The sequence below is a fragment of the Gemmobacter aquaticus genome, from assembly GCF_007859075.1.
GTDB classification, from domain to species: Bacteria; Pseudomonadota; Alphaproteobacteria; order Rhodobacterales; family Rhodobacteraceae; genus Gemmobacter; species Gemmobacter aquaticus.
In genome coordinates this window covers 225258-281263 of record NZ_VOAK01000022.1, presented here as the reverse complement: position 1 = coordinate 281263, position 56006 = coordinate 225258, and the positions used below count along the sequence as shown (strand labels likewise).

The window sequence follows — 56006 nt, the reverse complement described above, 5'->3', positions numbered from 1 at the left end:
GACCGCGCCATCCATCGGCTGGCCGCGCATCGCCTCTTCCACCGCCATGGCGGCGAGGTTGCGGTACATCATCGCCGTGGGCCGGAACGAGCTTTCCGCTGCAGAGAACACCGGCACCTCGACCGGGAAACCGCCCGCCTCGTAGATGCCGTGCTTCACACGCTCGGCCAGCACATCGAGATGAGCATTGCAGGGCGTAAGTTCCGACCAGGTGTTCAGGATGCCGATGACGGGGCGGCCATCGAACAGGTCATGCGGAAAGCCCTGATTCTTCATCCATCCCCGGTGATAGATCTGGTCGCGGCCAGAGCCGCCGAACCATTCCTGTGAACGCAGCTTGCGGGGCCAGGGCGCGGGCTTGAAGGTCATGGCTTGCCTCAAAGGGATTGGTCAGAGGGATTTGACGGTAACGGGCGAAACGGTCTTGGGCTCTTGCACCAGCGGGTTGCGCAAGGGCAGGCCAAAGGCGGGAACCGAGATCTCGAAGGTATCGCCGGGCTGGCAGGCGATGCCATCGGCGAAGGAGAGCGTCGCAGTGCCGAAGAAATGCACATGCAGATCGCCGGGCTGGCGGAAGATCTCGTACTTGAAGTGGTGGTGCTCGAGGTTGGCGAGGGTGTGGCTCATATTCGCCTCACCCGACACGAAGGGTTTTTCCCAGATCACCTGACCGTCGCGCAGGATGCGACTTTGTCCTTCGACATGGTCAGGCAGCGGGCCCACCAGCAATTCCGGTCCGAACGAGGCCGGGCGCAGCTTGGAATGGGCAAGCCACAGATAGTTGCCGCGTTCCGTCACATGGTCCGAGAACTCATTGCCAAGGGCAAAGCCAAGGCGGAAAGGCACGCCGTCGGGGCCGATCAGGTAAATGCCCGCGATCTCTGGCTCTTCGCCCGCATCCAGCGCGCAGCCGGGCGAGACCAGCGGCATTCCCGGGGCGGCGGCGGCATGGCCGTTGCCCTTGTAGAACCATTCGGGTTGGGCGCCGATGCCGCCGTTCGCAGGCTTGCCGCCTTCAAGCCCCATGCGGAACATCTTCATGCTGTCCGTCATCTGCTCGGGGTCGGCCTTGGCATGCATCGAGTTGCGCGTGGCAGCCGATCCCAGATGGGTCAGCCCCGTACCCGTCAGGTGCATGTGGCAGGGATCGGGGTGGTCAACCGGCAATAGAACCCGTCCCTCGGCCATTGCGGTGGCAAGATCGACCGCCTCTCCCTGCCCGCGCGAGGCAACTTCTGCACCGAGGTTGCGGCCCGCCGCGATGGCGGCCTGCGCCAGTTCGACGACCGAGGCGGCACCGGGCACGATCCGGGCGTCCTCGCCCACACGCGCCACGACGACGCGGCCCTGTTCGGTCTGGATCTGCGAAAGGAACATGGATCAGCCCTGCTTCTGCTTGTTGTAGACGTCGAAGAACACCGCGGCCAGCAGCACAAGGCCCTTGATGACCTGCTGATAGTCGATGCCGATGCCCATGATCGACATGCCGTTGTTCATCACACCCATGATGAAGGCGCCCACGACCGCGCCGATGATCTTGCCCGAACCGCCCGACATCGAGGCCCCGCCGATAAAGACAGCAGCGATCACGTCAAGCTCCACCCCGAAGCCTGCCTTGGGCGTCGCGGTGTTCAGCCGCGCGGCAAAGACCAACCCGCCAAGCGCGGCAAGGAAGCCCATGTTCACGAAGGTCAGGAAGGTCAGCCGCTCGGTGTTGATCCCCGAAAGCTTCGCAGCTTTCTCGTTGCCGCCGATGGCATAGACGCGCCGGCCCAGCGTGGTGCGTTCGGTGATGAAGGCATACACAACCGTCAGCACGACCATCGAGATCAGCACATTGGGCAGGCCCCGGAAGCCCGCAAGCTTCCAGATCACGAACATCAATGCAGCCGAAATGATGGCGTTGCGGGCGACGAAGAAGGCGAAGGGCTCATCTTCGATCCCATAGTGAGCGTTGCGGGCGCGGGTCTTGACCCCCATCCAGATCAGTACGGCCACCGCGATCAGCCCGGCCACAAGTGCCGTGACATTGGGTTTGTCCACCCCGAAGAGGTCGGGAATGAATCCGTTCGACAGCGCCTGGAACGACTTCGGGAAGGGGCCGACCGATTGCCCGGCCAGAAGCCACAGCGACAGGCCGCGGAACACGAGCATCCCTGCCAGCGTCACGATGAATGACGGGATGCGCCAGAAGGCCACGAAATAGCCCTGCGCCGCGCCGATTGCTGCGCCGACGACAAGGCTGATCGGGATCACCACCGCAACCGGCAGATCCCAGTTGACCAGCATCACGGCGGCCAGTGCGCCCACGAAACCCATGACCGAACCCACCGAAAGGTCGATGTGTCCGGCCACGATCACCATCAGCATCCCCAGTGCCATGATGATGATGTAACTGTTCTGCAGGAAGAGGTTGGTGATGTTCACGGGCTTCAGAAGCGTGCCGTCCGTCACCACCTGGAAAAAGACCATGATCGCAATCAGCGCGAACAGCAGTCCGTATTCGCGCAGGTGTTTCACGAGATAGCTGCCGATCCCCTCGGCCTTCGCACTGGTCTGGCTCATTCCCCTGCCCCCTTATTCTGTAACGATGAGCGACATGATGCGCTCTTGCGTGGCGTCCTGGGCATTCAGCTCGCCCACGAATTCACCCTCGTTCATGACGTAGATCCGGTCGCACATGCCCAGAAGTTCCGGCATTTCCGACGAGATCATGACCACGGCTTTTCCCTGTGCCGAGAGGTCGTTGATGATGCCGTAGATCTCGTACTTGGCGCCCACGTCGATGCCGCGGGTCGGCTCGTCGAGGATCAGCACCTCCGGCTCGGTGAAGAGCCATTTCGACAGCACAACCTTTTGCTGATTGCCGCCCGACAGATTGCCGACCTTCTGGAAGACCGATGGCGTGCGGATACGCATGGCCGCGCGGTACTTCTCGGCCACCTCGGTCTCACGCGCCTCATTGATGACACCCGAAGTCGCCACGGCGTCGAGGTTGGCGAGGCTCGTGTTGCGCTGGATCGTCTCGTCCAGGATCAGGCCCAGCGACTTGCGATCCTCGGTCACATAGGCGAGACCCGCATCGATCGCGCGCCCGACGGTCGCGGTATCGGCCGCCTTGCCGTTCACGAACACCTCGCCCGAGATGTTGCGCCCGTAGCTGCGGCCAAAGATGCTCATGGCAAGCTCGGTGCGGCCCGACCCCATCAGACCCGCGATGCCGACCACCTCGCCGGCGCGCGCGTTGAACGAGATGTCCTTGATGACCTGACGCTCGGCATGTTCGGGATGCCAGACGTTCCAGCCCTTGACCTCGAACACCACATCGCCAGCGCGGCGGGTTCGTTCCGGATAGCGGTGCGCCATGTCGCGGCCCACCATGTCACGCACAATGCGATCCTCGGTGATCGGTTCCTTGTGCGCGTCCAGCGTGGAAACGGTAGTGCCGTCGCGGATCACGGTCACGCTGTCGGCCACGCGGCGCACCTCGTTCAGCTTGTGGCTGATGATGATCGATGTCACGCCCTGTGCCTTCAGCTCCAGAAGCAGATCGAGCAGCGCCTGACTGTCGGATTCCGAAAGCGCGGCGGTGGGTTCATCCAGGATCAGCAGCCGCACGTCCTTGGACAGCGCCTTGGCGATTTCCACAAGTTGCTGCTTACCCACGCCCAGCTTGCCCACCTGAATACCGGGCGCCTCGCTGAGGCCAACTTTCTTCAGCAGCGTTTCGGTCTGCCGAAAGGTCTCGGGCCAGCTGATCACGCCTTTCGTGGCGCGCTCATTGCCGAGGAACAGGTTCTCGGCGATCGACAGAAGCGGCACCAGTGCCAGCTCCTGGTGGATGATGATGATACCCCTGTCCTCGCTGTCGCGGATGCCGCGGAACTGGGCGATTTCGCCATCATAAAGGATGTCGCCCTCATAGCTGCCGGCGGGATAGACACCCGACAGAACCTTCATGAGGGTGGATTTTCCGGCCCCGTTCTCGCCGCAGATCGCGTGGATCTCGCCCTTGCGGACGACGAGGTTCACCTGATCCAGCGCCTTGACGCCTGGAAAGGTTTTGGTGATGGAGCGCATCTCCAGCAATGCGGTCATGGTTGCCTCCGGTCATTGGCGGCGGATAGGCGGGCCGCCCCCCGCAAGGGAAGGCGGCCCATTCGGCATCCGAGGAGGAAGGATGCGTTACTGGATCTGATCTTTGGTGTAGTAGCCCGACCCGATCAGGATCTCTTCCCAGTTGCTTGCGTCAACCGGCAGCGGCTCCAGCAGGTAGGACGGCACGACCTTCACGCCGTTGTCGTAGGTCTTGGTGTCGTTGATCTGCGGCTCGCTGCCCTTGAGGACGGCGTCCACCATGCCCACGGTCACTTTGGCCAGTTCGCGGGTATCCTTGAAGATGGTCGAGTACTGCTCGCCCGCAAGGATCGACTTCACCGACTGGACCTCGGCGTCCTGACCCGAAACGATCGGCATCTTCAGATCGCCCGAACCATAGCCCACGCCCTTCAGCGACGACAGGATACCGATCGACAGCCCGTCATAGGGCGAGAGCACGCCATGCACCTGCTTGTCGGTGTAGTTTGCCGACAGCAGGTTATCCATGCGCGCCTGTGCCACTGCACCGTCCCAACGCAGGGTGCCGACCTTGTCCATGCCCATCTGGCCCGAGACAATGGCGATCGAGCCGTCGTCGATCAGCGGCTGCAGCACGCTCATCGCACCGTCGTAGAAGAAGTAGGCGTTGTTGTCGTCCGGGCTGCCGCCAAACAGTTCAACGTTCCACGGCTTCACATCGGGGAAGCGCTCTTTCAGGCCGTTGACGATGGTGGTCGCCTGCTGCACGCCGACCTTGAAGTTGTCGAAGGTGGCGTAATAGTCGACATTGCCGCTGTCACGGATCAGACGGTCATAGGCAATGACCTTGATCCCGGCGGCCGAGGCATTTTCCAGCGCGTTGGACAGGGTCGTGCCGTCGATGGCGGCGATGACCAGGGCATCGACACCCTTGGTGATCATGTTCTCGATCTGGGCCAGCTGGTTCGGGATATCGTCCTCTGCATACTGCAGGTCGGTCTCATAGCCAGCGGCCTGGAATTCCTTGACCATCGAGTCGCCGTCCGAGATCCAGCGCGCCGAGGATTTGGTGGGCATCGAGATGCCGACGGTTTCAGCAGCGGCGCCATAGGCCACGAACGAGGCACACATCGCCAGTGCCGCGGCGACGGATTTGAATTTCATGTCTCTCTCCCTGACTTGGGTAGCTGCACGTTGGCGCTGCCCATCTCTCCCTCTGGCCGCTCGATTCGAGGGGCCTGACGCAGTTCTAATCGCACATGACATATCGGTAAAATTACATTACACGCATTTTGGATAGCAATTCTGGTATGATAATTGCCATGCAACTGAACCTGAAACCGGCGCAACTGCGCCTGATCGTCGAAGTGGCTGAGTCCGGGCAGTTGCAGATGGCAGCGGCTGCGACCTCGATGACCCAACCGGCCGCGTCGCGCATGCTGGCCGAGATTGAACGTGCCGTGGGCGCGCCGCTGTTCCTGCGCCAGCCCAAGGGGATGGAGCTGACCGAGATTGGCGCCGTCATGGTCCGGCGCGCCCGCGCCATGCTGCGCGAGATGCGGAGTATGGCTGCCGAGGTACAGGCATTGCGCGAAGGTCAGGGCGGCGCAGTGCGGGTGGGTGCCGTGACCGGACCCGCCGTCGGTTATCTGGTCCCCGCCATCCGGGCCATCAAGCGCGAGGCGCCGGATGCCGAAATTACCGTCGACGTTCTGCCCTCTCGCGATCTTCTGCGGCAGCTGACCGCCGGCGAGATGGACTTCGCGCTCGCCCGCGTGCTGCCCGATTTTGACAGCCGGGAATTCGAGATCCACCCGATGCGCGATGAAAAGGTGGCGCTGCTGGTGCGGGCCGGTCATCCGCTGGCGCGTGCGCCCCGCGTGACCTTCACCGAACTGACCGACTATGAATGGATCATGCAAGAGCGCGGCGCACCGATCCGCGAGGCCACGCTCGAAGCCTTTGGCGCCGTGGGCCTGGCCGAACCCGGAAACATCGTGAACAGCCCGTCGCTGCTGTTGATGATCGCCTATCTGTCCAGAAGCGACGCGATCGCCGGCATGTCGGAGGAGGTGGCGCAGCTTCTGACCCAGCCCCCGGTCAGCGCCGGGTTCGCCGTGCTGACCATGCCGCGTGAGGTGCGGGTCTCACCCTATTACATGCTGAACCTCAGACGCCGTCCGTTGTCGCCAGTGGCTGCCCGGCTGCGCGAACTGGTCATTGCCCATTCCGAGGCGGGCGGGACCCCCTAGCGCGCCAGCGCCAGCAGCCCGTCCACGTCGAGATGCGTCTCCATATGCGCAGCAAGGGCATCGAGCGTTTCCTCGACGACGCGGCCATAGGCCAATCCCGAGCTCTGCGCACCCAAGCCCCGCAGGAACGCGGCCCGAAAGGCATCTGCGCGAAAAAGCCCATGCAGATAGCTGCCGATGATCCGCCCATCGGCCGAAATCGCGCCCTCGGGCTGGCCCGCGACATGGGCAAATGGCCGGGCGCGATCGGGGCCCGTGGTTGCGCCGATGTGGATCTCGTACCCCTCGACCTCCAGCCCTGTGGCTGCGTGCAAGGCACGGGTCCGTGTCAGGCGCTTGTCCGGTGTCATCTCGGTTGTCACGTCGAGCAGACCCAGACCTTCGGTTTCACCTGCCGGCCCCTCGATCCCCAAGGGGTCGCGCACGATGCGCCCCAGCATCTGATAACCGCCGCAGATCCCCAGAACATGGCCGCCCCGCCGAACATGGGCGGCAAGGTCAATGTCCCACCCCTGCGCGCGCAGATAGGCCAGATCGGCACGGGTCGATTTTGATCCCGGCAGGATGACCAGGTCGGTGTCGCCGGGAATAGGCTGGCCAGCACCGACCATCACCAGACTGACGCCCGACTCTTGCGCCAAAGGGTCGAGATCGTCGAAATTCGCAATCCGCGACAATTGCAGGCAGGCCACCTTGAAGGCGCCACCCCCTTTGCTGTGCCGCAGGTCAAGCGCATCCTCGGCAGGCAGGCGACCGGCATCGGCAAAGAAGGGCAGCACACCGAACCCGCGCCAGCCTGTCCGTGCCTCGATCAGCCGGTACCCATCGTCAAAAAGCCGCACATCCCCTCGGAACTTGTTGATCAGGAAACCCGCGATCATGGCCGCATCCGCAGGATCGAGAACAGCCTGCGTACCGACGATCTGTGCAATCACGCCGCCCCGGTCGATGTCCCCAGCCAGAACCACCGGCACATCGGCCGCCTGCGCGAAACCCATATTGGCAATGTCGCCTGCACGCAGGTTCACCTCTGCCGGGCTGCCGGCGCCTTCAACGATCACCAGATCATGCCGCGCGCGCAGCCGGTTGAAGCTGTCAAGCACCGGCCCCATCAGTTGCGGTTTCAGGGCCGCATAATCCCGCGCCTTTACGGTGGCGACACGCCGCCCCTGCACCACCACCTGGGCGCCCACGTCGCTTTCAGGCTTCAGGAGTATCGGGTTCATGTCGGTCAACGGCTCAAGCCCGCAGGCCATGGCCTGCAAAGCCTGCGCCCGTCCGATCTCGCCGCCGTCGGCTGTTACTGCCGCATTGTTCGACATGTTCTGTGGCTTGAAGGGCGCGACTGACAGCCCGCGCCTGCGTGCCGCACGGCACAGACCGGCCACAAGCATGGACTTGCCGACATTCGACCCCGCCCCCTGGATCATAAGCGCGGTCATTGCCGCTTCCTTCTGGAGCCAAAGACCACGCTCAGAACTCGACCCCCTTCTGTCCCTTGATTCCCGACCGGAAGGGATGCTTGACCAGTGTCATCTCGGTCACCAGATCAGCCAGCTCTATCAATTCGTCCTTGGCGTTCCGCCCGGTCAGGCAGACATGGGTCATCGCGGGCTTTTCGTCACGCAGGAAGGCCACGACCTCGTCAATCGGCAGGTAGTCATAGCGCAGCGCAATGTTGATCTCGTCGAGAAGCACAAAGCGGATGCTCTCGTCCCGGATCAGCTCTTTCGCCTTTTCCCAGCCCTTGCGGGCCATTTCTATATCGCGGGCGCGATCCTGGGTTTCCCAGGTGAAGCCCTCGCCCATGGCGTGGAACTGGCAGAGGTCGCTGAAATGTCCCTCGATCAAGCGGCGCTCGCCGGTATCCCAGGCGCCCTTGATGAATTGCACGACCGCGCAGGGCATCTCATGCGCGATGCAGCGCAGGATCATGCCGAAGCCGGACGACGACTTGCCCTTGCCGGGCCCGGTATGGACGATGATCAGCCCCCTCTCACCCTCTTTCGTGGCCATGATCTTGTCACGCGCGGCCTTTTTCTTGGCCATCTTGCTGGCGTGGCGGGCAAGCTCGTCGGTGCTGTCAGGGGTCGTGGATTCGCTCATGAGGATCTCCTTGCATTCTGCATAGCCCGCGGCGCGGGCCACCGGAAGCCGGGTTGCGACGGATCGGGCGTCAGGGGCGGCGATGTCGCAGCCGGGCCGTGATACGACGCCGGGCGCGCTTGACTTGAACCTGCATTCTGTCACAAGGCGGGAAAGCTGGTTCCTGCGGCAACGCAGGCGAAGAGGGAATGCGTCAGGCCATCCGGCCCAAGCGCAGCCGCCCCCGCGACCGTGACCGGAGAGGCCGCATCGCCACTGAGGAAACTCGGGAAGGCGCGGTCGGGGGGAAACCCGCTCCGCAAGCCGGGAGACCTGCCAGCCTTCGTGTTCACGGGCGGACGGGGTGTTCCGCGACCGGCAGTGGCAATGATGCCCCTTCCGTTTGTCCCCGTCGCCCCCGTTCGGGAAAAGATGCATGGCCCGCGCCACGCTGCATGTCTGCATCACCTGCCGGCGCGAGGGCGCCGACCCGGAAGGCCCGCGTCCTGGCAGGCTTCTGCATGATGCGCTGACCGCAATTGCCTTGCCCGAAGATGTCGAGATCCGCGCCGTCGAATGCCTGTCGGCATGCACCAACGGCTGCTCGGTCGCTTTGTCTGCTCCCGGCAAATGGACCTATGTCTACGGCCGACTCGACCCCGCCGAACACGGTGCCGCGATCCTCGAAGGGGCAGCGCGATATGCGGCCTCGGGCGACGGGCTGGTGCCCTGGCGCGAGCGGCCCGAGATCTTTCGCAAGCAATGTCTTGCCCGTATTCCCCCCTTGGACAGCCCAGTGGAGCCCGCCGATGTCTGACATTTCGAAGATCCCCGTCACCGTGATCACCGGCTTTCTGGGATCGGGCAAGACCACGCTGATCCGGCATCTGATGGCCAATCCGCAGGGCAAGCGCCTCGCAGTCCTCGTCAATGAGTTTGGCACCGTGGGCGTGGATGGGGAAATCCTGAAGTCCTGCGCCGATGAGAACTGCCCGATCGAGAACATTGTCGAACTCGCGAACGGCTGCATCTGCTGCACGGTGGCCGATGACTTCATCCCCACGATCGAGGCGCTGATGGCCCTACCACAGCGACCGGATCACATCCTGATCGAAACGTCGGGCCTTGCGTTGCCGAAACCACTGCTCAAGGCCTTTGACTGGCCGGCGATCCGCTCGAAGATCACCGTCGATGGCGTGGTTGCGCTGGCCGACGCCGAGGCGGTCGCCGCGGGGCGTTTTGCGCCCGACGTTGCTGCCGTTCAGGCACAGCGCGAGGCCGATGACAGCATCGACCATGAAACCCCGCTTTCCGAAGTGTTCGAGGACCAGATCGCCTGCGCCGACATCGTGCTGCTGACGAAGGCGGATCTTGCAGGCGATGCGGGCCTTGCCGCGGCGAAGGCGGTGATCGAGGCCGAAAGCCCCCGCAAGCTGCCGATTCTGCATGTCTCGGAAGGGATCGTCGATCCGCGCGTCGTGCTGGGCCTGAATGCGGCGGCCGAGGATGATCTGGCGGCGCGCCCCAGCCATCACGACGGGCACGACGACCACGAACATGACGATTTCGACACCATCGTCATCGAAATGGGCGAGGTGACCGATCCCGAGGCGCTGCAAGAGGCGATCCGCCGTCTGGCGCGTGAGCAGGACATCCTGCGGGTCAAGGGTTATGTCGCGGTCGCTGGCAAGCCGATGCGGATGCTGGTGCAAGCCGTGGGCGAGCGCGTGCGTGCGCAATATGACCGCCCCTGGGGGGCTGCAGAACGCGCAACCCGGCTGGTGGTCATCGCCGAGCATGACAATGTGAACGAGGCGGCGATCCGCGCGGTTCTGGGGGCCTGAACCGGTGCATGTGGTCTTCCGCGAAAGCCATGGGCTTGAGGAAACGGACACCCCGTTCGACCTGGGTCAGACCCCGGCCGATCTGGTGGTTCTGTCGTTTTCCGACAGCGATCTTGGTGCTTTCGCGGCAGGCTGGCAGCGCGGGCGCGACCGGTTGCCGTCACTTCGGCTGGCAAATCTTGTGGCGCTGCGCCACCCACTCTCGGTCGATACCTATGTCGAGCAGACCCTTTCTGCGGCGAAGGGCATCCTGATCCGGCTGATCGGGGGCGAAAGCTACTGGGCCTATGGGTTGGCCTCGGTGCAGGACCTGTGCCGCCGCAAGGGGATTGCGCTCGCCGTGCTGCCTGCGGACGGGCGGCCTGATGCGCGGCTCGATCAGTTGTCCACCTTGCCGGTGGGTACCCTGCGGCGGCTGGCCACACTGTGCGATGCGGGGGGCGCAGTTGCGGCGCAGGCGGCACTGGCGCAGTTGGCGCTTGCGGCGGGACTTTATGCGGGTCCGGTGGCAGGCGACAAGACCGTGCCGGAGTGCGGCTGGTACGACCCCCCGCGCGGCGTGATCACGGGGCCAGAGGGTTGCGGAGCCGAGGGTGCGGGGCCACTCGTCGCGATCACCTTCTATCGCAGCTATCTGACCGCCGCCGATACCGATCCGGTAGATGCGCTGATCACTCGCGCACGGGCGCGCGGATTTCGTGCCTATGGGCTTTTTGCGCCCTCGCTCAAGGGGCCCGCGGCGGCTGTTATTGCCGAGGAGCTGCGCAAGGCGCAGCCCGCCGCAATCATCAATGCCACCGCCTTTTCAGCCAAGGGCGAGGCCGGGGTCTCGCCCCTCGATGCCACAGGGTGCCCTGTCTGGCAGGTGGCGCTTTCGACCGCCCGTCGCAAGGAATGGGCTGCGGCAGAGCGCGGACTTTCGCCTGCGGATCTGGCGATGCATGTCGTGCTGCCCGAGGTGGACGGGCGTCTGTTTGCCGGAGTGATCAGCTTCAAGCAGCCCGGCGCGCGCGACCCCGACCTGCAATTCTCGCGCTTTGCACACCGGGCTGATCCGGGGCGGGTGGCGGCGGTGATCGACCGCGTGGCTGCGCGCCACAGGTTGGGCGAGATGGCGGCGCAGGATCGCGTGATCGCGCTGGTTCTGTCGACCTATCCCGGCAAGGACTACAACCTCGCACATGCGGTCGGGCTTGATGCACTGGCCTCGGCCGAGGCGATACTGAACCGGCTGACAGATACTACCGACCCCGGCGCAGGACTGGGCCGGGCACTGGAAAGCGCAACGCTCGACTGGCCGCTGTCCGCATATCTGGCGGCGTTGGAGGCAGTGCCCGTTGCCTTGCGTGACCGGCTGACCGCAGCCTGGGGCGACCCCGAAGATGACCCATGCCTTGCCGATGGCAGCTTCCGGTTTCGTGCCCTTCGGCGGGGGAGCGCGGTCGTTGCCCTTCAACCCGAACGCGGCGAGGCGCGGTCGCGTGACGACGACTACCACGACCTGACCCGCACCCCACGTCACTCCTATGTGGCCTTCTACCTCTGGCTGCGGTCACAGGGGATTCATGCGCTGATCCACGTCGGCGCGCATGGCACGCTGGAATGGCTGCCGGGCAAGGCGGTTGCACTGTCGCATGACTGCTGGCCCGAGGCGCTGATCGGTGCGACGCCGGTCATTTACCCCTTCATCGTCAACGATCCGGGCGAGGCCGCGCAGGCCAAACGGCGCATCGGGGCGCTGACCATCGGCCACATGCCACCGCCAATGGCGACCTCGACCGTGCCGGTCAACATGACCCGGCTGGAACGGCTGCTTGACGAATATTCCACCGCCGACGGGCTTGACCCCGCGCGCCGCGACCGGCTGATCGCGCAGGTGCGCGACGAGGCGCAGGCCGCAGGTGTCGAGGCCGATCTGGGCATCCCGCCTGACGCCTCGGCCGCCGAGGCGATCACCCGCATCGACAGGTTCGTCTGCGACATCAAGGAAAGCCAGTATGGCGAGGGGCTGCATGTCTTTGGCGATGCGCCGGGCGAGATGGAGGGGCTTTTTGACGCCCTGAATGCCCGGCATGTGGCGCCGGGGCCGTCGGGATCGCCCTACCGGGGGCGGACGGATGTGCTGCCAACCGGGCGTAACCTTTATGCCGTCGATCCGCGATCCGTGCCGACCCGCGCGGCCTTTGCCCAAGGGGTGAAGCTTGCCGAAGAACTGGTCCGGCGACATCTGCAGGATCACGGCGACTATCCAAGGTCGCTGGTCGTTGACCTCTGGGGCTCGGCCACGATGCGCACGGCGGGCGAGGAATTTGCGATGGCGCTGCATCTGGCGGGCCTTTCGCCCCGCTGGGATGACGGGACCGAGCGTGTCAGTGGGTTCGAGGTCGCCCCGCTTGCGCTGCTTGGCCGTCCACGCATCGATGTGACCTTGCGCGTGTCGGGTCTGTTTCGCGACGTCTTTCCCGGCCTTGCGCAGCTTTTCGAGGCGGCGGCCCAGACCCTTTCCGAACGGCCAGAGGACGCAAGCGACAACCCCTACCTGACCCCCGGCCCGCGCGTCTTCGGCCCGAAACCCGGACTGTACGGCATGGGGATGACCGAGGCGCTTGAGGACTATTCCGACGCGGGCCGGATAGCGGCTGGTGAGGCCTGGCTTGCCGCCAGCGCGTGGGCCATTGATGCCAAGGGCGAGGCGCATCACGCCCGCGCGGCCCTGGAAGACCGCGTCCGCGCGGCGGACGGCTTTGCCCATGTGCAGGATCTGGTGGAAAGCGATGTTCTGCTGGCCTCGGACTATGCCGCGCATGAGGGGGGGTTTGCCGCCGCGCTGGCACGCCTCGGGACCGAGGCGCCGGCGATGTACCATCTGGACAGCACCCGCCCCGACCGTCCGCAGGCCCGCACTCTGGGCGAAGAGATCGCCCGGGTGGTGCGCGCCCGCGCCGCCAACCCCGATTGGGCCAGTGCCATGATGCGTCACGGTTTTCGCGGCGGGGCCGAGATCGCGGCAACGATGGATCACCTTGCCGCCTTTGCGCATCTCACCCGCGCGGTTCCGGCCCATCTGATCGATCTCTATCACGAGGCAACGCTGGGCCGCGATGATCTGGTGGCCTTTCTTCAGGCCGAGAACCCGCAGGCGCTTCAGGCCCTGCGGGACCGGTTCCGCGGTCTGCACGACGCAGGCCTCTGGGTGACACGGCGCAATTCGATCGCCGCGCTGATGGAGGCCGGAGCATGAGCGGCAGCCGTGCAGAGGGACCGGTGGTGCAAGGCTGGTGCCCCGGCGCGTTGCGGCCGATGATGTCAGGCGACGGTCTGGTGGTACGCGTGCGACCGCGTTCCAGCCGGCTTACTGCGACGCAGGCGCGCGGGGTCGCTGCGCTGTCGAGGGCGCATGGCAACGGGCTGATCGACCTGTCCGCGCGCGCCAATGTGCAGCTGCGCGGGGTGACCGAGACAGGCCGTCTGCCGCTGGTCGAAGGGCTGCGCGATCTTGGACTGATCGATGCGAGCATTGCGCAGGAGACGCGGCGCAACATCGTGGTTCAACCCTTCCATCGGCCTGATGATCCGACACTCACGATCAGCGCCGAACTGGCGCAATTGCTGGCCCTGCCGGACGCGCCCGATCTGCCGGGGAAATTCGGCTTTGCGGTCGATACTGGTTCAACCCGCGTGCTGGAAAGCACCGCCTGCGACATCCGGATCGAGCGCGATGGTCAAGGGATCGTGGTGCGCCCGGATGGAAGCGGGCTTGCCAAACACGTGACCGAGACGACCGCTGCGGCGGAGGCACTCTCTCTGGCCCGGTGGTTCATCGCTACGGGCGGCATTCGCGAGGGGCGGGGCCGGATGGCGGCCCATCTTGCGCGGGTGGGCCTGCCGCAGGGCTTTACCCATCCGACCACCGCGCAGGGGTTTGTCGCGCGCCCTGGCCTATATGATGCAGGCGCGATGGTTGCTTTCACATTCGGCCAGATGACGGCCGAGACGCTGGCGGCGATTGCAGGCCTCGGCGATCTGCGCATCACGCCTTGGCGCATGATCGTGATCGAGGGCGCGACACGGCTGCCCGATCTGCCCGGCCTCATCACCGATCCAGACGATCCGCTGCTTCATGTGGTGGCCTGCACCGGTGCGCCGGGATGCGTGCAGGCGCTTGGGCCCACGCGCGATCTGGCGCTGGCGCTGGCGCCGCATGTGCAGGGCTTGCTGCATGTTTCGGGCTGCGCCAAGGGCTGTGCCCATCCGGGCGCTGCCGATCTGACCCTGACCGCAACGCCACAGGGCTATGCCCTGATCCAGGGCGCCACAGCCCATGATACCCCGATTGCCCATCATTCCGCGGCCGCGCTGATTGCACGGCCAGACCTTCTGACCGAGTGACCGATGCCCCACAGCTATGAAACCGACGGCGCCACCATCTACCTCAACTCATTCGCCACGATCCGGGCCGAGGCCGATCTGGCCTGCTTCACGCCCGAGGAAGAGGTGGTTGTCGTGCGGATGATCCATGCCGCAGGCATGGTCGGGCTTGAGAAGTTCGTGCGCTTCACGCCCGGCATGGCAATCGCCGCCCGCGCGGCGCTGGAGGGCGGCGCACCGATCCTCTGCGATGCGCGCATGGTCAGCGAGGGCATCACCCGCGCGCGGCTGCCCGCGCAGAACGAGATCCTCTGCACCCTGCATGACCCATCTGTGCCCGAGATGGCGCGCGCAATGGGCAACACCCGCAGCGCGGCTGCGGTCGAATTGTGGAGACCGCATCTGGCGGGTGCGGTGGTGGCCATCGGCAACGCGCCAACCGCCCTCTTTCATCTGTTGAACATGCTGGAAGACCCCGGCTGCCCGCGCCCTGCCGCGATCATCGGCTGCCCCGTCGGTTTCATCGGTGCGGCGGAATCGAAAGAGGCGTTGATGCAGGACAATCCCTGCCCCGCTGTCATCGTCGAGGGTCGCCTTGGCGGCTCGGCCATTACGGTGGCGGCGGTGAATGCGCTGGCCAGCCGGAAGGAGTAGAGCGTGGCGAAGGTGATCTGTGCAGGGCTTGGGCCGGGCGACCCGGATTTGATCTCGGTCCGGTCGGATCGGGTGATCCGCGCGGCGGCGCAGGTCGCCTATTTCCGCAAGGCCGGGCGGCGCGGTCAGGCACGTGCGATCGTGGAAGGAATGCTGCGCGCGGGCGTAACCGAACTGCCGATGGAATATCCGGTGACGACCGAGATCCCCTTTGACAGCCCCGAATACAACGACGCGCTGGCCCGGTTCTATGACGACTGGGCCGACCGTCTCGCTGCCATGCCGGGCGAGGTTGTGGTGCTGTGCGAGGGCGATCCCTTCTTCTACGGCAGCTTCATGCACCTTTATGCCCGTCTCAAGGATCGGACAGAGATCGAGGTCATCCCCGGCATCACCGGGATGGCTGGCTGCTGGCACGCGACCGGCACGCCGATCACCTGGGGCGACGATGTGATGTCGGTGCTGATGGGTACGCTGCCCGAGGATGATCTGGTCGCCCATATGCAGACCGCAGATGCGCTGGTCATCATGAAAACGGGCCGCAACCTGCCCAAGGTGCGCCGTGCGCTGGCAACCGCCGGTCGCCTTGACGATGCCTGGCTGATCGAGCGCGGAACGATGCCCGGGGAACGCGTGGCCCGGCTGGCCGAGGTGGATGGCGCCGACTGTCCCTACTTTGCCATCGTCATCGTGCATGGCCAAGGTCGGCGCCCCGAGGTGCACGCATGAGTGGCGCTGTCATCATCGTGGGGCTTGGGCCGGGTGACGCGGCCAAGGTCACGCCCGAGGTGACAGCGGCGCTGGCCGAGGCCACCGATGTCGTGGGCTACATTCCCTACGTTGCCCGCGTTGCCCCGCGTGAGGGGCTGACGCTGCACCCGTCGGACAACCGGGTGGAACTCGACCGCGCCACGCATGCGCTGGAAATGGCCGCAGCGGGGGCGCGCGTGGTCGTGGTCTCCTCGGGCGATCCGGGCGTCTTCGCCATGGCGAGCGCCGTGTTCGAGGCGCTGGAGGCGCGGCCCGATCTGGCACATGTGCCGATCACCGTGTTGCCGGGCATCACCGCCATGCTCGCAGCGGCGGCGGCGGCGGGCGCACCCTTGGGCCATGATTTCTGCGCAATCAACCTCTCCGACAACCTCAAGCCTTTTGATCTGGTCGAGCGGCGGCTGCGCCTTGCCGCGCAGGCTGATTTTGCGATGGGCTTTTACAATCCACGCTCAAAGTCGCGCCCGCATCAGTTTGCCCGCGTGTTGCAGATCCTGCGTGAGGAATGCGAGCCCGGTCGGCTGGTCATCTTCGCCCGCGCCGTTTCAACCCCCGAACAGGCGATCCGCGTTGTGCGTCTGATCGATGCAACCGAAGACATGGCCGATATGCGAACGGTCGTTCTTATTGGAAATTCGGCGACACGCCGCGTGGGCGATTACGTCTATACCCCGAGGTCGGCATGACCCAGCCAGCGCAGGACGGCATCGGGATCCTCAAAGATCAGCCGCTCGGGCAAGGCAGGCCGGTCAATCAGGATCACCGGCAACGCCAATTCCCGCGCGGCATCAAGCTTGGCGCGCGCGCCCTGACCGCCCGCATTCTTGGCGACGATATGGCTGATGCGATGGTCCCGCAGCAGGGCCAGATCGCCCGCCAGATCAAAAGGGCCGCGCGCGATGACCGCATGTGCGTCCGGCAAAGGCAGCGCGCCTGGCGGATCGACAAGGCGCAGCAGGTAATGATGCTGCGGCCTTGTGCCAAACGCGGCCAGATGCAGCTTGCCGATGGCCAGAAACACACGGGCCGGGATGTCGGGCAGTGCGGCAACTGCGCCTGCGATATCGGGCACATGGGTCCAGCGATCGGCAGCTCCGGCCACCCATGGCGCACGCTCCAGCGCGGCCAGCGCGACGCCGGTTTCGCGGCAGGCGGCAGAGGCGTTCCGGCTCATCTCGGCGGCAAAGGGATGTGTCGCATCGACGACATGGGTGATGCCTTCGCTGCGCAGAAACCGCACCAATCCCTCAACCCCGCCAAAGCCGCCAATCCGGGTCGGCAAGGGCTGGGCGACGGGGGCGTCGGTCCGACCGGCATAAGAGAACACCGCGTCCATCCCTGTATCGGCCAGCATCCGGGCAAGTCTGCTTGCCTCGGTCGTACCGCCCAGAAGAAGGATGCGCGTCATGTCTGATCCCTGGCTTACGATCATCGGTCTGGGCGAAGATGGACCAGAGGGCCTGTCGCCCGCAAGCCGCGACGCGCTGGACCGGGCGGAGGTGATCATCGGCGGGCCGCGCCACCTCGCGCTTGTGGGTGCCGATGCGCGGGGCGTGGAATGGCCCGTTCCGTTCTCCACAGCCCCGGTTCTCGCGGCACGCGGGCGACGGGTGGTCGCCCTCGCCTCGGGCGATCCGTTCTGGCACGGGGCCGGAGGAAGCCTGATGGCTGATCTCGCTCCCGAAGAATGGACGAGCCACCCGGCGCCGTCGTGCTTTCAACTGGCGGCGAACCGCATGGGCTGGCGGCTGGAGGAGACGATCTGTCTTGGCCTGCATGCCGCGCCCTTTGCCCGACTGCGGCCCGTGCTTCACGGGGGAACGCGGGTGTTGGCCACGCTTCGGGACGGGGGTGCGGTGGCGAAACTGGGTGATTGGCTGCGCGCGAACGGTCATGCAGGGGCCGAGGTGACCGTGCTTGAACGCCTTGGCGGGCCGATGGAGCGGATGCGCCCCTTCCCTGCGCCGGATGCGGGCGCACCGGTGATGGCGGCGATCCTTGGGCGCGACCCCGGCATCTCCCGCGCCTCGGGTCTGCCGGATGACCTGTTTGCCCATGACGGGCAGATCACCAAGCGTCCGGTGCGCGCCCTGACACTCTCGGCCTTGGCGCCACGGGCGGGCGAACATCTGTGGGATCTGGGTGCGGGATCAGGCTCGATCAGCGTCGAGTGGTGCCTTGCCGGTGGCAGCGCCTCGGCTGTCGAGCGTCGGGCCGACCGCGTCACGAACATCCGCGCCAATGCCGAAGGCTTTGGCCTTGCCCATCGTCTGACAGCGGTGGACTGTGCCACGATGGATGCACTGGACAGATTGCCCGAACCGGACGCGGTGTTCATCGGCGGCGGCGTTGATGAGGCACTGATCGACCGCCTTTGGCAACGCCTGCGCCCCGGCGCCCGGATGGTCGCCAATGCCGTCACGCTGGAGAATGAGGCCACGCTTTACGCCGCCCACGCCCGCCACGGGGGCAGCCTGATGCGGATCGACCTTGCGACCTGCGGCACGCTTGGCAGCTTTCGCGACTGGCAGGCCGCGCGTCCGGTGGTGCAATGGGGGGTCACGCGATGATCGTGGCCGGGATCGGGTTGCGTGCATCGGCGACAGCGGCAGACCTTGCTGCCGCCCTGACGCTGGCGCAACACTTGCCACAGGCGCTCGCCCTGCCGGCGGACAAGGCCTGCCACCCTGCGCTCGCCGCGCTGGCGCTGCCCGTTCATGCCGTGCCGCTGGCCGATCTGACGCGACAAGACACATCCACCCCATCGCCGCGCCAGCCCGCCCGATATGGTGTCGGCTCGGTCGCCGAAGCGGCAGCGCTTGCCGCCGCAGGCCCGGGCGCGCGGCTTCTTCAGCCACGGACCATCGCCCCCGGAGGGCGGGTCACGCTGGCCCTTGCAGAAGGACACACCCCATGACCGTCCATTTCATCGGCGCGGGCCCCGGCGCCCCCGACCTGATCACCCTGCGTGGGCGCGATCTGATCGCCGCCTGCCCGGTCTGTCTTTATGCGGGCTCTTTGGTGCCCGAGGCGCTGCTGCAATATTGCCCGCCCGGCGCGCGGATCGTGAATACCGCACCGCTGAGCCTCGATCAGATCATCGCCGAAATCGCCGCCGCCCATGCCGAGGGGAAAGACGTGGCGCGCCTGCATTCAGGCGATCTGTCGGTCTGGTCGGCCATGGGCGAACAACTGCGCCGCCTGCGCGAGCTGGACATCCCCTATGACGTGACGCCGGGCGTGCCCAGCTTTGCCGCCGCCGCCGCCGCGCTTGGTGCAGAGCTGACCCTGCCGGGCGTCGCGCAATCGGTCGTGCTCACACGCACCTCGGGTCGGGCGTCTTCGATGCCGGAAGGCGAGACGCTGGAGAACTTCGCCCGCACCGGCGCGACGCTTGCCATCCACCTATCGGTGCATGTGTTGGCCGATGTGGTGGCGCGGCTTTCCCCAAGCTATGGCGCCGACTGTCCGGTGGCGGTGATCTGGCGCGCCAGCTGGCCCGATCAGCGCATCGTGCGCGCAACGCTTGCCACCCTGGAAACCGCCGTCGGCGCCGAGATGGAGCGCACGGCCCTGATCCTTGTCGGCCGGTCAATCGGGGCCGAGGAGTTCGACGAAAGCCGCCTCTATGCTGGTGACTACGACCGCCGCTATCGCCCGGTGGGCACCCATCCCCGCTTTCCCGAAAGCGCATGACCACCATGCCTGCCATACCCGGCGGCCTCATCATCTCGGCCCCCGCCTCGGGCACCGGCAAGACCACGGTCACGCTGGGCCTGCTTGCGGCCTTTCGTGCGGCCGGCCTGACAGTCCAGCCGTTCAAGAGCGGCCCGGATTACATTGATCCCGCCTTTCACACTGCGGCCAGCGGGCGCGTGTCGGTCAACCTTGATACCTGGGCCATGCCTGAGGCGCGGATCGCCGGGTTGATCACGGCGGCCGATGGCACCGATCTGGTGATCGCGGAAGGCTCCATGGGTCTCTGCGATGGTGTCGCGGCAAAGGGCGAGACTGGCATCGGTGCCTCGGCCGATCTGGCAGAGTTGACTGGTTGGCCGATCATACTGGTGCTGGATGTTTCAGGGCAGGCGCAAAGCGCTGCGGCGACGGCGCTTGGCTTTGCGGCGATGCGCCCCGGCATCCGCATCGCGGGGGTGATCCTGAACCGCGTCGCCTCGCCCCGGCACGAGGCGCTGGTCCGCGATGGCATGGCACAGGCAGGTGTCACGGTTCTGGGCGCCCTGCCCCGCAAGGCGTCGATCGAATTGCCGGAACGCCATCTGGGCCTTGTACAGGCGGATGAGACATCTGACCTCGCCCGCATCCTGCAGGATGCAGGGGCCTTCGTTGCCGAGAATTGTGACCTGACCGCGATCCAGAACGCCGCAGCACCGACGCGGCTGGCCTTTGGCGCGATGCGGCGCTGCCCGCCACCTGGACAGCGCATCGCGCTGGCGCGGGACGCCGCGTTTTCCTTCACCTATCCGCATCTTCTGGCGGACTGGCGCGCCCAAGGGGCCGAGGTCCTGCCCTTTTCTCCCCTGGCAGATCAGGGACCCGACGACAGCGCGGATTGTTGCTGGCTGCCCGGCGGCTACCCCGAACTGCACGCAGGCCAACTGGCGGCGGCCGATGGGTTCCGCAGGAAGATCAACGCATTTGCCCAAACACGCCCCGTGCATGGCGAGTGCGGTGGCTATATGGCCATGGGCGCTGCGCTGATCGATGCCAAGGGCGTTCGGCACCAGATGGCGGGGCTTCTGCAGCTGGTGACCAGCTACGAAAAGCGGCGGATGCATCTGGGCTACCGGCTGGCGACGCTTGCCGCCCCCATCCCGGGCTTTGCCACCAGTGCACAGCTGCGCGGGCATGAGTTTCACTACTCGACCATCATCGAACAACCCGATATGCCGCTGGCATCCGTGGTTGACGCGACGGGCGCCCCGGTGCCTGAAACGGGATCGCGGCAGGGCAATGCCAGCGGCACCTATTTCCACCTGATCGGTGAGGCCAGCACATGAGCGGTTTTGTATCCTTCGTCTCCTCAGGTCCGGGCGACCCGGATCTTTTGACCGTCAAGGCGCTGAAGCGGCTGCAAGAGGCGGATGTGGTGCTCTATGACGACCTGTCGTCGGGGCCGATCCTCGATCTGGCGCGCGCCGGGGCCGATCTGATTTCGGTGGGCAAACGCGCGGGCCGCCCCTCGGCCAAGCAAGAACACGTGAACCAGTTGCTGCTTGATCATGCCGCGACCGGGGCGCGCGTCGTGCGGCTGAAATCCGGCGATGCGGGCATCTTCGGCCGGCTTGAGGAGGAGACGACGACGCTCGATGCGGCGGGGGTTCCCTATGAGATCATCCCCGGCGTCACCTCGGCCAGCGCGGCGGCGGCGGCTGCGGGCATTCCGCTGACCCGACGCCTGACCGCACGGCGCGTGCAGTTCCTGACCGGGGCCGATATCACCGGCAGCCTGCCCGAGCATCTGAACTGGGACGCCCTTGCCGATGCAAGCGCCACCACCGTCATCTACATGGGCAAGCGTACCTTTCCTCGCCTTGCCACCGAGCTGATCGCGCGCGGCCTTTCCCCTGACACGCCGGCGCTGCTGGCCCATGGCGTCTCGACCGCGGATGAGCGGCTGGAGCGGTTCACGATCGCGACCCTCGCCGCCCATCTGGACGGGGCCGAAAGTCTGACGCCAGCCCTGATCCTTTACGGACCGCTTGCACCCGGCCTGGGCTAGGTTGCAGGACGAAGGTCGCAACCCTGATCCCGGATGTCGTCATCAGCCTTGACCGGCCCGCCCGGTTTGGCGCAGATGGAAGAGCAAGGTGTCCAACAGGCGCAAAGCGCCGGACGTAACGGGAATGAGGAAGGGTGGACCCAATCGGGCACCCCGGCCTCAGCCGCCCCCGCGACTGTAAGCGGAGAGCGACCCCCAGATGCCACTGGCGCCACACGCGCCGGGAAGGCGGGGAGCCGCATCGACCCGCGAGCCAGGAGACCGGCCCTGCAAGAACGACAACCAAGGCCGTCGGGTGTGACGGCAGAGGAGACAGATATGCATATCGAACCCGGGCTCGTCACCGGCGCCAAAGCCTTGCTGGGCGCTGCCACCGCCACCACCGCCGGCCTTTTCACGCTGAAACTTGCCGCCACCGCAATCCGCGAACAGGGCATCGCCTCGCTGGCCGTGCGCAGCGTGATCGCGACCGCAGCAGTATTCACCTTCTTCGAAGTTCTGCCGCACCACCCGGTCGGCGTCTCCGAGGTGCACTTCATTCTTGGCTCGACGCTTTATCTGCTGTTCGGCGCGGCGCCTGCGGCCATCGGCCTTGCGCTTGGTTTGCTGATCCAGGGGCTGTTCTTCGCACCCTTCGATCTGCCGCAATATGGCATGAACGTTACCACCCTGCTGGTGCCGCTCTTCGGCATCGCGGCGCTCGCGCGCAAGATCATCGCGCCCAACACGGCCTATGTCGATCTGAGCTATGTTCAGGCGCTGAAGCTCTCGACCGCGTATCAGGCCGGGATTGTCGGCTGGGTCGCCTTCTGGGCCTTCTGGGGCATGGGCTTCACCTCGGACGCCTTCGCCTCGGTCACCACATTCGGGCTGGCCTACATGCTGGTCGTCACGATCGAGCCGCTGGTCGATCTGGCGGTGCTTGCCGGCGCCAAGTCGCTGAAGGGTCTGAAGGATTCGGGTCTGGTCAATCGCCGCCTGCACGTCGCGGCGGCCTGATCGACCCTTGCAACAACCACTGGCCGCCGCCCTATCGGGCGGCGGTTTGCATGACAGGGCCGGAGAACGGCGGAAAGCGCGGGCATGATCACTCTCAGCCTTATCGGCATTGGCAGCGGCAATCCTGATCATCTGACCCGGCAGGCCATGCGGGCGATGAACGCGGCCGATCTGATCCTCATCCCCCGCAAGGGCGAGGGCAAGGCCGATCTCGCGGAACTGCGCCGCGCCATCGTGGCCGAGGTCGTGACCAATCCGGCAAACCGCATTGCCGAGTTCGACCTGCCGATCCGCGACGAGGCGACCACCGATTATCGCCGCCGCGTGGATGACTGGCACGATGCAATCGCCGGTGTCTGGGCCGACACCATCGCCGCGCAACTGGGTCAGGCGGGCCGCGTCGCCCTGCTGGTCTGGGGCGACCCCTCGCTTTATGACAGCACCCTGCGCATCGCCGCCCGGCTTCGCCCCGCCCCGCAGATAGAGGTCGTACCCGGCATAACCTCGATTCAGGCGCTGACCGCCGCCCATGCCATTCCGCTGAACGAGATCAACGGTCCCGTCACCATCACCACGGGCCGCAGGCTGCGCGACGAGGGGTTTCCGCCGGGTGTCGATACCTGTGTCGTGATGCTGGATGGCGAATGTTCCTTCCGGCACCTGCCGCCAAAGGGACTGCAGATCTGGTGGGCTGGCTACGCCGGGATGGCGTGCCAGATCACCGAAAGCGGCCCGTTGGATGAGGTCTGCGAACGGATCGTGGCGCGCCGTGCGGCAGCGCGCGCCGAACATGGCTGGATCATGGACATCTACCTGCTTCGCCGCGCGCCCGATCACGCAAAGCCTTGATATCGCGCGTGGCTTGGCCATGCTTGGACCGACAGACAGATCGGAGGGGGCATGGCACGGCATCGAATCGCGATCATGGGGGCGGGGGCGGTCGGCTGCTACTACGGGGCGCTTCTTGCCATCGCCGGAGAGCAGGTGACCCTGATCGGTCGCCCAGCCCTGCGCGACGCGGTACGCGACCGTGGTCTTCTGCTGGAACGACGCGGGCGGATCGAGTTGATCCGGATGGATGCCGCGACCGAGCCGGAGGCGGTTGCCGGTGCCGACATGGTTCTGGTCTGCGTGAAATCGCCCGATACAGAAGCCGCCGCGCAGGCGATTGCCCCATACCTGTCGCCAGATGCAACCATCCTCAGCCTGCAGAACGGCGTGGGAAATGCCGAGCGTCTATCAGCAGGTCTTGGGCGCCCGGTTCTGCCGGTGGTCGTCTATGTCGCCACGAAAATGGCCGGGCCGGGGCATGTTGCCCATTTCGGCCGGGGGGAGCTTGTCCTCGGCACCGGACCGGGGGCGGAGGCCGCTGCCTCGATCCTGCGCCGGGCAGGTATCCCGACCGAGATCTCCAGCCAGACCGAAACCGCGCTCTGGTCAAAGCTTGTCATCAACTGCGCGCTGAACGCGCTCTCGGCAGTCAGCCGTCAGCCTTATGGCCGCATCATCGCGACACCCGGCGCCGCCGATCTGATGAAGGGGGTGGTTGCCGAATGTCAGACGGTGGCTCAGGCCAGCGGCATCACCCTGCCCGCCGACCTCTGGGATCAGGTCGAGCGGATATGCGCGACGATGCCGGGACAGTTCTCTTCGACCGCGCAAGACATGATGCGGGGCCGCGCGACCGAGATCGAGTTCCTGAATGGCGAGATCCTGCGCAGGGCGCATAACTTGGGCATCGCCGCGCCGATCAATCAGGCCCTGACCGTCATGGTGCGGCTGGCCGAGCAGCGGCAAGCCTAGGGCCTGGGCGCTGCCGCGCGGCGCAGCCGGTCATTGATCGCGCGTCCAAGGCCGGTTTCCGGCACAGGGGCAAAGGCGATGGCGCCGCCCGGTCCGGCTAGCGCATCCGCCTCGCGCAAGAAATGAAAGAGGTTCGCCGCCGCCTCAAGCAGATCGCCGCTGGCGGAAAGCGTCAAATGGCCAGCAATCGGGCCAAAGCCCACCAGTACTTCGCCCTCTCGGGCCTGGGTCGCGTTCAGCCGCACACGCGCCTCGGGCGCATAATGCGAGGCCAGCTGCCCCGGCGCCTTGGGCATGGACGGGTCCCCCGGCATCAGAAGGGGGGCACCGAGAGCCGCCTCGATCGCCTCGACTGCGACGCCACCGGGGCGAAGCAGAGCGGGCGGCCCATCCAGCGCAAGGATCGTGCTTTCAACCCCAACCGCACAGGGGCCGCCATCCAGAACGGCGGCAATGCGCCCCGAAAGCCCGGCCAGCACATGTTCGGCCCGCGTGGGCGACACCCGGCCTGACGGGTTGGCCGAAGGCGCGGCCACCGGGATGCCCGCCTGTGTCAGCAGCGCACGCGCCACGGGATGCGCAGGCAGACGGATCGCAACCGTATCGAGCCCGGCCGTCACAAGGGGCGAAAGCCCCGCATCCGGCCGCAACGGCAGAACAAGCGTCAGAGGGCCCGGCCAAAAGGCCGCCGCCAGCCGCTCGGCCTCGGGCGTCAGCACCGCGAGACGCGCGACCGCTGCAAGATCGGGCAAGTGAACGATCAGCGGATTGAAGGCAGGCCGGTTCTTCGCCGCATAGATCGCCGCGACCGCCCGGTCGTTGCGCGCATCGGCAGCCAAGCCATAGACCGTCTCGGTCGGAATCGCGACAAGCGCGCCTGCGCGCAGCAGGTCTGCGGCCTCGGCGATGCCATCTGACGTGGCGGCGATACGGCGGGTTTGCATGTTTCGTGACGCAGCGTTGATGTTGAGGCGGTTTGACCTTGCGTTAGTCTTTGTCGCAAGAGATCGACACCAGATAGACCCGTGCCCGGCCGATGCCAAGCGCGGTGAGGAGGATGAATGGCCTATCGCGCGCCCGTTTCCGAGTATCGTTTCGTCTTCGACCATGTCGTTGGCCTGAAACAGGTCGCCGCGACCGAGCTTTTCGCCGAGGCGACGGCCGAAACGGTCGAGGCGATTCTGTCCGAGGCCGGCAAACTGTGCTCGGACGTTCTGGCCCCTCTGAACCGGGCGGGCGACCTGACACCGGCGCGACTGGAGAATGGCGTCGTGCGCACCTCTCCCGGCTTTGCCGAGGGCTATCGCGCCATTGTCGAGGGTGGCTGGGTTGGCATGTCGGCGGACCCTGCGTACGGCGGCATGGGTCTTCCGATCTCAGTTGCGACAGCAGTGAACGAGATGATGGGCTCGGCCTGCCTGTCATTGCAGCTGAACCCGCTGATGACGCAGGGCCAGATCGAGGCGCTGGAGCATCACGCCAGCGACGCGATCAAAGAGATGTACATCCCCAAGCTGATCTCGGGCGAATGGTGCGGCACGATGAACCTGACCGAGGGTGGCGCGGGTTCGGACGTGGGCGCCCTGCGCACCCGCGCCGAACGCAACGGTGATGGCACCTATGCGATCACCGGGCAGAAGATCTTCATCACCTGGGCGGACAACGACTTTGCCGAGAACGTCTGCCATCTGGTTCTGGCGCGCCTGCCCGACGGGGCGCCCGGCACCCGCGGCATCAGCCTGTTCATGGTGCCCAAGTTCCTGCCCAAGGACGACGGCAGCCTTGGCCCGCGCAACGCCCTGAAGGTCGTCAGCCTTGAACACAAGCTAGGCCTGCACGGATCGCCCACCGCCGTCATGGCCTATGAAGGTGCGACCGGCTGGCTGATCGGGGAAGAGCACAAGGGCATGGCTGCGATGTTCACCATGATGAACAACGCCCGCCTTGGTGTCGGCATGCAGGGTGTGGCCGTGGCCGAGGCCGCCTTCCAGAAGGCGCTGGACTACGCCCGTGAAAGAAAACAGGGCAAGACCCCCCTGGGCGATGGCGCGATCATCGACCACGCCGATGTGCGGCGAATGCTTGCGGTCATGAAGGCTGAAACCTTCAGCGCCCGCGCTATTGCGCTGGCCTGCGCGGTGGCAATCGACATGGGCCGGGCAACCGGCAGCGCCGAATGGCAGGCCCGCGCGGCACTGCTGACCCCCATCGCCAAGGCCTTTGGCACCGATATCGGCAACGAGGTCGCCCAGATGGGCGTGCAGGTTCATGGCGGCATGGGCTTCATCGAGGAAACCGGCGCCGCGCAGTTTGCCCGCGATGTGCGTGTGACCGCGATCTATGAAGGCACCAACGGCATTCAGGCGATGGATCTGGTGGGCCGCAAGATGATGGATGGCGGCACCGCCGCCTATCGCCTGCTGCAAGAGGTCGAGGACCACGCCCGCGAGGCGCGGGGCGCCCAGCCCGATCTGGCGGGCGCCGTCTGGCACGCGGCCGAGGCACTGCGCGAGGCAACCGAATGGCTTGTCGCGCAATCGGCCAATGACCGCAATGCAGGCGCCGTCGCCTATCTGCGCGCCTTCGCCCGTGTTCTGGGCGCGCATTTCCACCTCAAGGCCGCGCTGGCAGAACCCGCGCGCCTGCCGCTTGCCGCGGTTGCGATCAAACGCCTGCTGCCCGAACATCAGGGGCTTATTGCCCAGATGCGCGAAGGGGCCGAGGGGCTCTATGCGCTTTCGCCTGATTTGCTGGCCCTGTGACGATTTCGCTCGACATCGGCATTCGCCACCCCTTTGAGGCACCCGCGACCGGAGAAGCGGTTGAGGTGGCCGAGGGCGTGCTCTGGCTGCGTCTGCCGCTGCCGATGGCGCTGGATCACGTCAACATCCTTGCGCTGGATGATGGCGACGGCTGGACGCTGATCGACGCTGGTCTGAACAGCCGCAAGACGCGTGAGATCTGGGGTGCGCTCCTGGCCGGGCCGCTCAGGGGGCGCCCGGTTCGGCGGGTGGTGGTGACGCATCACCATCCCGACCACATAGGCCTTGCCGGCTGGTTTCAGTCGCGGGGGGCCGAGCTGGTCACTACCCGCACGGCCTGGCTTTATGCCCGAATGCTGGTGCTGGACGAACAAGCGTTGCCACAGCCCGAACAGATCACATTCCTGAAGCAGGCCGGCACACCGTCCGCCCTGCTGGAGAAGCGTCGACATGAGCGGCCCTTCAACTTCTGCGATGTGGTCCACCCGCTGCCGCTTGGCTTCACCCGCATCGCCGAGGGTGACACGATCACCATGGGTGGACGGCGCTGGCTGGTGCGGACCGGCGATGGCCACGCGCCGGAGCACGCGACGTTCTGGAGCATGGAAGACAATCTGGTGATCGGAGGCGATCAGCTTCTACCCTCGATATCGGCCAATATCGGGGTCTACCCGACCGAGCCGATGGCCGATCCGCTGGCCGACTGGATGGCATCCTGCGCGCGCTTTTCGCAAGTAGCCGAGCCGCGCCATCTGGTGCTGCCGGGCCACAAGCTGCCGTTTACGGGCCTGCCCCTGCGCCTGCGCCAGATGGCCGAGAACCATGAAGGCGCAATTGCCCGGCTGATCGACCACCTCGCCACGCCTCGCAGCGCCGTCGATTGCTTCCCCGCGCTTTTCAAGCGCCCGATCGGTGAGGCCGAGTTCAGTCTCGCACTGGTCGAGGCGGTGGCCCATCTGAATTACCTCTTGCACCGGGGACTTGCCCGGCGCCATCTGTCGCCAGAGGAGATCTGGCTATGGCAACGCGTCTGACCGACAGCATCAACACCTCGGCCGAGATTGCCGAGGCCGCCGCTCTGCCCTGCGGCGGCGCGGTGCATTGCGACCCTGACACACCGCCATCGGCCGAGTTGCAGCCGCTGCCGCCTGCGCTTTCGCGCCAGCCGGTCGAGGAGAAGAGCGAGGCGCAATGGGCCTATGAGCGGCTCATCCTCTACATCCGCAACTTCGAGTCGCAGCTTGATGCCCGCCACGAGATCGCAATGGGCTTTGCCGGCGGCGAGGCCGGCATCCTGCGCATCGAGGGCCTTGGGTATTTCGACCCTGATATCGTTACCTTCTATGGTCAGGACGAAGACGGTCAGAAGATGCAACTTGTCCAGCATGTTACGCAGCTGAACGTGGCCCTGCGTGCCGTTCCGCGCGCCCAGCCGGAAGAGCCGGCCCGGCGCATCGGCTTTCGTCTGGCGCGCGAATGGGACGAACAGGAAGGCAACATCGCCCTGCCGGATGCGCCAGCTGGCCCTGCGGGGGCGTGACACGCGGCGCTGAATCGGCTAACAGGCGAAAAACGCGCATCTTTGGGAGACGATCATGGCAGAGCACGTTCACGGGAGCATGGATATCCGCGAACACGAGAAAACCTTTGCTGGCTTCATCAAGCTCAGCATCTGGGTCGCGGGCGTGTCGATCGGCATTCTGGTGTTCATGGCGCTCGTCAACGCCTGATCGCACCGCAAGACCAAATCAAGGACGGATCGCATGCTGCGCCGCAATCTTGCCGTGCTTGCCCTGACTGCTACGCTTGCGGCCTGCGGCTCGGCCGAATCCCGCTGGGCGCCGGATGACGCCGTTACTCGCGCCAAGTATGTGCATAACGGGCCACCGGCGGTCACGCTGTTCACCGTGATTGGTGTGAACAGCAAGGGAGGGGCGCATTCGGGGCTGATGATCAACGGCTCGCAGCGCCTGATGTTTGACCCCGCAGGCAGTTGGTTCCTGCCGCGTCTGGCCGAGCGCAATGACGTGCATTTCGGCATGACCGACAAGATGGTCAACTTCTACATCGACTATCATTCGCGCAAGACCTACTACGTCGTCGAGCAGACCAAGATCGTCCCGCCCGAGGTGGCCGAGTTGCTGATCCAGCGCGTGCTGTCCTATGGCGCAGTGCCCAAGGCGCAGTGCACCAAATCGGTCAGCAGCATTCTGGTGGGCGTACCCGGCTTTGAAAGCATTCGGCAGACGTGGTTCCCCAACAATCTGATGCGGCAGTTCGCCGAATTGCCGGGCGTGACAGAGCGCACCATCACCGATGACGATGATGACAACAATCACGGGATCCTGCTGGTTCAAGCGGATGACATGAAGACGCCGCTGCCATAAGGCAGCGCTGAGGCTCTGTCCGGCTCAGCCCAGCAGCCACAGCGCAAGCACCAGCGTGGCAATCCCCGCCGCCAGCGCCCACAGCGTCTTGCGTGTGACGATCCCCACCACCACCGTGACAAGGGCCGCGATCATGCGGGCGGGGTCGGCCTCGCCCCCAGTTGCCGCCGGCCAGACCACTGCCGGGGCAACGAGCCCCGGAATGACGGCCATCGGCGTGTAGCGCAGAACGCGCAAAAGCATGGGCGGCAGCGGGCGGTTGCCGATCAGCCCCAGAAACGACAGGCGGATTGCATAGGTGCCAAGGCCCAGCCCAAGGATCACCGCCCAGATCTGCCAGGTTTCGAACTGTATGGTTTCAGCCAAGGCGGCGCTCCTCATAGATCTCGACCGCGGCGCCGGTCGCCATTGCGGCCAAGGCGGCCAGCAAAAGCCCTGACGAATAGGGCATCCACCACAGCGCCAGCGCCACACCTGCCGACATTGCCGCCGCCGCCATCTGCGCGCGCGTCAGGATCATCGGTGCGATCATCGCAAGGAAGGTGACCGGCACGATGAAGTCAAAGGCCATGTCCTCGGGCATCATGCTGCCGAAAGCCACGCCAAACCAGGTCGCCAGATACCACAGCCCGCACAAGAGCAGCACCGTGCCGAAGTAGTAGCCCAGCTTTTCCGTCAGCGTCCATTCGGGGGTGCGCTCGAACTGCGCGGCCGAAAGAAGGTAGCTCTGGTCGATCAGCATATAGGCCACCAGCGCGCGTTGCCAGAACGGCGCCTTGCCGAAATGCGGGGTCATCGCCACAGAATACATGGCCATGCGCAGATTGACCGCCGTGGCCGTCAGGATCACCACAAGAAGCGGTGCGCCGGCCTGCATCAGTTGAAGGGCCGCGAATTGCGATGCACCCGCCACCACGACAAACGAGAATGCCAGCGCCTGAAACAGCGTCAGCCCCTGTGCAGCAGCGATCACGCCGAATAGCGCGCCAAAGGGCACGATCATGGCAACGAAGGGCAGGGCCGCGCGCATGCCCAGCAGGAAAGTCGCGCGAAAGGCCGTAGGCATCAGGTGGTTCCGGCTTTACGGTTTCACCCGGAAGGCTTAGGCCTTGAAACGGCGACATGCAACCGGGCGAAGAATGCGGATTTTCGGGGTAATCCTAGCGGGTGGTCAGGGGCGCCGGATGGGGGGCACGGACAAAGCACTTGTGCCCCTGAGCGGACGGCCCTTGGTCTCGCATGTGCAGGATCGCCTGGCCCCGCAGGTCGAGGATCTGGCGCTGTCGGCAAATGGCCCGGCGGGGCGCTTTGCCTTTACAGGGCTGCGCGTGTTGCCCGATCACGTTTCACAAGGGCCACTGTCAGGCATCCTCGCCGCGCTCGAATGGGCCAAGGGGGCGGATGCCGTGGTCAGCGCGGCCGTGGATACGCCGTTTCTGCCCTGCGATCTGGTGCCACGACTCTGGCTTGCGGGTGAGGGCGGGCTTGCGGTGGCCGAAAGTGGCGGGCGCATCCATCCGGTCTGCGCTCTTTGGCCACGCAGTCTGGCGCCGGACCTGCGGGCTTTTCTGTCATCAGGTGGCGCCCGGATGATGGAGTTCTGCGACCGCAACGGCGTGGCGCGCGCCCGGTTCGCACCCGAGGCGCCTGACCCTTTCCTGAACATCAACACGCCCGACGATCTGGCACTGGCCGAGCAGGCCCTGCGGGAAGGTGCCTGATGGAGATCACCTTGCAGTCCGGCCTGCCCGAAGAGCACCGCCCCGCCGCAGCCCGCATGTATTGGGAGGCCTTCGGGGGCAAGCTTGGACGGGTCATGGGCCCTGCGCCGCGGGCACTTGCCTACCTCGACCGGGTGATGCGCGGCGATCACGTGATTACCGCCGTAGCTGGGAATCAGCTGGTGGGCCTTGCCGGCTTCAAAACCCCTTCCGGGGCCTTTGCCAGCGGAAACTGGCGCGATATGCGCATGGTCTATGGCCGCATGGGCGCGCTTTGGCGCCTTGCCCTTTTGGGCGCCCTGCAAAGCGAGGTCGACAACGAGCGCTTCCTGATCGACGGCATCTGCGTGGGTCGTGCGCATCGCGGCCAAGGCATCGGCCGCGCGCTGATCGAGGCCCTGTGTGACGAGGCCGCCCGGCGCGGCTATCCGGCGATACGGCTCGAGGTCATCGACACCAATGTGCGCGCCCGGTCTCTTTATGAACAGGTGGGCTTCCGCACCATAAAGCATGATGAGCTTGGGCTGCTGCGCCACGCCTTCGGCTTTTCCTCGGCCGCGACCATGGTGCGCGACATTTCATCGGCCCGCACCATTGCAGGGCCCTAGGCCGGTGCCGAGGTGATGCCCTTTTCCTTCGTGTTCTGATGCGTTAAGGCCAAGGCATCCAATTCCGCAGAGGCCGTCATGAAGTTCACCCTGTCCTGGTTGAAGGATCACCTTGAGACAAGCGCGACGCTGGACCAGATCCTGACCGCGCTGACCGACCTTGGGCACGAGGTCGAAGAGGTCGAGAACCCCGAGGTGAAGCTGGGCGCCTTTCGCATCTGCCGGGTGATCGAGGCCGTCCAGCACCCGAATGCTGACCGTCTGCGCGTTTGTCGCGTGGCGACATGGCCGAACGGCCCTGATGGCGCGATGGAAGAGGTTCAGGTGGTCTGCGGCGCCCCGAACGCCCGCACGGGCCTTGTTGGGGTCTTTGCCCCCGCCGGCACCCATGTCCCCGGCACCGGGGTCGACCTCAAGCCGGGAAGTATCCGGGGCGTGGATTCGAACGGCATGCTCTGTTCCGAGCGCGAGCTTGAGCTCTCGGACGATCACAACGGCATCATCGACCTGCCCGAGGATGCACCGGTCGGCGTGCGCTTCATCGACTGGAAGGGTCTGAACGACCCGATGATCTATGTGAAGATCACGCCAAACCGCCCCGATGCGCTCGGCGTGCGCGGTATTGCACGCGATCTGGCGGCGCGTGACCTTGGCACCCTGAAGCCGCTTGAGGTGCCCGCAATCAAAGGCAGCTTCGCCTCGCCCGTGGGTGTCCGGATCGAGGACGGCCTGAAGGCCAAGGGCTGCCCGCTCTTTGCCGGGCGCACCATTCGGGGCGTGAAGAACGGCCCCTCGCCCGACTGGCTGGCCGCGCGTCTGAAGGCCATCGGGCTGCGGCCGATTTCGACGCTGGTCGATATCACCAACTATTTCACCTTCGGGCTGAACCGCCCGCTGCACGTCTTTGACGTCGCCAAGGTGCAGGGCGACCTGCGCATCCATGCAGCGAAGGGCGGCGAAGAGCTGCTTGCGCTGGATGGCAAGACCTATGTGCTGCAACCGGGCATGATGCTGATCTCGGATGATGCGCAGCCGGAATCGCTGGCAGGCATCATGGGCGGCGAGCTTTCGGGCTGCACCGAGGAGACGGTCGATGTCTTCCTCGAATCTGCCTATTGGGATCCGATCACCATTGCGACCACGGGCCGTGCGCTGAAGATCAACTCGGATGCACGCTACCGGTTCGAGCGGGGCGTCGATCCGGCCTTCACCGTTCCTGGGCTGGAGCTTGCGACGCAGATGATCCTTGATCTGTGCGGGGGTGAGGCGTCCGAACTGGTGATCGACGGTGCCGTGCCCGATACCGCGCGCAGCTACCGTTTTGATCCCGCGCGGGTCGAGCGCCTGGTCGGCATGGAGATCCCCGAGGCCGAGCAGCGCGCCACGCTGGAGGCGCTTGGCTTCACCCTGACCGGTGATCAGGCCGCACCACCCAGCTGGCGCCCCGATGTGCAGGGCGAGGCCGATCTGGTCGAAGAGGTGGCGCGCGTTGCCTCGCTGACCAAGCTTGTGGGCAAACCCATGGCGCGCACGCTGCCGGGCGTGCCGAAGCCGATCCTGACGCCCCTGCAGATCCGCGAGAAGGCCGCCCGACGCACCATCGCGGCGCTCGGCTACAATGAATGCGTGACCTACAGCTTCATCGACAAGGCTGCCGCCGAGGCGTTCGGTGGCGGGTCTGATGCCGTGCGCGTCGACAATCCGATCTCCTCCGAGATGAGCCACCTGCGCCCTGACCTGCTGCCGGGCCTTCTGCGCGCCGCGAGCCGCAATCAGGCGCGTGGCTTTGCCGATCTGGCGCTGTTCGAGGTTGGCCCCGTCTTTGCCGGCGGCGAACCCGGTGAGCAGGCGACAGTCGCCACTGGCCTTCTGGTTGGTGCCAGCGCCGCGCGCGACACTTTCGGGTCGCGCCGCCCGGTCGATGTCTATGACGCCAAAGCCGATGTCGAGGCGGTTCTCGCCGCGTTGGCAGCACCTGCCAAGGTGCAGATCAGCCGCAAGGTGCCCGGCTGGTGGCACCCCGGCCGCTCGGGCGCAATCGGGCTTGGGCCCAACACGCTTGCAACCTTCGGCGAGGTGCATCCGCGCATCCTGCAGGCCTTTGACGTGAAGGGCCCGGCCGTGGCCTTTAGCGTGCAGATTGCGAATGTACCCCTGCCCAAGACCAAGACGCCCACGCGCCCGGCGCTTGCCATTTCTGACCTGCAAGCCGTCGATCGCGATTTCGCCTTTGTCGTCGACAGCGGGGTCGAGGCACTGACGCTGGTGAATGCGGCGCTTGGTTCGGACAAGGCCCTGATCGAGAGCGTCCGGGTGTTTGACCAGTTCACCGGCGAAAAGGCCGAGGCGCAGATGGGCGCGGGCAAGAAATCGATCGCCATCACCGTGCGCCTGCAACCGCAGGACACCACGCTGACCGACAAGGACATCGAGGCAGTTTCAGCCAAGATCGTCGAAAAGGTCGCCAAGGCGACCGGTGGCACGCTGCGGAAATAACCGGGCGTGACGGAACGAATGGAAAGGGGGCCGTGCGGCCCCCTTTTTCATTTCCGACCGAAGAGGCGACCCCAGAAGCCCTTGGCCCTGTCACGCGCCGCATCGGCCCGCGCATCCATCGCATCAAGCGTGTTGCTGAGGTCGTCCACCGCTGGCTCTATCATGCGTTCCTTGAACTGTGCCCACATCCGCCACAGCATCAGCACAAGACCCGCCAGCAGGGTCAGGACGATGATGTTGACCCAAGGGATCAGCCGAACATCGGGCCCCTCGACCGCGCGGATCTTCACGGCGTTCGGGTAGATCGAAAAGATGGGCAGCCGCCAGCCATAATGTGTGACCGCCACCCATTCCGGCTTGTCCTTGGCCGAAATGCTGTTTGTCGCCTCTGCCTGCAGGTTCGAGCTGTCGTATTTGAAGTAGGGCGGCCAGATCCAGCCCGTATCCTCGTTGCGGTAGACCATGGGCTTGTTGTTCGGGAAAACGGCCTCGATGAAGCGGATGTCGCGGCGGTCCACGGTGCTGGTCGTGGTGCCGCTGTCGGGCGAGGCGTAGAAGATCGAGTTCGCGCCAACTTCGGTCATACGGTTATAGGTGCCGGTGATGCGCACCACATCGCGCTGCGGCAAGGTGTAGTGCAAAAAGGCCGCGACGATCGCCAGAAGCGTCAGCCGGATGCCCCATTTGATATATGTCCACATGGGCGACGATCCTTCAGTAGTAATAGTGGTTCACGTAAAAGATGATGCCGGCAATCGCGGCCAGGGGCAGGATATAGACCAGCCATAGAAGCCGCAGCTTCAGGCTACGGCCATAGTCCTTCATCTGCGCCTCGACCCAGATGTCGCGGTCTCCGGTCAGACCCTCTTCGTCAAAGCGCTTCTCCAGCGCCTCGCGGCGGGTTGATCGAAAGTAGGTCCTGAGCAGCCAGTAGAACACTGTCAGAATGACCAGCGCGACAAGCCACGCCCTGAGGATACCCAGCATTCCAGCCCCCGACAGCAGGTTTCCTGACAGAGATAGGTGTTTTCAACGGCCTTCGCCAGCCATGGCACGCGCAAGCACCCGGCATGGCGCGCCAGAGGTGCCGATCAGACGCAGGGGGGCCGCAATCATCTCGCCCCGGTCGGGCAGAGGGCGCGCGGCCTCGGCGTCCAGATCCTCGACCAGAAAGACGCCCGCCCTTGCAAGCGCGCGGTGCAGAAAAAGTGGCTCTTCACCCCTGACACGCAGGCTGCCCGCCATGACCCAGACCGGAAAGCCAAGCGCCAGCGCCGCATCGAAGAGCGCGCGGCTGACCTCGCCGCCATCAGGGGCGTTCAGGAACAGAAGCACCGCTTCGCCCCGGTCAGGCAGCACCTCCCCGGGCCTGAAGGTGACGTAGCGCCCGATCAGCCGTGAGGGGGACAGCGCCTCCAGCGTGGCCCCGCCGGCAACCATATGGGCAGGCGCGTCGATATGCGTTCCGGTTTGCGTGCCAAGATCCAGCCGCTGCACCGCATAACCCTGCCCCTCGACCGCGCACCAGTCGTGCACGGCAAAGGGCGGGTCCGCATAGCCGGCCTCGGCATAGATCGGCAGGTGCCCATCCATCGGGCGGGTGAGGTCGATCCAGGTCATGCGCACAGGGTAAAGACCCGGGCCTTCCACAGCAAGCACTTGCCATGACGCCTGCTGCGGCTAGGCTGTCGGCATGGATCTGACCGCCCGCCTTTTCGCCGAGATTGCCGCCCGTCGCGACAGCCTGATCGCGCTGACGCAGGACCTGATCCGCATCCCCACGCTGAACCCGCCGGGCCGGTGCTACCGCGAGATCTGCGACTACCTCTCTGACCGGCTGTCGGCGCAGGGGTTCGTCACGGCGCTGGTGCGGGCCGAAGGGACACCGGGCGACAGCGAGGCGCATCCGCGCTGGAACCTGATCGCCCGGCGTGAAGGGCCGCGTCCGGGCGATTGCGTGCATTTCAACAGCCATCACGACGTCGTCGAGGTAGGCCACGGCTGGACCCGCGATCCGTTCGGCGGCTCGGTCGAAGGCGACCAGATCTTTGGCCGGGGCGCCTGCGACATGAAGGGGGGCCTTGCCGCCAGCATCATCGCAGCCGAGGCGTTTATCGCCGCCTGCCCCGATTTTCGCGGCGCCATCGAGATCAGCGCGACGGCAGACGAGGAATCCGGCGGCTATGGCGGCGTGGCTTATCTCGCCGAACAGGGCTGGTTCGATCCTGACCGCGTGCAGCATGTGATCATCCCCGAACCGCTGCACAAGGACCGCATCTGCCTGGGCCATCGCGGCGTCTGGTGGGCCGAGGTCGAGACCAAGGGCCGCATCGCGCATGGATCGATGCCGTTTCTGGGCGACAGCGCCATCCGCCACATGGGCGCGGTTCTGGAAGAGATCGAGCGCAAGCTCTATCCGCTTCTGGCAACCAAACGCACCGCCATGCCAGTGGTCCCCGAAGGCGCACGCGCCTCGACGCTGAACATAAACTCGATCCATGGCGGCGAGGCCGAACCCGAGCCCGGCTATACCGGCCTGCCCGCCCCTTGCGTCGCCGACCGCTGCCGCATCATCCTCGACCGCCGCTTCCTGATCGAAGAGGATCTGACAGAGGTGAAGGCCGAGGTGACAGGGCTGCTCGATACCCTGCGCGACCGCCGACCAGGGTTCGACTATACCATCCGCGACCTGTTTGAAGTGCGTCCCACCCAGACATCGCCCGATGCGCCGATCGTGCGCTCAACCGCAGCGGCGATCGAGCGGGTTCTGGGGCGGGTCGCCGAACATGTCGTGTCCCCCGGCACCTATGACCAGAAGCACATCGACCGGATCGGACGGATGAAGAACTGCATCGCCTATGGGCCGGGCCTGCTGCATCTGGCGCATCAGCCTGACGAATGGGTGGGCATTCAGGACATGGCCGATAGCGCACTGGTCATGGCGCTGGTTCTGGCCGACCTGCTGGGCTGAATTACCGGGCACGTGCCCTTGGCCGGCATGCCTGTCCGATCAGACCGGAATATTGTCGATCAGCCGCACACCACCGATCCAGGCCGCCGCCAGCAGGCGAACCGGCTGTTCGATACCTGTCGCGGGTTCGAGCATCGCCGCGGTACGCAGATCCAGATATTCGACCTCGGTGAAGCCCGCCTGACGCAGATCGTCGCGCGCCTGTGCAAGGCTTGCCGCGATCTCGCTACCGCCACGGATCTGGGCGGCGGTCTTCACCATAATCCGGTGCAAGGCCGGTGCCTGCGCGCGGCTGAGCGGATCAAGACGCGCATTGCGCGACGACATCGCAAGCCCGTCAGCCTCGCGGATCGTCTCACATCCCACCACCTCGACCGGGATATTGAGATCGGTCACCATGCGGCGCACGACCTGCAACTGCTGCCAATCCTTCTGGCCAAAGTAGGCGCGGTCGGCCTGCGTCATACCGAAGAGCTTGGCCACAACCGTCGCCACGCCTTCGAAATGGCCGGGACGCATCTCACCCTCCAGCGGCGCGGTCACGCCACCAACAAGAACGCGGCTGTCAAATCCCTGCGGATAAACCTCATCCGGTCCGGGGGCGAACAGGATGTCGACACCTTCGCGGAACAGAAGCGCGGCGTCCGCATCCTCGGTTCGCGGATATTTCGACAGATCGTCAGGATTGTTGAACTGCATCGGGTTGACGAAGATCGTCACGATCACCCTGTCGCAGCCGCGACGTGCCGCGCGCACGAGGCTCATATGGCCTTCGTGCAGGGCGCCCATGGTGGGCACCACGCCAACCTGACGGCCATCCTGTTTCCAGCCGCGCACGCGCGTGCGCAATTCGGCAACCGTTCTAAGAATTTGCATCAGCTTTTCGGCCCCTTCGAGGGCAGCACATCCGGGAAGGCATGTTCGGCGGCAGGGAAGGTGCGGGCGCGCACCTCAGCGGCATATGCGGCGATAGCCTCGTCGGCTGCCTGCCCAAGCTCGCCATAGCGCTTGACGAATTTGGGCCGGAAATCGGTGAAGAGACCTAGCATATCGTCAATGACAAGCACCTGACCGTCACAGTTGACACCCGCGCCGATGCCGATGGTCGGGATCGAAAGCTGCGCGGTGATCCGCCCTGCCAGCCCCTCGGGCACCTTTTCCAGGACGACCGAGAAGGCCCCGGCCGCCTCGACCGCCTTTGCATCGGAAAGTACGCGGGCAGCTTCATCATCGCGCCCTACGACCTTGTAGCCGCCCAGCGTATTCACCGACTGCGGAGTAAGGCCGATATGCGCCATGACCGGCACGCCGCGCGCCGTCAGGAAGGCAATCGTCTCGGCCATGTGCTGGCCACCCTCAAGCTTGACGGCAGGGGCGCCCGTCTCGGCCATCAGGCGCGAGGCATTGCGGAAGGCCTGCTGAGGGCTTTCTTCATAGGACCCGAAGGGCATGTCGATGACCGCCATCGCCTTGGACAGTCCGCGCACAACCGCACGACCGTGCAGGATCATCATCTCCATCGTCACGCCCAGCGTCGAGGGCATGCCATGCAGCACCATGCCCACGGAATCTCCTACCAACGCGATCTCGCAGTGCCGATCGACGATTCGGGCAATTGGCGTGGTATAGGCGGTCAGCACCACCAGAGGGGCACCACCCTTGCGCGACTTGATGTCGGCGGGCAGGACCGGGCGTAGGGGGCTGGATGCGCTCATACCGCTCTTGCTCTTCCTCTGGACGAACCTTGCGCCTTGTATAGCCGCCACCCCGTTGTCGTTCCAGCGGAACTTGCCCTTGCCGCACACTTGACGCCGGGCCATCAGCCAATGCGATATGTGGCGCAGCATCATCCAAGGACAGAACATGCAGCTTCTACAACGCCTCGACCGGACCGCAGCTACCCCCGAGGTGGAGCGCCCCGCGCCCGAGAAGGTCATTGCCGGCGATCCAGTTCACACCACCTGGAACCTTGAGGATCGCGACGGGCTCTATTGCGGCATCTGGCAATCGACCCCCGGAAAATGGACCGTCGCCTATGAGGAATGGGAGTATGTCCACATCCTTGAAGGCGTGTCGATCCTGACGGACAGCGAGGGGAACGCGACGAAACTGAAGGCGGGTGACAGCTGGGTCATCCGTCCGGGCTTTCGCGGCACATGGGAATGTGTGGAAACCACGGTGAAGGACTATGTCATCCTGACCTGACGGCCCCGCCAAAAAGAAACGGCCCCGGCGTGACACACGTCGGGGCCGTCTCCAGGCTTTGACAGGCAGGTCAGCCCTGTGTTCCTTCCAGTTCGGCATCGCGCTGCGCCGAAGTCCGGGTCGCTTCCAGCTCGGCTGCGGCTTCAGCCTCGGCAGCCTCTCTCGCTTCAAGCTCCAGCTTGCGCTGCTCGATCACGGGAATAAGCGCCTCGTCATAGGGGATCAGGAAGCCGTATTCGTCATCCATCCACTTGCCTTCAAGCTGCTCGGATTCGTCCCTTGTGCGGACACGCACCACGGTTCCCAGTTCGGTCCGGTTATAGAGGTCGATGGCATCCTGGTTGAACAGACGGATGCAGCCCGCCGAGGTCGCGCGCCCGATCGATTTGTTGTCGACGGTGCCGTGGATCCGGTAATAGGTGTCGCGGCCATTCCGATAGAGATAGAGCGCCCGCGCACCAAGCGGGTTCTCAAGCCCGCCAGGCAGACCGCCTGCGTATTCGGCATACATCTCGGGCATGGTGCGGACCATGTTCGCTGTCGGCGTCCAGGCCGGCCATTCCTCCTTGCGGCGCACGACGGCAGAACCCTTGAAGCCAAGGCCCGCACGCCCGACGGCGATCGAGTACTGCATCGCCTGCCCGTCATCGAGCACATAGTAAAGCTTGCGCACATAGGGATCGATCACGATCGAGCCGGGCCGTTCGTCACCTGCGTAGCCAACCTGCTTGCGGGGCACACCGTCACGCAGATGGTTGTCATTGACCTGCGGAATAAAGAAGTTGCCGTCTTGCACACCTTCATACCCCGGCAGAGTGCCCGGAGTGGTCGACTTCGGCGACGGCGCCGCACAAGCCGAAAGCAGAACAAGCGCGACAAGCGCGGCGATGGGTTTCAGCAGATTTTTCACGATGGACTCGGCAGTTGTTGGCAGCTTTGGTCGAAAGAGACGGCCCGGCGGGTGTGCCGTCAACCCCCATGCATCGGAATAAGCCAATTAATCACGAAATCATGGCAGGCCGGTGACTCTGCCCCTGCGCGAATCCGCTCTCAGGTCATCTGCCAGATCAGCCGTGCCGCGAGCAGGGAAGAGGTCACCACAAGCAAAGGCTTGATGACGCGCGCGCCGATGCGCATCGCCACCCGCGACCCCAGCCGGGCACCCCCGATCTGCGCGGCCCCCATGACAAGCCCCACCGCCCACCATGGCGCGCCCTGCAGGGCAAAGACAGCAAGCCCACCAAGGTTCGAGGCAAAGTTCAGGAACTTGGTATGTGCGGTCGCCTTCAGCACGCCATGGCCCGCGAGCAGCACGAATCCGATCATATAGAAAGCACCGGCCCCTGGACCGATCAGCCCGTCATAGAATCCGATCATCGGAACGATCACCGCCGAGAAGAGCGCCGGAGAGATGCGGGCAATGCGATCCTCGTCGGTCAGGCCGGGCTTCAGCGCGAAAAAGAGCGCGATTCCCACCAGAAGCACCGGAAGGCCAAGCCGCAGCACATCGGTCGAGATCCGGCTGACCAGCATCGCGCCCGTTGCGGCAACGACAAAGGCCAGCGCTGCCGTGCCGATCTGCGCCCGCACGTCGACATGCCCGGCCCGCGCATAGGAAACCGCCGCTGTCGCCGCGCCAAAGCTGCCCTGGACCTTGTTCGTCGAAAGCGCCTGTACCGGATCAGCCCCTGCCAGCATCAAGGCGGGCAAGGATATCAGCCCGCCACCGCCTGCGATGCTGTCGACAAAGCCCGCAGCGAAGGCCGCTGCGACCAGCATCAGCGCAGGATCGACAGAAACCTCAAGCATCTGCGCTATGCGGTCAGGCTACGAAATCTTCGCGCGCATAGCCCTGAATGAACAAAAGCGCCGTCAGATCGCCATGGTTCACGCGGATATCGCATTGCGCCGCGACCGAGGGTTTGGCATGCAGCGCAACCCCCGCGCCCGCACGGTTGAGCATGGCCAGATCATTGGCGCCATCGCCCACTGCCATGGTTTCGCCCATGTCGAGACCAAGCCGGGCGCTGATCTGTTCCAGCGCGTCGAGCTTCGCCTGTTTGCCAAGGATTGGCTCGGCCACGGTGCCGGTCAGCTTGCCATCCTCGGCATGAAGGGTATTCGCGCGGTTCTCGTCGAAACCCAAAGCCTCGGCCACCCGCGCCGTAAAGGCGGTGAACCCCCCCGAGACCAGGGCCGCATGGCCACCATTGGCTTTCATCGTGGCAATCAGGTCCCGCCCACCGGGCATAAAGGTGATGCGGTCGCGATACACCCGCTCAATCACCGCCTCGGGCAGACCCTTCAACAGACCCACCCGCTCCTTCAGCGCCGCCTCGAAATCCAGCTCGCCGTTCATGGCGCGCGCGGTGATGCCCGCAACGTAAGCCCCCACGCCAGCCTCGTCGGCAAGCTCGTCGATGCATTCCTGCTGGATCATCGTGCTGTCCATATCCGCCAGCAACAGGCGCTTGCGGCGCCCTTCCGTCGGCTGCACCACCAGATCGACTTTCAGGGACTGCATATCCTCCCACACCTGCCAGCGGTTTTCGGGCATTGCGGGCACCGCGAATTCCGCAGCTACGCCGGGGTCGAGCCAGCGCGCATCGCCACCACCCCAGGCATTACGCAGGGATTCGACGGTGGCGCGATCGACCAGCGGGGTGTCCGGGTTGGTCAGCAGGGTGACGGTGAACATGGGGTTACTCCGCGAAACAAAGCAGGGGCCGAGGCCCCTGCATCAGGCACCAGGGGCCCGGTTCAAAAATCGAGGTTTTCGACGTTCAGCGCGTTCTGCTGGATGAACTCGCGCCGTGGCTCGACCACGTCGCCCATCAGCTTGGTAAAGAGATCATCTGCTTCGGCCACGTCATCGACCCGCACTTGCAGCAGAGTACGGGCATCGGGGTCCAGCGTGGTCTCCCACAACTGTTCGGGGTTCATCTCGCCCAGACCCTTGTAGCGCTGCAGGGCCAAGCCCTTCTCACCCTCGGCCAGAACGGCTTTCAGCAGTTCTGTCGGCCCGTGGATCGGCTGTTCGCGATCTTTCCGCACAAGCCGCGCCTCGGTTGCGAAGATGTCCTTCACGCCCGAAGACATCTGCGACAGCTTGCGCGCCTCGCCCGAGCGGAGGACAGCGCCATCCAGCGTCCGCAGTTCCTCGACCCCGCGCAGGATGCGGCTCAGCCGGATGCCGTGATCCTGCGTGATGCGGCCTTGCCAGCCCTTTTCATACTCGACCGCCACGCCATCCAGACGGCGGGCAACGGTATCGGCTACAAGCTGCAGGTCGGCATCGGCACGGCCCTGATCGAAGGCCCCGGCCAGCGCGGCCTGCTCCAGGATGTTGCGCGGATAATGCGTCGGGAAGGCGTCCAGCACCTTGCGGAAGGCGCGCGCGCCCTCGACGATACGCAGAAGGTCGGCCCCCGCAACCTCTTCGCCCGTTCCAAGCCGCAGCACCGCGCCTTCGATGCCCTGCTGGATGAGATATTCCTCAAAAGCGGCCTGATCCTTCAGGTAGACCTCTGACTTTCCACGAGACACCTTATAGAGCGGCGGCTGCGCAATATAGAGGTACCCACCGTCGATGATCTGCGGCATCTGCCGGTAGAAGAACGTGAGCAGAAGCGTCCGGATATGCGCGCCGTCCACGTCAGCATCGGTCATGATGATGATCTTGTGATAGCGCAGCTTGCCGATGTCGAATTCATCGCGCCCGATGCCCGTGCCGAGTGCCGTGATCAGCGTGCCCACTGTCTCGGACGACAGCATCCGGTCAAAGCGCGCACGCTCCACGTTCAGGATCTTGCCGCGCAGGGGCAGAACGGCCTGCTGTTTGCGCGAGCGGCCCTGCTTGGCCGAGCCACCTGCCGAGTCACCCTCGACGATGAACAGCTCGGACAGCGCCGGGTCCTTTTCCTGACAGTCGGCCAGCTTGCCCGGAAGCGACGCCACATCCATCGCCGTCTTGCGGCGGGTCAGTTCGCGGGCCTTGCGCGCCGCCTCGCGCGCCAGTGCCGCCTCGATGATCTTGCCGACGATCACCTTTGCCTCGGCCGGATGCTCTTCGAACCACTCCGAGAGCTTTTCGTTCACAAGGTTCTCGACCGCAGGGCGCACCTCGGAGGAGACAAGCTTGTCCTTGGTCTGGCTTGAGAATTTCGGGTCCGGCACCTTGACGCTCAGGACACAGGTCAGGCCCTCGCGCGCGTCGTCGCCGGTGAAATCCACCTTCTCGCGCTTGGCGATGCCACTGTCCTGCGCGTATTTGGTGATCGTCCGCGTCAGGGCACCACGCAGGCCCGCAAGATGGGTGCCGCCGTCGCGCTGCGGGATGTTGTTGGTGAAAGGCAGCACATTCTCGTGGTAGCTGTCATTCCACCACATCGCGACTTCGACCCCGATGCCGCCACGCTCGCCCAGCATGTAGATCGGCTCGGACATCGCCGATTGCTTGTGCCGGTCCAGGTATTTGACGAACTCACGCACGCCGCCGTCATAAAAGAGCTCGGTCTTCTCGGGCTCGGCGTGGCGATCATCCTCAAGGATGATGCGAACGCCCGAGTTCAGGAACGCGAGCTCGCGCAGGCGCGTCTCCAGCACCTTGAAGCTATAGTCGAGGTTCGAGAAGGTCCCGTCCTCACGGTTGGTCTTGGCGCTGGCCAGAAAGCGCACCTCGGTGCCGCGCTGACCCGGCGCGGGGCCCACGTCGTGCACATGCACCGTGCACTCCCCGAACTCGAACCGCGCGCGATACTCACGATCGTTGCGCCAGACCGTCAGCTCCAGCCACTCTGACAGCGCGTTCACCACCGAAACACCCACGCCGTGCAGACCGCCCGACACCTTGTAGGCGTTGCCGCCCTCATCGGTGTTGTTGAATTTTCCACCCGCGTGAAGCTGGGTCATGATGACCTCGGCAGCCGAAACCCCCTCTTCCTGGTGGATATCGACCGGGATGCCGCGACCGTTGTCGCGCACCGAAACGCTGTCATCGGCGTGAATTTTCACATGCACATAGTCGGCATGACCGGCCAGCGCCTCGTCAATGCCGTTATCAACCACCTCATAGACCATGTGGTGCAGGCCGCTGCCATCATCGGTGTCACCGATGTACATGCCAGGACGCTTGCGTACAGCCTCCAACCCCTTGAGAACCTTGATGGAATCGGCGCCGTATTCACTCGGCTTCTTCGCGGCTTCGGCCATGTATCCTGCATCCCTCGAATTGCCCGCGATTTATAGCGGTTGGGGCGGGGAATGTCACCCCTGCGACACAATATTTGGGGTCACAGGAAGGGAATCGCCAGCGCGACACCGATCAGCATGATGCCCGAGGCAAGGTTCAGCCGATGGATGTTTTTGGGCGAGGACAGCAGTTGCCGGGCACGGTCAAGAAACAGCGCAAGCGCAAGGTTTCCGGCCATCGGCACCAGGGCCGAAATCAGGATGATCGCCGTGATGTCGGGCGCGGTCAGACGCGACAGATCAAAAAATCCCGGTAGCGCACCCATGTAGAAGAGGATCGCCTTGGGGTTGCCCACCACGGCCGCCACACCAACCGAGAACCCCGCCCAGATCCCAGGCCGCGTCAAGCGGCTGTCGGTGCCCGGCGCCTGCGGCTTCTTGCGGATCAGCAGGATCCCCATGCCGAGAAAGACCGCCGCCGCCACCCATCTGAGCAGGCTCAGGATGTCGCCATAAACCGAATGGATCCACGACAAGCCGAGGATTGCCGAAAGCGGCCACAGCAAATCGCCGAGCGCCACGCCCACCGCCAATGGCCATGCGGCTGCAAAGCCGCCAGAGAGCGCCCGCGCCAGAAGTGCCACCCAGACCGGACCGGGCACCGCCCAAAGTGCGGCCATGCCGCCTGCATAGACCAGAAGTTGCCAGAAGGTGACGGTCATCCCGGCAACCTCAGCGATCCATCGGCACCAAGCGGCCAATACGGGTTCATCGCAACCTCCCACACATGGCCATCGGGATCTGCCCAGTAGCCGGAATAGCCGCCCCAGAATACCTTCTCGGGGCGTTTCAGTGCCGTGGCCCCGGCGGCAAGGGCCGCTTCAAATGCGGCATCGACCTCGGCCTCGGTCAGAAAGTTCTGGGCCAAAGTCATCGCCCCGGTTCCAAGCGCGGCCCCGGCACGGCCCTGATCCGCGGCCAGATCGGCAAGGCCGAACAGGGCCAGCGCAAGGCCGTTCATCTGGTAGAAGGCGACAGCCTCCTGGCTTTCCCCATGCTCCTGCCATCCAAGCCGGGCATAAAAACCACGCGAGGCCGGCAGATCGGCCACGCCAAGGGTGATCAGCGTCACGCGCTGCGGGGTCATGCCTTCACCTCCGTGATGATCGACTGTCCGCCCTCATCGGCGACCATGAAGCTTTGCCCGCGCGCACCCAGACTGTCAAACAGGCCGGGCTCGGTTCCCGTCATGATCGCCTGCGCCCCCACGGCACAAAGCTCGTCATAAAGCGCGGCCCGGCGGCCTGCGTCCAGATGCGCCGCAACCTCATCGAGCAGCAGGATCGGGGGTCGCCCCAGATCGGCTGCAAGCGCGCGCGCATTGGCAAGGATCAGGCTGATCAACAGCGCCTTTTGCTCACCAGTCGAACACTGGTCCGCAGCCACGCCCTTGGCCGTGAACACAGCCGCCAGATCGGCACGATGCGGTCCCACCAGCGCGCGCCCTGCGGCCATATCGCGCCGACGGTTTTGCGCCAGAGCCTGCGCCAGATCGTCAGGCAATTCATCGGGGGAAACGATGGCAAGGCTCGCCTGCGGGAACGCGGTCTCGGCCCCTTCTTGCGCCGCCAGCAACCGCGCGACGGTCGCGGACCGGTTCCGCTGGATCGCAGCACCCGAGGATGCCATCTGCGCCTCGAGCGCCCCATACCAATGGGGGTCCGATACCTCGTCCCTCAACAGGCGGTTGCGGTCGCGCATCGCCTTGTCATAGGCCAGAACCGCCTCGGCGTGATCGGGGGCAAAGCTCAGGGTCAGACGGTCCAGAAATCGCCGCCGCCCCTCGGCGCCCTCAAGCCAGAGCCGGTCCATGCTGGGCACCAGCCAGACCATCCGCAGGATGCGGGCCAAGGCCACCTGTGGTGCGGATTTTCCATCGACGCGCACCAGTCGCGCCGCGCCACCCTCGGCCCATGTTTCGACCTCATGGGCGGCAGAAATCCCCGCGACGCGCGCCTGAACCTTCCAGCCGATCGCTTCGGGCCGCCGGCCCAACTCATCCGCCGATGCACCACGCAGCCCCCGGCCAGGTGACAGCAGCGATATCGCCTCGAGAATATTGGTCTTGCCCGCCCCGTTCGCCCCCACCAGCGCCACAGGCCGCCCGTCAAACTCCAGCCGGGCGGCGCGATGGCTACGGAAATGCGACAGTACCAGCGAGAGGATGGCCAAGCCACTCACGCCGCTCCCCTTTCATTCTGGTCCACTTACCTTGGGGGTCCGGGGGCAAAACCCCCGGCGCGCGCCGCTCAGACGCGCATCGGCATCACCACGTAGACCGCCGAGGTATCATTGCCTTCGCGCATCAGCGTCGGATCACCCGACGAGTTGAACAGAAAGACAGCGTTCTCGCGGTCCACCTGGCTTGCGATTTCCAGCAGATACTTGGCGTTGAAGCCGATCTCCAGCCGCTCATCCCCATAGGCGACGGCCAGTTCTTCCTCGGCAGCGCCGCTGTCCGGGGCGTTGACTGACAGGACCAGCCGGTCCTCGTCAAGGCTCAGCTTTACCGCGCGGCTGCGCTCGGAAGATACGGTTGCGACACGGTCCACAGCCTTGGCGAAATCCGAGGCATCAACCTCCAGCCGGCGGGTATTGTTCACCGGGATGACGCGGGTGTAGTCGGGGAAGGTGCCGTCGATCACCTTCGAGGTCAGCGTGATCGTCGGGGTCGCAAAGCGCACCTTGGTCTCCGAGACCGAAACCGCAATCTGCGCCTCGTCATCATCCAAGAGCTTGCGCAATTCGTTCACGGTCTTGCGCGGCACGATGACGCCCGGCATGCCGGTTGCCCCCTCGGGCAGGGGCGCATCGATACGGGCCAACCGGTGGCCATCGGTCGCCACGCAGCGCAGCACCTGGCCATCCTCGCCGGTTGCGACATGCATATAGACGCCGTTCAGGTAGTACCGCGTCTCCTCGGTCGAGATCGCGAATTTTGCCTTGTCGAAAAGCCGGCGCAGGACAGGGGCGGGGGCGGCAAAGTTCGTGGTGTATTCCGAGGTCGCCATGACCGGGAAATCCTCGCGCGGAAGGGTCGCAAGGTTGAAGGTGGACCGCCCCGCGGTCACCGTCAGACGACCGGCTGCAGCATCCTCGGCCAGCGTGACCAGCGCGCCGTCGGGCAGCTTGCGGACGATCTCGTGCAGCATGACAGCCGAGACCGTGGTGGCGCCGGGACGCTCCACCATCGCGGGCGCCTTATCGACCACCTCGATGTCCAGATCGGTCGCGCGGAAGCTGACCTGATTGCCCTCGGCCTCGATCAGAACGTTCGCAAGGATCGGGATGGTGTTGCGGCGTTCCACCACCGATTGCGCCTGCCCCACGGCCTTCAGAAGCGTGCTGCGTTCGATGCTGATCTTCATCCCTATGGTCCTCTAGGTTCCGGCCTTGCTGGCGGGACACAGACGTTATCCTGTTCCCGCCGGTTCACAAGCGATTTTCCGCAGACATTCCGAAGAAACGGCAGTGCCGTCAAGCGGAAGGGCACGCCACTGCACGACGGAAGGGTCCTGCGCGCCACAGTCTCTGTCTGGGCAAGTTGCTGACGTCAAAAGAAAAGGGGGCAAGTGCCCCCTTTTCCCTCGCCAACCTCAGCCCTGAAGCAAACGCTTCAGCAGCTGGAGATCATCTGCAAGCTGGCTGTCCGTCGCCATAAGCTCTTCGATCTTGCGCACGCCATGCATGATGGTCGTGTGGTCGCGCCCGCCAAACCGGCGGCCAATCTCGGGCAGGCTGCGCGGCGTCAGCTGCTTGGAGAGATACATCGCAATCTGGCGCGGACGGGCGATGTTGCGCAGACGCTTTGGCCCGATCATGTCCGAGAGCCGAATGTTGTAATGCTCTGCCACCTTGCGCTGGATCTCCTCGATCGTGACCTTTCGGTCCGATGCGCGCAGGATGTCGGCAAGGCAGTCTTGCGTCAGATCAAGGGTGATCTCGCGCCCGACTAGGCTCGCAAAAGCAAAGAGGCGGGTCAGAGCGCCTTCCAGCACCCGCACGTTGGTCGTGATGCGATGGGCCAGAAACTCCAGCACGCCCGGTGCGATGGTCAGCCCCCGGTACTGGTCGCGATAGAAGTCGGCCTTCTGCTGCAGGATGCCAAGGCGCAGTTCATAGTCGGTCGGGTGAAGATCGACCACCAGGCCGCATTGCAGGCGGCTCTTGATCCGCTCTTCCAGATCCTTGATCTCGCCCGGCGCGCGATCGGCAGAAATCACGATCTGCTTGTTCTGGTCAACCAGCGCGTTGAAGGTGTGGAAGAACTCTTCCTGCGTCGAATCCTTGCCGGCGATGAACTGTACATCATCGACCATCAGCACATCGACCGAGCGGAACATCTCCTTGAAGTCCATCACCGACCGGTCACGCAGGGCCTGCACGAAACGATACATGAACTGCTCGGCCGAGAGATAAAGAACACGCAGGTCAGGCCGGCGGGCCTGCAGCTCATGCGCGATGGCATGCATCAGGTGCGTCTTGCCGAGCCCCACGCCGCCATAAAGAAACAGCGGATTGAACGAGACCGGCCCCCCCTCGCTCACCCGTTTCGCGGCGGCATGGGCAAGCTCGTTCGGCTTGCCGACGACAAAGCTGTCAAAAGTGAAGCGCGCATCGAGCGGTGCGCCGGGCAGATCCTCGTCTGCCACGCGCGGCCGGGCGGCGCGCGCCTTGGTGGCAGGGGCGCGTTCAGCAGATGCAGTCTTCGCTCGCGGGGCCGCACCATTGGCCGCCGCGGCCTGCGCCGACGCAGCCGCGCGGCGCGTGCCTGGACGCACGGCAAACTCCACCCGTTCAACCTGAACGCCGTTCGCATTCAGATGCGTGCGGATGTGGTCGGCAAAATTGCGGTTCACCCAGTCACCAAAGAAAGACGTCGGCACCTCGAATCGGGCGACACCATTCTTCAGATCCGAAAGCTTCAGCGGCTCGATCCAGGTGGTGTAGTTGTTCTTCCCCAGGCGGTGCTCAAGCTGCTCACGAATCTCACCCCAAGAATCATTCGTCATTTTTCTTCCAACCCGTCCCGCGCCGTTTTCGGCCTGATTGGGGCGATTTCGCCCGTTTAAACACGTCCCACATGACCCATGCCCGAACGAATCCGGACACCGGCGAGGCCTGACAGGGGATAAGCTTGGCACGCAGAAACCAGCCACGTCAGAGAAGACCCTGACGCGCTGACTATCTACGAATCTGGCGCAAGGCTGCGCAGACCCTCAAGCATGTGATCGCGACCTGGAATTGCGGAATCCTGCGTCTTATGACGCAAGGTGGCAGCCCGTTCCTCTGGGTCGCGTTCCCGGCTCGTCCCCCAGGACTCCGTGAATCGCATCGGCAAGCTAGCAAGGCCGCCGCAGGGCCTGCAACCGAACTTCGCTGTTGACACGAGAGTCGTCGTAGCGAATCCGGAAAGCAGTGCAAAAGCGCCACGCAGGTACCTAAAATCATCGGAATTGCGCGAAAATTCCCTTGAAAATGCAAAAAGCGCGCCGATCGGCGCGCTTAAGGCAAGCTCTTCATGCACCACCCGGATTCGGGTCGGCAGGGTAGGTTCAGGCGTTCAGGGCCTTCACACGCGAGGACAGGCGCGACATTTTGCGCGCGACGGTGTTCTTGTGCAGAACGCCTTTGGTGATGCCGCGAGCCAGCTCCGGCTGGGCATTCTTCAGCGCCTCGGCAGCAGCAGTCTGGTCGCCCGAAGCGATCGCTTCTTCGACCTTGCGCAGGTAGGTGCGGATGCGCGAACGGCGCGCCTTGTTGATGGCGTAGCGGGTTTCCGACTGGCGGGCGCGCTTTTTGGACTGGGGCGTATTTGCCATGGGACTTTTCCTTCAGATCTTTGTTTCGATTGCAGCAAAGACCCAAGGACGACCACCTCTGGAAAGAGGGGATCTGATTCTTGCCTAAGCGGGCCCACGCGCATGTGGGCCGGGGCTATAGTGCAATTTACCGGGGTTGGAAACCCCTCACTTGTCGCGGAATTGCGGGGTCCGCTTTTCAAGGAAGGCGGCCATGCCTTCTTTCTGGTCCTCGCTCGCAAAGAGTGCGTGGAAGGCCCGCCGCTCGAACAGCGTGCCCTCGCGCAGCGTGGTCTCATAGCTGCGGCTGACGCACTCCTTGACAACCATCGCCGTCAGCACCGACTTCTCGGCGATCTTGGCGCCCGCCTTCTTGGCTTCGGTGAGAAGGTCCTTGGCCGGCACAACCCGGCTCACCAGCCCGCAACGCTCGGCTTCGGCGGCATCCATGAAGCGGCCGGTCAGGTGCATGTCCATGGATTTCGACTTGCCGACAAACCGGGTCAGCCGCTGCGTGCCACCAAGGCCCGCGACGATGCCCAGATTGATCTCGGGCTGGCCGAACTTCGCAGTGTCCGAGCAGATGATGAAATCACAGGCCATGGCCAGCTCGCAGCCGCCGCCCAGGGCATAGCCCGATACGGCCGCGATGATCGGCTTACGGGTGCGGATGATCGCCTCGGCCTCGGCCGCGAAGAAATCTTCGCCGAACATCTCGACAAAGCCCTTCTCGGCCATCTCCTTGATATCGGCCCCGGCGGCAAAGGCCTTTTCCGATCCGGTGATGATGATACAGCGCACTGCATCGTCCTTGTCGGCGGCTGCAAGCGCCTTTGACAACTCTCCCAGCAGGGTGCTGTTCAGGGCATTCAACGCGTCAGGCCGGTTCAACCGGATCAGCGCGACGTTGTCCTCGATCTCGACGATCAGCGTTTCATAGGCCATGAGGCGGCTCCAATCTTCTTTGGGCCAGACTCCTAGCAGCTAGGTTCGGGCTTGCAAACCTATTGCGGCTGGCAGCACGGGCAGAAGAAGCTGGAGCGTCCCGACTGCACGATACGCTGCACAATCGCACCGCAGCCCGGCGTGACGCAAACCTGCCCCTCACGGTCATAGACGCGAAAGCTGTGCTGGAAGTAACCAAGCTCGCCATCCGCCTGTCGATAGTCCTTTAGCGATGAGCCGCCCGCGTCAATCGCGTCCACCAGCACGTCGCGGATGATGGGCACCAGCCGCTCCACCTCCGCGCCCGTCAGGTCACGGGCCAGCCGTGCGGGATGGATGCCTGCGCGGAAAAGCGCCTCGCAGACGTAGATGTTGCCCAACCCCGCCACGAGATGCTGGTCCAGCAGCGCCGTCTTGATGGGCGTCGCGCGCCCCCGCAGGCGTGCTGCCAGATAGGCCGCGTGAAAGTCGTTGCCCATGGGTTCGGGACCCAGGGCAGACAGCAGCGGATGCGCCCCTGCCCCTTCGGTCGGCATCAGGTCCATCGCACCAAAGCGGCGGGCGTCGTTGAAGGTGATGCGGGCGCCGCCCTCAAGATCCAGCACGACATGATCATGCTTGGCCGGTGCGGGGTGGGGATGATGGAATGAGCCCAGTGTCGCGCCCGAGATCAGAAGCCGCCCTGACATGCCCAGATGGATCAGCAGCGTCTCGGCCGTCGAAAGATCGGCGAGGATGTACTTCGACCGCCGCCGCAGGGCGACGACATGCGCCCCGGTCAGCCGTTCGGCCATACCCGGCGGAAAGGGCCAACGCAGGTCAGGGCGGCGCACATCGGCCTGCAGGATACGCCGGCCGGTCATCACCGGTTCCAGCCCCCGGCGCACGGTTTCGACCTCGGGCAATTCGGGCATCGCGTCCTCCGGACAGATCGGCGCATTGCAGCGCCCGCTTTGCGCCCTATAAGAGGTGCAACGCCCGGAAGGGCAAGACCCGGATGATGCCAATGACTGACGAACATAAAACCACGCATTTCGGCTTTCAGACCGTGAACGAGACCGAAAAGGCCGGAATGGTGCACGGCGTCTTCACCCGCGTCGCCAGCAAATACGACATCATGAACGATGTGATGAGCGTGGGCATCCACCGCATCTGGAAGGATGCGATGATGGACTGGCTGGCCCCGCGGCCGGGAACGAAACTCCTTGATGTGGCAGGCGGCACCGGTGACGTTTCCTTCCGCTATCTCAAACGCGCGCCGGGTGCCCATGCCACGGTGCTCGATATGACGGAATCGATGCTGGTCGAGGGGCGCCAGCGCGCCGAGGCCGATCGCATGGCAGAACATCTCGACTGGGTCGTGGGCGATGCCATGGCCCTGCCCTTCCCCGCCAACAGTTTCGACGTCTACACCATCAGCTTCGGAATCCGGAACGTGACCCGCGTTCAGGACGCGCTGAACGAGGCCTATCGCGTGTTGCGCCCGGGCGGGCGGCTTATGGTGCTGGAATTCAGCCAGTTGCCGAACGACCTGATGCAAAAGGCTTATGACCTTTACAGTTTCAATGTGATCCCGGTCATGGGCCAGATCATTGCGGGCGACCGCGACAGCTATCAGTATCTGGTCGAAAGCATCCGCAAGTTTCCCGATCAGGAGACGTTTCTTGGCATGATCCGTCAGGCCGGGTTCCAGCAGGCCAAGTATCGCAACCTGTCGATGGGCATCGCGGCGCTGCATTCGGGCTGGAAGATCTGATGCGGGGGCCGCACAACATCATCCGTCTGGTCCGGACTCTGGCCACGATGGAGCGCACCGGTGCGATCAATCAGGTGCTGGCGGCCATGGACGCGCCACCCCGCCTGCGGGCGGTTGCGCGCATTCTGGGCTGGCCGTTCAAATGGCTGGGGTTGAAGGGCGACCCCGCGCTGCCCCCGATCACGCGGGCGCTGACGGCGCTTGGGCCCGCCTATATCAAATTCGGCCAGATCCTGTCGACCCGCCCCGATATCGTGGGCGAGGAGATGGCGGACCAGCTCAAGTATCTGCAAGACAAGCTGCCCCCTTTCCCGGTTGAGGTTGCCAAGGCCACGATCGCGGCCGAGTTGATGGTGCCGGTGGATCAGCTGTTCAGCGAGTTTTCCGAGCCCGTCGCGGCCGCCTCGATTGCACAGGTGCATCGGGCGCGACTTGCCACCACGGATGAGGAAGTCGCCGTCAAGGTGCTGCGGCCGGGGATCGAGCGGGCCTTCCGCAAGGACATCGACGCCTTCTATTTCGCCGCCCGCGCGATCGAGACGCTGTCGCCCTCTTCGCGCCGGCTGCGCCCGATGGAGGTGATCCGCCACTTCGAGGGCGTGGTCATGGGCGAGCTGGACCTGCGGCTTGAGGCCGCCGCCGCCGCCGAGTTCGCCGCGAATACCGCGCAGGACGAGGGCCTTCGCGTGCCAAAGCCGGTCTGGGCGCTGTCCTCGCGGCAGGTAATGACCATCGATTGGGCAGAGGGGATCGCGCTGGCCGACAATGCCGCACTGGATGCGGCCGGACATGACCGGGTGGCGCTTGGCCAGCGGGTGCTGCAGCTTTTCCTGCAACACGCCCTGCGCGATGGCTACTTCCACGCAGATATGCATCAGGGTAACCTCAAAGTTGCCGCTGATGGCGCGCTGGTTGCCTATGACTTTGGCATCATGGGGCGGCTCGACGTCTATACCCGCCGCGTCTATGCCGAGATCCTGTTTGGCTTCATCCGCAAGGACTATCGCCGGGTGGCCGAGGTGCATTTCGAGGCCGGCTATGTACCTGCCGACCGCGACATCGACGAATTCGCTCGCGCGTTGCGGGTGGTTGGCGAGCCGATCTTCGGTATGGAGGCCAGCCGCATCTCGATGGCGCGACTGCTGTCCTACCTCTTCGAAGTGACCGAGAAATTCGGGATGGAGACCCGGACCGAGCTGATCCTTCTGCAGCGCACCATGGTCGTGGTCGAAGGGGTCGCACGCAGTCTCGACCCACATATCAACATCTGGCAGGTCGCGCGCCCGGTGGTCGAGGACTACATCAAGACCAATATCGGGCCTCGGGCCCTGTTGCGGGATCTTGTGCTGACAGCGCAGGTTCTGGGCCGGTTTGGCCCCCGCCTGCCCGGGATGGTCGAAGCGCGACTGATCCGGCAGACGACCACCACGCCCGCACCGCAGCAGAAACCCCATCCGGTCTGGTGGATGATCGGCGGGGGCGCATTGGTCGGCTGCGGCGTGTTGATCGGCGCGCTGCTCTAGGCGAGTTGCAGCCGTAGCGCCTCGGCGTATCCTTGGTCACCGCGTGCCGCGCGCAATGCGCAATGCGCGGCGATGCGCCAACCCAGCAGGGGCGCCAGTCGCAGGTAGCGTTCAACGGTCGTGCGGTTCGGATAGGCGTCAAGGAAAGCCGCGCCCTCTTCTGCCGTCAAGGGCCGGCCGCGATAGAGGACCTGCATCGCAGGCGACAGAAACAGCGCCAGATCGTCGACCGGATCGCCCAGGCCGGGGCATTGCCAGTCGATCAGCCGCAGCCCCTCAGCCGCGACGACGATGTTTGCTGGCACCGGATCGCCATGCACCAGCGCCCGGCATGTCGGGCCGGGATCGTCGATCACCGGGCATTCCGGCAGGCCGGTCGCGCCAAAGCCCCGCGCCTGTTCGGCGATGGCTTGCCCACCCATCGGAAGAAGCCGCATGCCTTTGGGCGCGGGGGTCGCATGGACCTCTGCCAGCAGGCGTGCGACGGGGCCTGGGTCATTGGTCCACGCCCGTCCGGGGACATGCGCATAGGCAAACCAACCCGCCCCCTCGGCCAGAAGCTGCGGCACCAACAGTGGCGACAGGGCACGAAGCGCCGCAACCTCAGCCCTCGGGTCGTTCGGGAAGAGCGGCGTCCCGGTATCAGGAAGCACCTGCTTCAGCACCACATCGTCCGACCGCCAGACCCGGTTGGACCGCCCCCCCGCCAGCGGCCTCCAATCCCTGAGCGGAAGGGACAGCGCGGCAGACAGTTCCCGCACCAACGCAGGATCCGGCTGGCTTGCATGCGCCTGTTCCTCGTTCGCGTTGCCCATGGCGGAACGCGGACGGGAACGGAGAAGGGAGGCGCGGCAGATCGTCATGGCGGCAGACGTTAGTTGCGGCCCCCCGACCGGGCAAGCGTGAATGCGACACCCGATAGGTCAGGCCCGAATTGCCGAAACTTCGGCCATCGGCACCTCGCGTCCGCCATCAAAGATGACCG

58 protein-coding genes and 2 riboswitches (2 of these 60 cut by a window edge) are annotated in these 56006 nt (G+C 65.0%); of the genes, 28 read left to right on the top strand and 30 right to left on the bottom strand.

From position 1 onward, the window contains the following. The 5 genes from araD to chvE all read right to left on the bottom strand — a co-directional run. Positions 1-369 carry the 5' portion of an L-arabinonate dehydratase gene (gene araD / locus FQU74_RS14435; protein ID WP_146287170.1) on the bottom strand. The gene continues 1374 nt to the left of window position 1, outside the view, so only the first 369 of its 1743 coding nucleotides appear in the window; it begins with the start codon at positions 367-369; its stop codon lies off the left edge, out of view. Positions 370-390: 21 nt separating this feature from the next. Further along, positions 391-1377 carry an AraD1 family protein gene (araD1, locus tag FQU74_RS14430; RefSeq protein WP_146287169.1) on the bottom strand — a complete coding sequence of 329 codons (987 nt, stop codon included), beginning with the start codon at positions 1375-1377 and terminating at the stop codon, positions 391-393. 3 nt (positions 1378-1380) lie between these two features. Beyond that, positions 1381-2565 (bottom strand): multiple monosaccharide ABC transporter permease, encoded by a 1185-nt coding sequence (mmsB, locus tag FQU74_RS14425; protein WP_146287168.1) that lies wholly within the window; start codon positions 2563-2565, stop codon positions 1381-1383. Positions 2566-2577: 12 nt separating this feature from the next. Continuing rightward, a complete protein-coding gene (gene mmsA / locus FQU74_RS14420; RefSeq protein ID WP_146287167.1) occupies positions 2578-4098 on the bottom strand; it encodes a multiple monosaccharide ABC transporter ATP-binding protein in 1521 nt (506 codons plus the stop codon). A gap of 87 nt (positions 4099-4185) precedes the next feature. Beyond that, complete coding sequence (chvE, locus tag FQU74_RS14415; RefSeq protein ID WP_229704408.1) at positions 4186-5208, bottom strand: multiple monosaccharide ABC transporter substrate-binding protein; 1023 nt, start codon at positions 5206-5208, stop codon at positions 4186-4188. Positions 5209-5399: 191 nt separating this feature from the next. Between chvE and FQU74_RS14410 the strand changes: the two genes are divergently transcribed. Further along, a complete protein-coding gene (locus FQU74_RS14410) occupies positions 5400-6329 on the top strand; it encodes a LysR family transcriptional regulator (RefSeq protein ID WP_229704405.1) in 930 nt (309 codons plus the stop codon). Here the strand turns inward: FQU74_RS14410 and FQU74_RS14405 are convergent. Together FQU74_RS14405 and cobO are read right to left on the bottom strand one after the other, a co-directional pair. Beyond that, positions 6326-7771, bottom strand: coding sequence for a cobyric acid synthase (locus FQU74_RS14405; RefSeq protein ID WP_146287164.1), 1446 nt, complete (start codon positions 7769-7771; stop codon positions 6326-6328). The two genes, FQU74_RS14410 and FQU74_RS14405, sit on opposite strands and share 4 nt — an antisense overlap. Positions 7772-7802: 31 nt before the next feature. Then, positions 7803-8435, bottom strand: a complete 633-nt coding sequence (gene cobO, locus FQU74_RS14400) for a cob(I)yrinic acid a,c-diamide adenosyltransferase (protein ID WP_146287163.1) — start codon at positions 8433-8435, stop codon at positions 7803-7805. A 140-nt stretch (positions 8436-8575) separates the two neighbouring features. Then, positions 8576-8769: riboswitch (cobalamin riboswitch) on the top strand. 81 nt (positions 8770-8850) lie between these two features. On the opposite strand from cobO, the gene FQU74_RS14395 reads away from it, so the two are divergent. From FQU74_RS14395 to cobJ, 7 genes are read left to right on the top strand one after another with little or no spacing between them, the layout of a single operon-like run. Continuing rightward, a complete protein-coding gene (locus FQU74_RS14395) occupies positions 8851-9231 on the top strand; it encodes a DUF1636 family protein (RefSeq protein WP_146287162.1) in 381 nt (126 codons plus the stop codon). Further along, a complete protein-coding gene (cobW, locus tag FQU74_RS14390) occupies positions 9224-10258 on the top strand; it encodes a cobalamin biosynthesis protein CobW (protein ID WP_146287161.1) in 1035 nt (344 codons plus the stop codon). Before FQU74_RS14395 ends, cobW begins: the two co-directional genes overlap by 8 nt. 4 nt (positions 10259-10262) lie before the next feature. Continuing rightward, entirely contained in the window at positions 10263-13499 is a 3237-nt protein-coding gene (cobN, locus tag FQU74_RS14385) for a cobaltochelatase subunit CobN (RefSeq protein ID WP_146287160.1), read from the top strand. After that, entirely contained in the window at positions 13496-14647 is a 1152-nt protein-coding gene (gene cobG, locus FQU74_RS14380) for a precorrin-3B synthase (RefSeq protein WP_146287159.1), read from the top strand. Before cobN ends, cobG begins: the two co-directional genes overlap by 4 nt. A 3-nt stretch (positions 14648-14650) precedes the next feature. Next, the gene (locus tag FQU74_RS14375) at positions 14651-15280 is read left to right on the top strand and encodes a precorrin-8X methylmutase (protein ID WP_146287158.1); all 630 of its coding nucleotides are present in this window, start codon (positions 14651-14653) and stop codon (positions 15278-15280) included. Positions 15281-15283: 3 nt separating this feature from the next. Beyond that, the gene (locus FQU74_RS14370; RefSeq protein ID WP_146287157.1) at positions 15284-16009 is read left to right on the top strand and encodes a precorrin-2 C(20)-methyltransferase; all 726 of its coding nucleotides are present in this window, start codon (positions 15284-15286) and stop codon (positions 16007-16009) included. Beyond that, positions 16006-16737, top strand: coding sequence for a precorrin-3B C(17)-methyltransferase (gene cobJ / locus FQU74_RS14365; protein ID WP_146287156.1), 732 nt, complete (start codon positions 16006-16008; stop codon positions 16735-16737). The genes FQU74_RS14370 and cobJ overlap by 4 nt, the downstream gene beginning before the upstream one ends. On the opposite strand, the gene FQU74_RS14360 is transcribed toward cobJ, so the two are convergent. Continuing rightward, on the bottom strand, positions 16716-17459 hold the full coding sequence (locus FQU74_RS14360) for a cobalt-precorrin-6A reductase (RefSeq protein ID WP_146287155.1): 744 nt from the start codon (positions 17457-17459) through the stop codon (positions 16716-16718). The two genes, cobJ and FQU74_RS14360, sit on opposite strands and share 22 nt — an antisense overlap. On the opposite strand from FQU74_RS14360, the gene cbiE reads away from it, so the two are divergent. From cbiE to FQU74_RS14320, 8 genes are all read left to right on the top strand, one after another. Next, positions 17458-18621, top strand: coding sequence for a precorrin-6y C5,15-methyltransferase (decarboxylating) subunit CbiE (gene cbiE, locus FQU74_RS14355; protein WP_146287154.1), 1164 nt, complete (start codon positions 17458-17460; stop codon positions 18619-18621). The genes FQU74_RS14360 and cbiE overlap by 2 nt on opposite strands. Continuing rightward, complete coding sequence (locus tag FQU74_RS14350) at positions 18603-18968, top strand: cobalamin biosynthesis protein (protein ID WP_229704404.1); 366 nt, start codon at positions 18603-18605, stop codon at positions 18966-18968. Before cbiE ends, FQU74_RS14350 begins: the two co-directional genes overlap by 19 nt. Then, the gene (gene cobM, locus FQU74_RS14345) at positions 18965-19747 is read left to right on the top strand and encodes a precorrin-4 C(11)-methyltransferase (RefSeq protein WP_146287153.1); all 783 of its coding nucleotides are present in this window, start codon (positions 18965-18967) and stop codon (positions 19745-19747) included. The genes FQU74_RS14350 and cobM overlap by 4 nt, the downstream gene beginning before the upstream one ends. A 5-nt stretch (positions 19748-19752) precedes the next feature. Beyond that, positions 19753-21072, top strand: coding sequence for a cobyrinic acid a,c-diamide synthase CobB (locus FQU74_RS14340; protein ID WP_146287191.1), 1320 nt, complete (start codon positions 19753-19755; stop codon positions 21070-21072). Next, positions 21069-21794 carry a uroporphyrinogen-III C-methyltransferase gene (cobA, locus tag FQU74_RS14335; protein WP_146287152.1) on the top strand — a complete coding sequence of 242 codons (726 nt, stop codon included), beginning with the start codon at positions 21069-21071 and terminating at the stop codon, positions 21792-21794. The genes FQU74_RS14340 and cobA overlap by 4 nt, the downstream gene beginning before the upstream one ends. A gap of 69 nt (positions 21795-21863) precedes the next feature. After that, positions 21864-22078, top strand: a riboswitch (cobalamin riboswitch). A 34-nt stretch (positions 22079-22112) separates the two neighbouring features. Further along, the gene (locus FQU74_RS14330; RefSeq protein ID WP_146287151.1) at positions 22113-22793 is read left to right on the top strand and encodes an energy-coupling factor ABC transporter permease; all 681 of its coding nucleotides are present in this window, start codon (positions 22113-22115) and stop codon (positions 22791-22793) included. A gap of 84 nt (positions 22794-22877) precedes the next feature. Then, positions 22878-23642, top strand: a complete 765-nt coding sequence (cobF, locus tag FQU74_RS14325) for a precorrin-6A synthase (deacetylating) (protein WP_146287150.1) — start codon at positions 22878-22880, stop codon at positions 23640-23642. A gap of 51 nt (positions 23643-23693) precedes the next feature. Continuing rightward, on the top strand, positions 23694-24596 hold the full coding sequence (locus FQU74_RS14320; RefSeq protein ID WP_146287149.1) for a ketopantoate reductase family protein: 903 nt from the start codon (positions 23694-23696) through the stop codon (positions 24594-24596). Here the strand turns inward: FQU74_RS14320 and FQU74_RS14315 are convergent. After that, entirely contained in the window at positions 24593-25540 is a 948-nt protein-coding gene (locus tag FQU74_RS14315) for an L-threonylcarbamoyladenylate synthase (protein ID WP_146287148.1), read from the bottom strand. The genes FQU74_RS14320 and FQU74_RS14315 overlap by 4 nt on opposite strands. Positions 25541-25657: 117 nt before the next feature. On the opposite strand from FQU74_RS14315, the gene FQU74_RS14310 reads away from it, so the two are divergent. From FQU74_RS14310 to FQU74_RS14290, 5 genes are read left to right on the top strand one after another with little or no spacing between them, the layout of a single operon-like run. Then, positions 25658-27358, top strand: a complete 1701-nt coding sequence (locus FQU74_RS14310) for an acyl-CoA dehydrogenase (protein WP_146287147.1) — start codon at positions 25658-25660, stop codon at positions 27356-27358. Continuing rightward, positions 27355-28392 (top strand): MBL fold metallo-hydrolase, encoded by a 1038-nt coding sequence (locus tag FQU74_RS14305; RefSeq protein ID WP_146287146.1) that lies wholly within the window; start codon positions 27355-27357, stop codon positions 28390-28392. Before FQU74_RS14310 ends, FQU74_RS14305 begins: the two co-directional genes overlap by 4 nt. After that, on the top strand, positions 28389-28898 hold the full coding sequence (locus tag FQU74_RS14300) for a DUF6173 family protein (protein ID WP_146287190.1): 510 nt from the start codon (positions 28389-28391) through the stop codon (positions 28896-28898). Before FQU74_RS14305 ends, FQU74_RS14300 begins: the two co-directional genes overlap by 4 nt. 55 nt (positions 28899-28953) lie before the next feature. Then, a complete protein-coding gene (locus tag FQU74_RS14295; protein ID WP_146287145.1) occupies positions 28954-29088 on the top strand; it encodes an aa3-type cytochrome c oxidase subunit IV in 135 nt (44 codons plus the stop codon). Between the two features lie 33 nt (positions 29089-29121). Beyond that, positions 29122-29745, top strand: coding sequence for a sortase family protein (locus tag FQU74_RS14290; RefSeq protein ID WP_146287144.1), 624 nt, complete (start codon positions 29122-29124; stop codon positions 29743-29745). Positions 29746-29769: 24 nt separating this feature from the next. On the opposite strand, the gene FQU74_RS14285 is transcribed toward FQU74_RS14290, so the two are convergent. Next, a complete protein-coding gene (locus FQU74_RS14285) occupies positions 29770-30111 on the bottom strand; it encodes an AzlD domain-containing protein (RefSeq protein WP_373289034.1) in 342 nt (113 codons plus the stop codon). Then, the gene (locus tag FQU74_RS14280) at positions 30104-30811 is read right to left on the bottom strand and encodes an AzlC family ABC transporter permease (RefSeq protein ID WP_146287143.1); all 708 of its coding nucleotides are present in this window, start codon (positions 30809-30811) and stop codon (positions 30104-30106) included. Before FQU74_RS14280 ends, FQU74_RS14285 begins: the two co-directional genes overlap by 8 nt. A 73-nt stretch (positions 30812-30884) precedes the next feature. On the opposite strand from FQU74_RS14280, the gene mobA reads away from it, so the two are divergent. From mobA to pheT, 3 genes are all read left to right on the top strand, one after another. Further along, positions 30885-31466, top strand: a complete 582-nt coding sequence (gene mobA, locus FQU74_RS14275) for a molybdenum cofactor guanylyltransferase MobA (protein WP_146287142.1) — start codon at positions 30885-30887, stop codon at positions 31464-31466. Further along, entirely contained in the window at positions 31466-32074 is a 609-nt protein-coding gene (locus FQU74_RS14270) for a GNAT family N-acetyltransferase (RefSeq protein WP_146287141.1), read from the top strand. The genes mobA and FQU74_RS14270 overlap by 1 nt, the downstream gene beginning before the upstream one ends. A 78-nt stretch (positions 32075-32152) precedes the next feature. Then, positions 32153-34570, top strand: a complete 2418-nt coding sequence (gene pheT, locus FQU74_RS14265; protein WP_146287140.1) for a phenylalanine--tRNA ligase subunit beta — start codon at positions 32153-32155, stop codon at positions 34568-34570. A 47-nt stretch (positions 34571-34617) separates the two neighbouring features. On the opposite strand, the gene FQU74_RS14260 is transcribed toward pheT, so the two are convergent. Genes FQU74_RS14260 through FQU74_RS14250 form a run of 3 tightly spaced genes read right to left on the bottom strand, consistent with a single transcriptional unit; the run spans position 34618 to position 36190 of the window. Further along, positions 34618-35271 carry a DUF1523 family protein gene (locus tag FQU74_RS14260; protein WP_146287139.1) on the bottom strand — a complete coding sequence of 218 codons (654 nt, stop codon included), beginning with the start codon at positions 35269-35271 and terminating at the stop codon, positions 34618-34620. A gap of 13 nt (positions 35272-35284) precedes the next feature. Continuing rightward, entirely contained in the window at positions 35285-35557 is a 273-nt protein-coding gene (locus FQU74_RS14255) for a hypothetical protein (protein ID WP_146287138.1), read from the bottom strand. Between the two features lie 42 nt (positions 35558-35599). Continuing rightward, positions 35600-36190 carry a cyclase family protein gene (locus tag FQU74_RS14250; protein ID WP_146287137.1) on the bottom strand — a complete coding sequence of 197 codons (591 nt, stop codon included), beginning with the start codon at positions 36188-36190 and terminating at the stop codon, positions 35600-35602. A gap of 73 nt (positions 36191-36263) precedes the next feature. Between FQU74_RS14250 and FQU74_RS14245 the strand changes: the two genes are divergently transcribed. Further along, entirely contained in the window at positions 36264-37541 is a 1278-nt protein-coding gene (locus tag FQU74_RS14245) for an acetylornithine deacetylase/succinyl-diaminopimelate desuccinylase family protein (RefSeq protein ID WP_146287136.1), read from the top strand. Between the two features lie 39 nt (positions 37542-37580). Here FQU74_RS14245 and panC read toward each other — a convergent pair whose 3' ends face one another. Together panC and panB are read right to left on the bottom strand one after the other, a co-directional pair. Then, the gene (panC, locus tag FQU74_RS14240; RefSeq protein ID WP_146287135.1) at positions 37581-38420 is read right to left on the bottom strand and encodes a pantoate--beta-alanine ligase; all 840 of its coding nucleotides are present in this window, start codon (positions 38418-38420) and stop codon (positions 37581-37583) included. Then, positions 38417-39256, bottom strand: coding sequence for a 3-methyl-2-oxobutanoate hydroxymethyltransferase (gene panB / locus FQU74_RS14235; protein WP_146287134.1), 840 nt, complete (start codon positions 39254-39256; stop codon positions 38417-38419). Before panB ends, panC begins: the two co-directional genes overlap by 4 nt. A 148-nt stretch (positions 39257-39404) precedes the next feature. On the opposite strand from panB, the gene FQU74_RS14230 reads away from it, so the two are divergent. Then, positions 39405-39746: a cupin domain-containing protein gene (locus tag FQU74_RS14230; protein WP_146287133.1), complete on the top strand. Its 342-nt coding sequence runs from the start codon at positions 39405-39407 to the stop codon at positions 39744-39746. 70 nt (positions 39747-39816) lie between these two features. Here FQU74_RS14230 and FQU74_RS14225 read toward each other — a convergent pair whose 3' ends face one another. The 12 genes from FQU74_RS14225 to mutM form a co-directional block, all read right to left on the bottom strand. Next, complete coding sequence (locus FQU74_RS14225; protein ID WP_373289035.1) at positions 39817-40659, bottom strand: L,D-transpeptidase; 843 nt, start codon at positions 40657-40659, stop codon at positions 39817-39819. Between the two features lie 137 nt (positions 40660-40796). Next, positions 40797-41555 carry a TSUP family transporter gene (locus tag FQU74_RS14220; protein WP_146287132.1) on the bottom strand — a complete coding sequence of 253 codons (759 nt, stop codon included), beginning with the start codon at positions 41553-41555 and terminating at the stop codon, positions 40797-40799. Positions 41556-41568: 13 nt separating this feature from the next. Next, positions 41569-42444 (bottom strand): phosphoserine phosphatase SerB, encoded by an 876-nt coding sequence (serB, locus tag FQU74_RS14215; protein WP_146287131.1) that lies wholly within the window; start codon positions 42442-42444, stop codon positions 41569-41571. 62 nt (positions 42445-42506) lie between these two features. Next, a complete protein-coding gene (gyrB, locus tag FQU74_RS14210; protein WP_146287130.1) occupies positions 42507-44957 on the bottom strand; it encodes a DNA topoisomerase (ATP-hydrolyzing) subunit B in 2451 nt (816 codons plus the stop codon). Between the two features lie 80 nt (positions 44958-45037). Next, complete coding sequence (locus FQU74_RS14205; RefSeq protein ID WP_146287129.1) at positions 45038-45658, bottom strand: LysE family translocator; 621 nt, start codon at positions 45656-45658, stop codon at positions 45038-45040. Then, a complete protein-coding gene (locus tag FQU74_RS14200; RefSeq protein WP_146287128.1) occupies positions 45655-46083 on the bottom strand; it encodes a VOC family protein in 429 nt (142 codons plus the stop codon). The genes FQU74_RS14205 and FQU74_RS14200 overlap by 4 nt, the downstream gene beginning before the upstream one ends. Beyond that, positions 46080-47177, bottom strand: a complete 1098-nt coding sequence (gene recF / locus FQU74_RS14195; RefSeq protein ID WP_146287127.1) for a DNA replication/repair protein RecF — start codon at positions 47175-47177, stop codon at positions 46080-46082. The genes FQU74_RS14200 and recF overlap by 4 nt, the downstream gene beginning before the upstream one ends. 68 nt (positions 47178-47245) lie before the next feature. Continuing rightward, positions 47246-48364, bottom strand: coding sequence for a DNA polymerase III subunit beta (gene dnaN, locus FQU74_RS14190; protein WP_146287126.1), 1119 nt, complete (start codon positions 48362-48364; stop codon positions 47246-47248). Positions 48365-48592: 228 nt separating this feature from the next. Beyond that, entirely contained in the window at positions 48593-50008 is a 1416-nt protein-coding gene (gene dnaA / locus FQU74_RS14185; RefSeq protein ID WP_146287125.1) for a chromosomal replication initiator protein DnaA, read from the bottom strand. A 543-nt stretch (positions 50009-50551) separates the two neighbouring features. Next, entirely contained in the window at positions 50552-50818 is a 267-nt protein-coding gene (gene rpsT / locus FQU74_RS14180) for a 30S ribosomal protein S20 (RefSeq protein WP_146287124.1), read from the bottom strand. A gap of 147 nt (positions 50819-50965) precedes the next feature. Next, the gene (locus FQU74_RS14175) at positions 50966-51742 is read right to left on the bottom strand and encodes an enoyl-CoA hydratase (RefSeq protein ID WP_146287123.1); all 777 of its coding nucleotides are present in this window, start codon (positions 51740-51742) and stop codon (positions 50966-50968) included. A 59-nt stretch (positions 51743-51801) separates the two neighbouring features. Continuing rightward, complete coding sequence (mutM, locus tag FQU74_RS14170) at positions 51802-52656, bottom strand: bifunctional DNA-formamidopyrimidine glycosylase/DNA-(apurinic or apyrimidinic site) lyase (protein ID WP_146287122.1); 855 nt, start codon at positions 52654-52656, stop codon at positions 51802-51804. A gap of 92 nt (positions 52657-52748) precedes the next feature. On the opposite strand from mutM, the gene ubiE reads away from it, so the two are divergent. Next, positions 52749-53498, top strand: a complete 750-nt coding sequence (ubiE, locus tag FQU74_RS14165) for a bifunctional demethylmenaquinone methyltransferase/2-methoxy-6-polyprenyl-1,4-benzoquinol methylase UbiE (RefSeq protein ID WP_146287121.1) — start codon at positions 52749-52751, stop codon at positions 53496-53498. Next, on the top strand, positions 53498-55021 hold the full coding sequence (gene ubiB, locus FQU74_RS14160) for a 2-polyprenylphenol 6-hydroxylase (protein WP_146287120.1): 1524 nt from the start codon (positions 53498-53500) through the stop codon (positions 55019-55021). The genes ubiE and ubiB overlap by 1 nt, the downstream gene beginning before the upstream one ends. Here ubiB and FQU74_RS14155 read toward each other — a convergent pair. Together FQU74_RS14155 and FQU74_RS14150 are read right to left on the bottom strand one after the other, a co-directional pair. Beyond that, a complete protein-coding gene (locus FQU74_RS14155) occupies positions 55018-55836 on the bottom strand; it encodes a phosphotransferase family protein (protein ID WP_146287119.1) in 819 nt (272 codons plus the stop codon). The two genes, ubiB and FQU74_RS14155, sit on opposite strands and share 4 nt — an antisense overlap. A gap of 108 nt (positions 55837-55944) precedes the next feature. Beyond that, positions 55945-56006, bottom strand: partial view of a flagellar hook capping FlgD N-terminal domain-containing protein gene (locus tag FQU74_RS14150; protein ID WP_158635597.1) — the final stretch only. It continues 592 nt past the right edge of the window; only the last 62 of its 654 coding nucleotides appear in the window; its start codon lies beyond the right edge, outside the window — the gene reads right to left on this strand; it ends in the stop codon at positions 55945-55947.

Coding starts and splice junctions, on each gene's coding strand:
- araD1 (WP_146287169.1), bottom strand. CDS start 1,377: ATGTTCCTTTCGCAGATCCAGACCGAACAGGGCCGCGTCGTCGTGGCG.
- mmsB (WP_146287168.1), bottom strand. CDS start 2,565: ATGAGCCAGACCAGTGCGAAGGCCGAGGGGATCGGCAGCTATCTCGTG.
- mmsA (WP_146287167.1), bottom strand. CDS start 4,098: ATGACCGCATTGCTGGAGATGCGCTCCATCACCAAAACCTTTCCAGGC.
- chvE (WP_229704408.1), bottom strand. CDS start 5,208: ATGTGTGCCTCGTTCGTGGCCTATGGCGCCGCTGCTGAAACCGTCGGC.
- FQU74_RS14410 (WP_229704405.1), top strand. CDS start 5,400: ATGCAACTGAACCTGAAACCGGCGCAACTGCGCCTGATCGTCGAAGTG.
- FQU74_RS14405 (WP_146287164.1), bottom strand. CDS start 7,771: ATGACCGCGCTTATGATCCAGGGGGCGGGGTCGAATGTCGGCAAGTCC.
- cobO (WP_146287163.1), bottom strand. CDS start 8,435: ATGAGCGAATCCACGACCCCTGACAGCACCGACGAGCTTGCCCGCCAC.
- FQU74_RS14395 (WP_146287162.1), top strand. CDS start 8,851: ATGGCCCGCGCCACGCTGCATGTCTGCATCACCTGCCGGCGCGAGGGC.
- cobW (WP_146287161.1), top strand. CDS start 9,224: ATGTCTGACATTTCGAAGATCCCCGTCACCGTGATCACCGGCTTTCTG.
- cobG (WP_146287159.1), top strand. CDS start 13,496: ATGAGCGGCAGCCGTGCAGAGGGACCGGTGGTGCAAGGCTGGTGCCCC.
- FQU74_RS14375 (WP_146287158.1), top strand. CDS start 14,651: ATGCCCCACAGCTATGAAACCGACGGCGCCACCATCTACCTCAACTCA.
- cobJ (WP_146287156.1), top strand. CDS start 16,006: ATGAGTGGCGCTGTCATCATCGTGGGGCTTGGGCCGGGTGACGCGGCC.
- cbiE (WP_146287154.1), top strand. CDS start 17,458: ATGTCTGATCCCTGGCTTACGATCATCGGTCTGGGCGAAGATGGACCA.
- FQU74_RS14360 (WP_146287155.1), bottom strand. CDS start 17,459: ATGACGCGCATCCTTCTTCTGGGCGGTACGACCGAGGCAAGCAGACTT.
- FQU74_RS14350 (WP_229704404.1), top strand. CDS start 18,603: ATGGGGGGTCACGCGATGATCGTGGCCGGGATCGGGTTGCGTGCATCG.
- cobM (WP_146287153.1), top strand. CDS start 18,965: ATGACCGTCCATTTCATCGGCGCGGGCCCCGGCGCCCCCGACCTGATC.
- FQU74_RS14340 (WP_146287191.1), top strand. CDS start 19,753: ATGCCTGCCATACCCGGCGGCCTCATCATCTCGGCCCCCGCCTCGGGC.
- cobA (WP_146287152.1), top strand. CDS start 21,069: ATGAGCGGTTTTGTATCCTTCGTCTCCTCAGGTCCGGGCGACCCGGAT.
- FQU74_RS14330 (WP_146287151.1), top strand. CDS start 22,113: ATGCATATCGAACCCGGGCTCGTCACCGGCGCCAAAGCCTTGCTGGGC.
- cobF (WP_146287150.1), top strand. CDS start 22,878: ATGATCACTCTCAGCCTTATCGGCATTGGCAGCGGCAATCCTGATCAT.
- FQU74_RS14320 (WP_146287149.1), top strand. CDS start 23,694: ATGGCACGGCATCGAATCGCGATCATGGGGGCGGGGGCGGTCGGCTGC.
- FQU74_RS14315 (WP_146287148.1), bottom strand. CDS start 25,540: ATGCAAACCCGCCGTATCGCCGCCACGTCAGATGGCATCGCCGAGGCC.
- FQU74_RS14310 (WP_146287147.1), top strand. CDS start 25,658: ATGGCCTATCGCGCGCCCGTTTCCGAGTATCGTTTCGTCTTCGACCAT.
- FQU74_RS14295 (WP_146287145.1), top strand. CDS start 28,954: ATGGCAGAGCACGTTCACGGGAGCATGGATATCCGCGAACACGAGAAA.
- FQU74_RS14290 (WP_146287144.1), top strand. CDS start 29,122: ATGCTGCGCCGCAATCTTGCCGTGCTTGCCCTGACTGCTACGCTTGCG.
- FQU74_RS14280 (WP_146287143.1), bottom strand. CDS start 30,811: ATGCCTACGGCCTTTCGCGCGACTTTCCTGCTGGGCATGCGCGCGGCC.
- mobA (WP_146287142.1), top strand. CDS start 30,885: ATGCGGATTTTCGGGGTAATCCTAGCGGGTGGTCAGGGGCGCCGGATG.
- FQU74_RS14270 (WP_146287141.1), top strand. CDS start 31,466: ATGGAGATCACCTTGCAGTCCGGCCTGCCCGAAGAGCACCGCCCCGCC.
- pheT (WP_146287140.1), top strand. CDS start 32,153: ATGAAGTTCACCCTGTCCTGGTTGAAGGATCACCTTGAGACAAGCGCG.
- FQU74_RS14260 (WP_146287139.1), bottom strand. CDS start 35,271: ATGTGGACATATATCAAATGGGGCATCCGGCTGACGCTTCTGGCGATC.
- FQU74_RS14255 (WP_146287138.1), bottom strand. CDS start 35,557: ATGCTGGGTATCCTCAGGGCGTGGCTTGTCGCGCTGGTCATTCTGACA.
- FQU74_RS14250 (WP_146287137.1), bottom strand. CDS start 36,190: ATGACCTGGATCGACCTCACCCGCCCGATGGATGGGCACCTGCCGATC.
- FQU74_RS14245 (WP_146287136.1), top strand. CDS start 36,264: ATGGATCTGACCGCCCGCCTTTTCGCCGAGATTGCCGCCCGTCGCGAC.
- panB (WP_146287134.1), bottom strand. CDS start 39,256: ATGAGCGCATCCAGCCCCCTACGCCCGGTCCTGCCCGCCGACATCAAG.
- FQU74_RS14230 (WP_146287133.1), top strand. CDS start 39,405: ATGCAGCTTCTACAACGCCTCGACCGGACCGCAGCTACCCCCGAGGTG.
- FQU74_RS14220 (WP_146287132.1), bottom strand. CDS start 41,555: ATGCTTGAGGTTTCTGTCGATCCTGCGCTGATGCTGGTCGCAGCGGCC.
- serB (WP_146287131.1), bottom strand. CDS start 42,444: ATGTTCACCGTCACCCTGCTGACCAACCCGGACACCCCGCTGGTCGAT.
- gyrB (WP_146287130.1), bottom strand. CDS start 44,957: ATGGCCGAAGCCGCGAAGAAGCCGAGTGAATACGGCGCCGATTCCATC.
- FQU74_RS14205 (WP_146287129.1), bottom strand. CDS start 45,658: ATGACCGTCACCTTCTGGCAACTTCTGGTCTATGCAGGCGGCATGGCC.
- FQU74_RS14200 (WP_146287128.1), bottom strand. CDS start 46,083: ATGACCCCGCAGCGCGTGACGCTGATCACCCTTGGCGTGGCCGATCTG.
- dnaN (WP_146287126.1), bottom strand. CDS start 48,364: ATGAAGATCAGCATCGAACGCAGCACGCTTCTGAAGGCCGTGGGGCAG.
- dnaA (WP_146287125.1), bottom strand. CDS start 50,008: ATGACGAATGATTCTTGGGGTGAGATTCGTGAGCAGCTTGAGCACCGC.
- rpsT (WP_146287124.1), bottom strand. CDS start 50,818: ATGGCAAATACGCCCCAGTCCAAAAAGCGCGCCCGCCAGTCGGAAACC.
- FQU74_RS14175 (WP_146287123.1), bottom strand. CDS start 51,742: ATGGCCTATGAAACGCTGATCGTCGAGATCGAGGACAACGTCGCGCTG.
- mutM (WP_146287122.1), bottom strand. CDS start 52,656: ATGCCCGAATTGCCCGAGGTCGAAACCGTGCGCCGGGGGCTGGAACCG.
- ubiE (WP_146287121.1), top strand. CDS start 52,749: ATGACTGACGAACATAAAACCACGCATTTCGGCTTTCAGACCGTGAAC.
- ubiB (WP_146287120.1), top strand. CDS start 53,498: ATGCGGGGGCCGCACAACATCATCCGTCTGGTCCGGACTCTGGCCACG.
- FQU74_RS14155 (WP_146287119.1), bottom strand. CDS start 55,836: ATGGGCAACGCGAACGAGGAACAGGCGCATGCAAGCCAGCCGGATCCT.